Here is a 54,231-nt window from a genome sequence, read left to right as displayed (position 1 = left end):
ACGACCTCTGCATGGATGCAAAGGCGTTGGTTATCTGCTACCAGGAGAAGAGAGCGGGCGAAGCGGTAGGATATACGATATATGCCCGCTCCGGCACGAGAGCAGATTTGAATGCCTACATCACTACGAACCGGGAGGAAGAGGCAACCGCTCTTGCAAACGGTAAGAAGATAAAACGTCCGGCAGAGAGTAAGTTGCAGCCGTTAGACTGCAGTATGCTTCCGAGAGATTATGTGATCCAGGAAGATAGCAAGGTACAGGTTATCCCGATTAAGTCGGCAGAGGCTCAGTATTACAGAGAGTTATGGACTCACAATTTTGTCGGTTCATCGGCGACGTTCAACAGGGCATTGCTGATTGATGGCTATGTGGCTGGGGTATTCGGCATCTCGAAGATGGCGGCAGACAGCGTATTCGTTTGGTACGTGATGAAGGTGCCACACAAGACATACCGCCTCGGCAGGCTATGTTATATGCTGGCGCAGAACAGAGATTTTGTAGATACACTCCTGGACAATATCGAACAGGAGAAGGTCACAAAGATGCGCACCGCAATGCTTACCAGGTACCCGGAGAACAAAGAGGTACGAGGCATCATGAAACTGGTAAACAGGGTTGAGGACAAGAAGAACGGCTACAAGCTCACGTATGAGGCTGAACTAGTAGAGGGAAGAACCGAACAGCAGACGCTTCAAGAATGGCTAAGGAGGGAAAACGAATGGCAGAAGAACAGAGCAAAGGCATCCAGCAAATCGAAGGATGCGAAGTAATCTATGATATGGGTTCCGGCTTGGTGATCGCCAAGGTTCCGCTGGATAAGGTTAAGGAGCAGGACATCAACGCCAGGATAATGAAAAACGAGATGCAGGATCAGTTGACCGCTAATATCAAGAAGCGAGGACAGCTGGAAAGCCTGCCTCTTTTTGTTTTGGTGGATGGCAAGCTGGAAATCATCAGCGGCCACCACAGAGTAAAGAGCGCGCGTGCTGCAGAGATGAAGGAAATCATCGCTATTGTCGATGTGTCCGGTCTCTCACGAAGCAAGATTGCGGCAAAGCAGCTGGCACACAATGCAATTTCCGGTTTCGACGACGACAGTACGTTGAGAGAAATCGTGAAGATGATAGACGATGTGGACGATATGATTGAGTCATTCGTCGGCAAGGAGATCATGGAAGAACCGCTGGAACAGTACGACAAGATGCTGAGTCCTGCGGTTCAGTTTGATTTTAAGAATGTGACGTTTACATTCCTTCCGCACCAGGTAAAGGATATGGACGCACTGGTTAAAGACCTGGAATCAAAGGCTCCGGACATTGTGGGCGTGGCATCCTACGAGCAGTGCAAGGGATTTGTGGAGACACTTAGCAAGTATCAGAAGTTTACGGACATCCGAAACGTCGGCGCGGCTATCCACTCCATGATCGAGAACGCCGCTCAGAAGATGGACGACTGCGGTTTCACAGAGGAAGGAGAATGGACCTACCTCGCTAAACTGTTTGGCAGTAATGCGGTACCGGGTGATTCTGCCTCTGTTATTCAGCAGGCAATCAAGAAAGCTGAGAAGGAAGGGACAATCACGAGTAAGAACAGGTGGCAACTGATCGAGTACCTATGTGCTGACTACCTCAGTGGCAGGTAGTTAATGTATGGCAGCTAAGCCAAAATACAATGCCCCTTACCACGATAACTGGGCGTGGTCTTTGGCTGCAATGGGTGCCACCAATGAAGAGATCGCCATTGCCATGGGAGTCTCCGAACGAACCATTATGCGATGGGCCAAGGAACACGAATCATTCGGCAAGGCACTTGGAGAAGGTAAAGGCGTATCAGATGCGAAGGTAATAAGGAGCCTCTACGAGAGAGCTACCGGCTATGAGTACGAGGAAGAGAAGAGAATTGTTGAGTATGACAAGGACGGCAACGTGAAACCGGTCAAGATTGAAAAGACCAAGAAGCACGTACCGCCGGATGTCACAGCTCAGATATTTTGGTTGAAAAACCGTCAGAGAGACCGCTGGCAGGATAGACCACAGGACTATGTGGATCAGAGTGGCGACAATGACACAGAGGTTCAGATTTACCTTCCGGACAATGGGAGAGATGATCGATGAAAGAAAAAATCATATTAGCTCCTCAGAAAGGACCGCAGGAAATGTTCCTAGCAACACCTGCGGATATTTGCATTTACGGGGGCGCTGCAGGTGGAGGAAAAACCTTCGGTCTGCTGTTAGAGCCACTTAGGCACATGAATAACCCAGACTACAACGCAACTATCTTCCGACGTGACTACACGCAGGTAACATCCCCGGGAGGCTTATGGGACAGTTCACGAAAGATTTACCGCTACGTGAAAGGTTCCCTACCGTTAAAGACACCAAAACTACACTGGACTTTCAAAAGAGGCGCATCGGTCAATTTCGCCCACCTCGGACGTGATGAAGATTGCGACGACTGGCAGGGTTCGCAGCTCACGATGATAGGATTTGACGAGTTGACGCACTTTAGCGAGTACCAGTTCTTTTATATGCTGTCTCGAAACCGTACAGATTCCGGAGTGGACCCGTATATAAGAGCCACTTGCAACCCGGACGCAGACTCTTGGGTTGCCGAGTTCATTTCCTGGTGGATAGATCAAGAAACCGGCTACCCAATATCGGAGCGGTCGGGAGTGATCCGCTGGATGGTGCGACTGAACGAGGTTGTTACCTGGTTTAACAGCAGGGAAGAGGCAGTGCAGGGCGCTATCGAGAATGGCATCGAGCCGAAAGAGGCGGAGACAATGCCTAAGAGTGTGACATTCATTGCGAGTACGCTGCACGATAACAAAATTCTGATGAAGAACGACCCGGGATATTTAGCCAACCTGCAGGCAATGGCTCTCGTACAGAGAGAGCGACTACTGCATGGTAACTGGAAGATCAAAGCCGCCGCAGGCTTGATGTTCAAGCGAGTAAAGGTAAATATGCTGGAAGAGATACCGCCCGATGTTATCAAGTGGGCGAGAGGCTGGGATCTTGCGGCAACATCTGAGGATGAAAAGGGAGACCCGGCGTACACAGCAGGCGTGCTGATCGGAAAGAGAAGAAACGGACGGTACATTGTGGCCGACGTTATCAATCGCCGGTTGAGTTCGTCCGATGTGCGAGAAATTATAAAGCAGACCTGCATAGCTGATAGGGCGAAATACGGAAGGGTAGCAACAAGACTTCCACAGGACCCAGGCCAAGCAGGTAAAGACCAGGCACAGAGTTTTATGAAGCTCTTGGCTGGTTTTGCTGTTAAGTGCATTCAAGAGTCCGGAGACAAGGTGACGAGAGCAGAACCGTTCTCGGCACAGTGGTTAGGGCTTGAAGGCATGGATAAGGGCAATGTTGATGTGCTGATTGCACCGTGGAATGAAGAGTATTTCAACGAGTGCGAGAACTTCCCGCAGTCAAAATTCAAGGATATGGTGGATGCAAGCTCGTCGGCATTTACAGAGTTGGAGAGTGGTGCTACATACTCAGCACCGCCTAAGGATAGCCGGTTAGGCAAGAGCAGTTATTGGAATAAGTGAGGTGAGAACAGATGGCTAACAAAGAAATCGGTCGCATAGGTCAGCGACGCTACGGAGGAACAATCTACGAGGAGTTCCTTCACGAACTGAGAGGCACACGAGGAATAGAGGTCTACCGTGAAATGTCTGAGAATGACGATGTGGTAGGTGCGATCCTCTTCGCTATCGAGATGCTGGTAAGACAGTGCGACTGGAATGTAGAGCCGGGAGGCGATACCGCAAAGGACAAAGAGGCTGCAGAGTTCGTAGAAAGCTGTATGCACGATATGCAGGACACCTGGACGGACACAATTTCGGAAATCTTATCTTTCCTCACTTACGGTTGGAGCTTCCACGAGATCGTGTATAAGCGCCGCATGGGAAATACGAAGAACCCAACCACGAAGAGTAAGTACACGGATGGCTTGATTGGATGGAAGAAATTGCCTATCAGAGCGCAGGAAACGCTCTACCGATGGGAATACGACAACGAGGACAATCTGCTGGGAATGACTCAGATGCCGCCTCCGGACTTTGGTACCTACACGATACCAATGAGTAAGGCTTTGCTGTTCCGTACAAAGAGCAGGAAGAACAACCCGGAAGGACGAAGCATTTTGAGAAATGCTTACCGATCCTGGTACTTCAAGAGAAGAATCCAGGAGATTGAAGGAATCGGCATTGAAAGAGACCTTGCAGGACTCCCGGTAATGCACGGACCGGAAGGGTTAGACCTTTGGAACGATGATATTGAGGACAACAAGCAGACACGAATTGCGTTGGAAAATATGGTAAAGAGTATTCGCCGAGACGAGATGGAAGGTGTGGTACTTCCGGCAGGATATGAGTTGGAGCTGTTAAGTTCCGGCGGCACCCGACAGTTTGACACGAATGCGATCATCAACCGCTACGATACCCGAATTGCAATGACGGTGTTAGCGGACTTTATTTTCTTAGGACATTCAGAGACCGGTTCTTGGGCGTTGAGTTCCGATAAGACAGAGCTGTTCGCTATGGCGATTGGCGCATTCCTGGATATGATCTGCGAGACGTTCAACAGCCAGGGCATTCCGCCGCTGATTGACATTAACGGCGAGCATTTTGCAGGCATCACGGAGTACCCGAAGATGTCCCACGGCGATATTGCGGATGTGGATGTAACGAAGGTTGCAGCATTCATCAAGGATATGACCGGCATCGGAATCCTGGTGCCGGACGACGGACTGGAAGATTACATTCGCCAGGTCGGACACCTGCCGGAGAGAACAACGGACGACAGGACGATAGACCAGCGGCGTAAGCAACAGGCAGAGCAGAACCAGCCACCGGAACCTGAGACAGCCGCAGGAAGCGATGAAAACGGCGAGGGCGAAGAAATCCCCGATAATGTGGTGGAAGCTGCTAAACAGCGATTAGGAAGGAGCGGTGCAAATGGCAATAAGGTTCATACGGCCAAAGCGAATACGCAAGGCAAAGACACCGGGCAGTCAAGAAGTCCTACGCAGACTTGAGGAGTACCTGCAGAACGAATGTGACGAACCGGTTGAAATCCTATGCGGGTTTTGGCAGGATCAGCAGGATGCCATCACGTACCAGGAACTCCGAAAGGCAGTAGCGGACGGAAGCCTCAGCAAAGAGACATTAGAGGCTTGGCAACAGGATTACTCAGTGCTTGTTGCCGAGAGATTACAGTCAATGTGGACGCAGGCAATAGCAGCGGGACCAACCGGGCAGCCAATCCTGGACGATCTCGCTTTTGAGTTTAACACTCAGACACCTGGCGTTCTCGACTGGATCAGTGAAAGAGGAGCTGAGTTTGTTACCCGATGCACAGAAGAACAGAAGGACGCAATAGCGGCATTCCTGGAAAAGAAAATGAGAGAGAGCCATACAGTAGATGAACTGGCAAGGCTCATTCGTCCATGCATCGGTCTGACAGAGGGTGACGCAAGAGCAAACGCCAGGTATTATGACAATATCGTGGCTACGATGCGAAAAGAGCATCCGAGAATGAAGATTGAGAGCATCCGCCGGAAGGCATTGGACGCTTCTCAGAAATATGCAGAGAAACAGCACCGGGCCAGGGCATTCACAATCGCTCAGACCGAGAGTGCTTTTGCTTATAACCGTGGAGCCGATGAAGGCATACGCCAGGCACAGGGCGAAGGGTATCTTGGAACGATGGTAAAGAGATGGAGTACATCCGGAGACGATTCGGTGTGCGACATCTGCAATGCGCTGGAAGGTACTGAGGTAGATATGGACTCCGACTTTGATTTCAAAGGAAAGGTTCTGTTTGCAGGACAACATATGTTACCACCTGCACACCCGAGATGTGCCTGCGCTATCGAGTATATCGAAGTGGCTGCACCGAGAGGAAGGAAGTGAGAAAGTGAAGAAGTTCTCTGATTTCATCAAGAAGTCTGCAGAACCGCAGAAGAAAGAGCCTGCCAGCAATGTGATTAAAGGCAGGTTTAAGATTGCCAAGTCCGACGACGACAAGCACCTGGCATTTGGCTGGGCGAATGTGGCTATCCGTGCTGACGGAGAAGAGATTGAGGACTGGCAGGAGGACATCATCGAGCCGGAAGAACTGGAAAACGCAGCATACCAGTATGTGTTACTCTATCGTGAAGGCGGAGAAATGCACGAAAGAGGCGGAGCTGCAGTCCTGGTTGAATCCGTGGTATTCACGGAAGAGAAAATGCAGGCAATGGGAATCCCGGCAGGCACTCTTCCGATTGGTTGGTGGATCGGCTTCAAAGTAACCGACGAGGATGTATGGGAAAAGGTTAAGGACGGCACATATCCGATGTTCTCAATCGAAGGAGAAGCCGAGAGAGTCGAAGTAGAAGATGAAAACACCTTGTAAAAATGGGGCGTATTGAGTTTTTCAGCAGTCTTAACCTTATAATTCCACATACGAGAGTGTAATAAGGGCATAGGTAGTTCGCATTATGGAGACAAATCTAAGCAAAAAGAACAAATTGATAAAACAGATCAGCAAGGCATCCGATATGGTGCCTTTTTCTGATTTCCTGCTCGAATTTATGGACCGCTACGGTTTGAATAACCTGCGAGAGTCCACAGTAGAGCAGTTAGAAGAGTTTATCAGCAACAGAAACATCATTCCGTTATTAGGAGAGGCACCGCAAAGGTGTCTTTTTTAATATAAATCTTGCGGAAAGGAGGAAGCAAAGTGGCAACAAAGTTAAAAAATCTCAGAATCAGCAAGGTTGATTTTGTAGATGAAGGTGCAAATCCGGATGCTCACATTAAGCTAACAAAGAGTAAAGGCGAAAAGGGGCAGTCCACAGGAGAGAATGGCGATAAGAATGGTTTTGTCAGCCGATTGTTCGGTTTCATCGGCAAAAAGGCCGGCATGAACCAGGAAGAGATCGACAGTGCAGTAGAGGAAGTTCTGAAAGGCAACTCTGTTAGTTTCAACGAGCGTTTCAATGAAATCAAGAACAGAAAGATTGCTGATGAAATTTGGGATATATGCTACGCACTGCAGGCAAGCCTCTGTTCGATTCTGAATGATGAGGAGCTGGATAGCACCGGCGCAGCAACAGCGATGAATGAGAGCCTTGACGAGTTCACTGCAGTAGTGAAGGAAGCGATTAGCAACTGGTCCGGCGGAAAGGTAATCAACATCGTAAAGAGTGACGAGGTGACGGAGAGTGACCTGGCAATGATGAAGTCTGCGGCTGCAAGGCTGAATGACAACATCGAGAAGGCACAGACCGCCGCTGGAAAGCCTGCCGGAGAAGGAGACGATCCGGAGGTAGACACAGAGGACAAAAAGGACCAGGGCAAAAAGAAACAGTCGAAAGGAGACAACGAAGATATGAAGATCGACAAGAGCAAAATGACCCAGGCTGAGCTTCTCATTCTCGAAGATATTGAGAAGAGATACGGCGTGGCAGACGACCCGGCTCAGACAGAGCAGAATCCGGAGGGAAAACCTGCGGTAACAAAGTCTGTTGAGAAGCCTGAGCAGAACCAGGAAACACCTGCAGATGGCGAGGACATCTACAAGGGACTCAATCCTGCTGTTAAGGCAGAAATCGAAGCACTCAGAAAGTTCCGTGAGGATGCTGAGAACAGAGAACTTGAAGCCGTAGCAGGCAAGTATGAAATCATCGGTAAGAAGAAAGAGGAGCTTGTACCTATGCTCAAATCTCTTAGAGCTACCGGTGGAACTGCATACAACGATATGATCGCCGTTCTTGATGCCACCGTGGAAGCGGTCAACAAGTCCGGCGTTTTTTCTGAGGTTGGCAAGTCCGGTCACGGCTCTGCGCACGTAAGTGATGCAGAGGGCAAGATTGAGGGTATCGCCAAGAGTTATATGCAGAAAGAACCTTCCATGAGCTATACGGATGCGCTGGCTAAGGCTTGGGAAGATAACCCGGACCTTATGGACGCATACGACGCTGAGGAAGGATTTTAAGGAAGGAGGAAAAGACCATGGCAAAGAGAAACTTCAACGGCTCACAGATTAACCAGTCTGTGACAATCGCAGAGCAGGCCGGTGCTGCTATCGACGATGTGAGAAACCTCATTCTCAAATATGACGAGAATGGAGATGTAGTCGTAGCAACCGACGGCACAGCACCTATCGTAGGCATTGCAATTATTGAGGCAGGCTATAACGACATCTCCGGAGCAGAGTCCGGAAAGGTTGCAAAGGGCGACCAGGTAGATGTTCAGATTAAGGACATCGGCTACATTCTTGCTGGCGGAGCCATCAAGAAGGGCGAAGAGGTAACTGCAACCGCAGGAAAAGCAACAAAGGCAGCTGACGGAGATTATGTGATCGGCGTGGCGCTCAGCAATGCAGCTGAGAATGACTATGTTAGAGTTCAGATTTCCAAGTATCAGAAGAATGCCGCAAAATAAAGAAGGAGGAAATGGTAAATGAAAAGAACAACGAAAAGCATCCAGGCAGAAATCGCAAAGGGTGCATTTAGACCGCACACAGCGCTTTCAACAATGGCGCTGGCTTACTATCAGCAGGAAACAACATCTTTTGCAAAGAATATGTTTCCTGTTTGCCCGGTGCAGCTGTCCTCTGACAATTACTATGTATTTGACAAAGAGGATTTGTTACGTGATAACTGGAATAGAAAACCGGCATACGGTTCAGTTGACCCGGCAGTAATCTCAGAGCATACAGAGAACTATGCCTGCCACGTAGATCAGATGATGATGGGTATTGATAATATCCGTCAGACAGACCTTAACCGCAGACAGGGACCTCACACCAAAGACCCACGCCAGCAGAGAACTAAGGTGATTGCAACACAGGCAAACATCCACCAGGATGCAGAGTTTTCAAAATCTTTCATGCGCAAAGGAGTATGGAAAAACGAGGCAACAGGCACCGATTCCGTGTCTGTTACATCCGGACAGTTTATCAAGTTCAGCAACGGAAACAGTGACCCGATCGCTTTCTTCCAGAACAAAATGACTGAGATCAATGAGGAAACCGGCCGCACCCCTAACAGACTTGGATTGGGTGTAAACGTCTACAATGCGTTAAAAGAGCACCCGGCAATCCTCGAGAGGGTAAAATACGGCGGTTCTACTCCTAACCCGGCAAAAGTAAATCTTAACGTACTGGCACAGCTCTTTGAAATTGACAGAATTGTCCTCGACAGAACTGTTCAGAACAAAGCTGGATTAGGACAGAATGCAGATATGGGATATATCGGGGATCCGAACTCATTCCTGTTAGCATATGCGACAGACACACCTTCCGTCGAGGAGCCTTCTGCAGGTTACATCTTCACATGGGATATGCTGGAGAATGGAATTTTGCTTCCGATTCTGAATTATCCTGGCGCACCGGGAACACATTCAGAGCTCGTTGAGGGTCTTATGGCATACGACATGAAGAAAACCGCAGATGATCTCGCGTTCTTCGGTTGCGACGCTGTATAAGGAGGTTCGCCATGAAATTGATTGCAAAGAAACGCTGCAGTTATGGCGGCAGAAAATTCTTCGCAGGGGATGAAATCCCGGCAGACATTGTGTTAAATGTCGAGAGGGAAGAAAAACTCGGCGTAATCTCAATCGCAAATGACGAAGCAGGGGTACCGGAACAGTCCGGTGCCCTTTATTCGCAGGAGCAGGTAGACAAGATGATGGCCGATGCAGTCGCCAATGCAAGCAAAGGATTTACGCAGGAGCAGGTGGACGAGATGATCCAGTCCGCAGTCGCAGAGCTTAAACCGTTCGACTCCGACAATGCCGGTTTTACCGTGACAGTCAAGGGCGAGGGTGACAATGTGACGGCGGTTTCCTGCAGTGCAGAGGATATTCAGTCTGTGGTCGATGTACTGCAGATGAATGCGGACGATGGTGCAAAGGCAGTAGCCAACGTACAGTCCGACAGCGTTCTGATTTTGATTCACGCCTTAGACACACGCGCTACGGTCAAGAAAGCGGCTCAGAAACAGCACGACACTTTATTCTCCGCTGACGGCAATTCAAACGAATCCGTAGGCGGTAACGCAACCACAGACAGCATTACGGAGGGAGCTGATACCTAATGTCAAAAGGTGCATACACATATGAGCCGGGAAACATCACGGAGTTTGGCAAAGACCGTATGAGGTTTGAACTTGGAGACACGATGGTAGAGGGCCTGGCAGATACGACGGCATTGACCGACGAGGAGATACAAGCAGCAATCGACGCATACCCGAATAAGTGGAAGCGTGCGAAGCTGATGCTTCTTGAAAGTTTGTGCCGTCGTTTTGCGTATGAGGTCAACACAAAGACCGGTCCTCTCAGCCTGGATATGAATGGCAGGGCGAAACTTTGGAAAGAAGATTACGACAAGCTGAAAAAAGAGGTCCAGGCAGAATCAGTGTCAGTGCCACGGTTCGGAAATGGGGTAGATGGTCCGCCTTACTTCCATACCGGAATGCACGAAAACGAGAGGGTGTGGAACGGATGATAAATGCGAGATTTATGTATTTAAGGCCGGGAAACTTATTCAAGGATTTTGTTGTCGAGTCAAATACGCAGGTTGTAACAGCGAGCGGAAGGGTAGTAAACGACCCGAAAGGAGACGGCTCAAAGATCATCAGAGGATGTCTTGCCGAGTCCACGAAGGAACAGAAGGAATCTCATTCAACGAGAGACCGTGTTTGCACCCATACGATTGTGCAGGCGGGAAGTCCGGAAGCAAAGAAGTCCGATAAACTCATACTCGGAAATCGCACGTTTTACATCATCGACCTGGACGAGGTGGGTAGCTTGGGTATATCCACAATCTACTACGCCGAGGAAAGGAAGGATGTCAAATGAAACTGTGGAACGATGGAAAAGCAGGGAGCGCAGGAAGTGCCATAAGGGCAACAGTCAAAGGACAGGTAGCCAAAATCAACCGGCAAGTCGTAGCCAGGGGCGTTAGGGCAGTGAATGCTATGAGAAACGCAGAACTGGAAGTGCTAAAAGGTCAGAGAAGCGGGCGAACATATCGCAGGCCACACAGCAAAGCGACCTACACAGCTTCGGCGCCAGGAGAACCACCGGCAAGACGTACAGGAAATCTCCGTATGCACTGGAATGGCCAGGTAAAGAGCGAAGACAGTACCGCTGGTGGCGGAGTCCAAATCATTGCAGAGCTGGAAAGCCAAGAGAAGTATGCTGGCTACCTTGAAAACGGAACGAAGAAAATGGCAGCAAGACCATTCGTAGACAAGATCAAGGAGAAGGCAACCCCGGAAATTGAGAAAATTTACAAGGAGCCGTATGGCTAAGGAGGCATGATATATGGCACTGGTAGTAGAACAGCCGATAGCAACCTTCGATTTGAGCGAGATTGCCAGGGGCGATTTGGTCTATGGCAAGCATCGCACATGGCCGGAAGGTAAAGCCGGATTTGTAACATCAGCCACCGAGAAGGAGCTGATCGTCCAGTATCATCCGGGTATCGGAAATGTAACTAATCACTTTCGGATTCCCATTGATGAAGCGGTAGACGCTCAGTGGGAAATCCGATATTCACACGATATGTCGGAGGTCAAGACCTACGGCATCGAAAAACAGGACACTGAGGAAGGAGCGACAGAGTGAAGCTGGAAGAACTGATTCAGAAAAGGTTCGTCAGTACGGCAGCACTCGCAGAGAGGCTTACAACCTACAACGGTGCGCCTGCTGTTTTTAGTCCGGAAGCACCGGGCGACGAACAGGATGGGTGGGGCGGTGAAACGCAGTACCCTATGGTAACTTACAACTACGACCTGCAGGCAAACGAAGAACGAAACAGTGCCGGTAGTCTTTCGGTATCGATATTCTGTCAGAACACAACAGATGTATTCCCGGAGGACATAGCGCCTATCGTGAAGGAATGCCTGCGTGATGTGATCCTTCTTCCGGAAGGCGGTACGCCGTACTGCTTTACCTGGGCGAGAACGGATGCGTTCACTACGGGCGAGGATGCAGGAAAAGCCGGTGTTGTAATCGGCTGTGAAGTCAGATTTGACATCCTGGAATATCCGTCTATGGAAACATCCGATCCGGACCCGGTAATGGCGGTTGATAAGTACATCAAGGAGTTGTACCCGGAATGCCTAGTAATGGGATATGACCGGATGGAGGAAATAACCGAAGCCTCAGCGGATCAGCCGGTGGTTTACTGCAGACTGATTTCAGCAGAGAAACAGGAAGAAACGAATACAGTGGCTTGGATGGACGGTAGAATTGCCGTCCATGTTTTGTGCCCGGAAAGCACAGTGAGATTGAAGATGGCAGCAGATATTGCCAACCACTTGTCACTCGACGGAGAGGTAATTATGCTGGACCATTCGCCTATGTTCATCAAGAGACTGCAGGTGAATTACAAATCTGACTACTTGAAGGAAGGCCAGGTGTTCATCACAGGTCACTATGGATTGCTTAGGTACAAGGCTAAGCCTCATGTGCTTGTGGCAACTCATGGAAATTACAGTTAAGGAGGTAAAGCATGGCTAAGGAAACAGCAACTCCGGCACCTGCTGAAACAAAGGCAGAAAAGAAGCCGGAGAAAAAGGCCCCTGCAGAGTCCGTTTATACAGTAAGCGAGCTTGCAGGCAACGCAAGAAGCGTGTTCGGCACAATGCAGGAATGTGTTGTAGCTGCTCTGAAAACTGACGGCAAAGCCGAGTACACAGTATCAGAGGCAAAGGAAATTGTAAGCAAGTTCTTACAGAAGGAGGTTAAGTAGAAATGGCAGGAACATTCATTTTAGGCGAAACTAAGGTGCGTCCTGGTACCTATTTCAACATTCAGAAGAAAGGCGGAAATGCCACCGCTGGTGTTATGAATGGTGTTACAGCAGTAATCTTCCGTGCAGATTTTGGCCCTCTCAACGAGGCAATCGAATTATCTGCAGAGGATGGCTACGAAGGAACATTCGGTACCGCACTTACTACGGACGCAATGAAGGAAGCAATCGCCGGTGGCGCAAAGACGATCATCGCCTGCAGAGTCGGTAACGGCGGTACTCAGGGTAGTATCAAGTTGCAGGACAGCGAAAGCACAGATGCAGTAAGCATCACAGCTAAATATCCAGGAGCAAAGGATTTTGTAGTAACAGTCCGTGAAAAGCTCTCAGACAGCACTCTCAAAGAGTGCATTTTTTATGCCGGCACAACAGAGTTTGAGAAGGTGGAATTTACCGCCGGAACAGACGAAGCTAATGCCCTTGTGGATGCACTGGCATCTTCCAAGAATTTCAAGGCAGAGGTTATCAAGTCCGGCACCGTAACATTACAGAACGTGTCTCAGTCCCAGTTTACAAAGGGAACTGATCCACAGGTAACGAATGGGGACTACTCCAATGCGTTTAAGCAGGTAGAGGCGTATGAGTTTAACACAATCTGCGTCGATACCGAGGACACTTCGGTACATCTGCTTCTGCAGAGTTTCATCAATCGTATTTTTGATGCGGCATCTCTTACACAGGCGGTCGTTGCTGAGAAGCATACGGTAGACCTGGAAACAAGGGAAGCACACGCCGCTTCATTCAATGACGAGAAGATGCACTACGTTCTCAATGCCCATGTGAATGAGCAGGGTACGGAGATCGACGGTTATCAGACAGCAGCACGTCTTGCCGGTATGATCGGCGCAGTAGCAGCCAACTCTTCGCTCACTCATACAGTAATCAGCGGCTTCTCCGAGATTAAGGAAAAGCTGACAAATACTGAAATGATCGCTGCAGAGAAGAAAGGCTGCCTGGTACTCAGCTACAACAAGGCTAAGCAGGTGTGGATTGATAACGCAATCAATACCCTCATTACGCCGAAGGACAACCAGGACGATGGTTGGAAAAAGATTCGCCGTGTTAAGACTCGTTTCGAGCTTATCAGACGTATCAACACCACTTCTGACAACCTGGTAGGCAAGGTAGACAACGACACCAACGGTCGAGCAACTGTAATTTCTCAGTTGCAGGGCGTAGGCGATGCAATGAAAGAAGAGAGTAAGCTCACTGCTTGCAAGGTAACTGAAAGTACCGCTTACACTGCTGATGGAGACAGCGCATGGTTTGACATCGATGTAATCGACAAGGATTCTATGGAGCATATCTACCTCAGCTTCATCTTCCGTTTCAGCACAAACGAATAGAAGGAGGTAAGAAGTAATGAGAAATGAAAGAGCAGCAGCCGATTCAAGGCACGCACGCACTGGCAAGGATGGAGCATTTTATAGTGAGGACGGCGTTTTACTTGCTACGGTTGACACATTCACGTCCAACGTAAACTGGAATAATGCAAAGTATAGCGTACTTGGAGATGCACAGGAACACGAGACAGCCAATACATTTGCTGTCAGCCTCACAATGTCTCAGATCGTAGTGGAGGACGACGAGTTTATCCAGGCACTTATGGAATCATTAGAAACACAGAATATGCCACACTGGAACTTCCAGGGCTCACTTCTCGGCCGCAATGGTTCCGAGGAACGCGTGGTTTACAAGGAGTGTATTCCTTCCGGACAGGTGGACATTCAGAATGTCACTGTCGGCGATGTTATCAAGAGAAACTGGAACTTCTTTGTCAACAGACCGCCTAAGTTACAGTCGTTACTCGGCGTAGACAGATAAAGAGTACCACATACGAAACCAGTAGGGGAGCCGGAGCGGTTCCCCTTTTTAATCAAAAAGAATTGGAGGATATTCAAATGGCTAAAGAATTTGTAAAAGGCGTAACAGTAGGCGAGGCAACAGCTGAGGAGAATACTCAGCCTACAGTAAGTACAGTGGAGACAAACGAAGAGGAAACAAAGCAGGTGATCAGAGCAAATGAGGAAGATTTCATTGCAGGTCTGATTGCGGCTGCAGATTTCGCTTCCGACGAAAAGGAAACACAGAGAGTTGAGATTTTCAGAAACGGCAAGCTCGCTTTTGCATTCTATATCAGACCTCTTGGCTCAGAGGAGTACGACAAGTGCCGTAAGAAATTTACAAAGTATGTTCGTAATAAGCAGCTTGGTATCAAGATGCCGGAGGACACAGACCGTATCAAGTACCAGTCAGCAATCATCCACAAAGCAACTATCGCAGAGGATAGAGAGAAGTTATGGGACAACAAGAAGGTATGGCAGGCGCTTGAAAGCAAAGGATTTCAGATTATGTCCGGCCTGGATGTAATCGAGTACACACTTAAAGCGGGCGAGAAAGACCGTATTATTGATGCAATCGATACCCTCAGCGGCTACGAGAGCAACATTGAGGAAGTAGCAAAAAACTAATTGAAGCCGGGGGCAAGATGTACTTACTGCATCACATATTCCAAAAGACAGGAATAACCCCCGATGAATTTTACGAGAAACCGAAAGGCGTGCAGGCGTTCATGCTTGCGTCTATGCGGATAACCCTAGAATCACAGAAAGGAGGTAATGACAGTGGCGGAAACACTTAGAATTGAAATTCCTATTGAGACGGTCGATAATACCGATCCGGGAGTCTCCAATGCTACGAAGAAATTCGAGAAGATGGAACGAGCGGCCAATAGTGCGAATAGTTCAGCCAAGAAAGCGAGCGACACAGTTTCCAAGTTTGACAAACAAGCTCAGAAAACCGAAAAGAGCCTGGCAAGCTGGGCGAAAGAAAAGTACGAAGTCCTGCTTGAAGCGAAGGAACGGATCAGTCCGGTACTCTCTACGCTGGGTAACGGGTTAAGGAGTTTTGCAGGGAAAACGTGGAGCGTTACAATGCGAGCGATTGACCTCATAACCTCCCCGGTTCGAGGGATCATAAACCTGTTGAAAAATCCGATTTTCCAAGTCGGAGCGGTCCTTGGAGTCAGTATCGGTCTGAAAGACACGATAGAGACATACAAGGACTTCGAGGCCGCAATGTCACAGGTCCAGGCTATAAGCGGAGCCACCAGCACAGAGCTTGCCAAACTGACGAATAAGGCGAAGGAAATGGGAGCAACCACGAAATTCACAGCCGAAGAGTCGGCGCAGGCGTTTAACTACATGGCAATGGCTGGATGGAAAACCGACGATATGCTGAACGGTATCGAAGGCATTCTCAGCTTGGCCGCAGCTTCCGGAGAAGATTTGGCAACGACATCCGATATTGTTACGGATGCGCTTACGGCGTTCAATATGAAAGCCGGTGATGCCGGACACTTCTCAGATGTTTTGGCGGCGGCTGCATCAAATGCGAACACGACAGTCTCCGGAATGGGCGAGACTTTCAAATATGCAGGCTCTATGGCAGGATCGCTCAGTTACTCCATAGAAGATGTTGCCCTTATGACAGGTTTAATGGCAAATACTGGAATCAAGGGAACAATGGCCGGTACGGCACTCAACTCAATATTCACGAGATTATCGACGAACACAAATGGAGCGGCTGATGCTATGAAAGACTTAGGCATCAGCTTTTTTGATTCCAACGGACAGGCCAGGGATTTATCTGATGTGATGGGTGAATTAAGGACGGCTACGGCAGGCATGACGGCTGAGCAGAAGTCAAACCTGGCAAATACAATCGCAGGAACACAGGCGCAGAAAGGTTTGCTTGCTATCTTGAACGCCTCGGAAGAGGACTATAACAAGTTGGCAGATGCCATCAACAATGCAGATGGAGCGGCAGCAAATATGTCTGAAACGATGATGGATAACCTGCAAGGTTCTATCACGTTGCTGCAGAGCGCAGTAGACGGAGTGAAAATCTCATTTGGCGAGAGGCTATCTCCATACGTGAGAAGCCTGGCAGACTGGCTTACCGGTCAGATGCCAGCAGTTGAATCCGGTCTTGATGAAATGATGGACTGGGTAGATACAAAGGTGGACCGCATGAAGAAAAAATTCCATGACTTAACAGAGTCAGAAGAATGGAAAAACGCAGATTTCCTCGGCAAGGTAAAACTGAGCTGGGATGAATTTATTGCTGATCCGTTCAAAGAGTGGTGGGACACCAAAGGAAAAGCAAAATTTGCTGACTTCGCCGGAGACATCGGAAAAGGTATTGGTAGCGGAATTAAAATCGGCGTTATGACAATGCTCGGCATTGACATCTCGGAAACATTCGACGAGGGAACCAGTATAGGAGCGTCGTTCGCCAAAGGCTTCTCAGAAGGATTTGATTTCGATGCCGTATCTGCGAAGTTGATGGACGGACTCGGTAATTTAGTATCAAATGCGGGCAAACTACTTCCGGGCGGTAAGTCCGCAGATTTGTCGTCTGTATTCTCAGCGGTATTGCTCAGCAAGATTGCCAGTCCGTTTATCGGCCTTGGTAAGGGAGCAATCAACCTGGGGAAAGCAGGAAAGACAGTATTAGGTTCGGGAACAGGAGAGATGGGACTTGGAGCAGCAATGCTCGGTTCATCTGCAATGGGTACCGGACTTCTCGGAAAGTCGGCAATGCTGGCAATCAACCTCGGGGCAGGAAACCTGGCCGGGGGCGCATCACTAAGCGCAGGAGCTTTATCTGCAGTCGGAATGGGCGCAGGAGCAGGAGCGATTGCCGGTGGTGCAACACTCGTAAGTAGCGCAATGGATTTGTATAAATCTATCAAGTCTGACAATAAGGACGAGAAAGCCGCTTACGGTGGTTCAGCCGCTTGGAAAGCAGGCGGTGTAGCAGCTGGTGCGGCGGCGGGTGCAGCACTTGGTTCTGTAATTCCTGGTCTTGGTACAGCGGTCGGTGCTTTAATCGGTGCCGGTGTTGGAGGTATCGCAGGATGGATCAAGGGTAATAAGGTCAAAGAAGAGTACCAGGATAATGTCGAAGAAATGCAGAAGGAAGCCGAGAAGGCTCAGAAGATTTTCCAGGCAACCGGTTTGTCAATCGAAGATGTACGATTTCAGAATAAGGCTCTGCAGGATGCTATGAATGATAGCGAGGTTTCTGCGGAGCAGTTTTCAGCTATGTTCCAGGAAGAGTGCGAAAACGTGGCAAAGAATGCTTTCGGAAAGATTAAGTTATCCCTGGAAGAGGTCAAGAGTATTGCGAGTGATATTACATTCGGCGATATGACGGATGGACTGAACACCTTCACAACTGCAACCAGTGACACGCAGCAGGCACTTAGCAACCTGCAATCATCAGTATCGACTTTGAAAAAGGAGAACTGGAAAGTCAGCTTAGGAATGAAACTGGACGAACTGCAGAAGGACGATTACAAGAGCGCAATCGAAAACTTCATCAGCGATAGCCAGTCCTATATTGACAACAATCATTACGAGGCTACAGTCGCTTTGAAGCTGCTTACTGGAACCGACGCAGATACCAGCGGTCTCGACAGCTACTACGGCAGCATGAAGAAACAGCTGGACGATTTGGGAAAAGAACTCAGCGGAAAAGTGGATATTGCCTTAGAGGATAGCGTTATCAGTCTTGACGAGTCTGCGGAAATTCAGAGCTTGCAGGATCAGATTTCGACTATCACAGGAAAGATTTCGCAGGCCAGGACGGATGCGGAATTTGACACGTTGAAGATTAAATATTCCGGCGCAGAGCTGGATATGGATAGTTTCAATGCACTGCAGGAAGAACTACAGACGCAGGTAAACAATGCGTCGGATCAGTACGAGCAGGCACTTACGCTCACGCTCACAAATCTGAACCTGCAGCTGGCAGACGGAGCTATCACGCAGGAAGAGTACGATGCGGCCGTGAAAGAAGCAACCGATGGCTACTACGCCCAGCTGAATGAGATTAACGCAAAGGTATCTTCATTCAACCTGGAAACTATTGCCGAGGCGTGGGATTCTTCGCTTCAAGGCTATATGCCGGAGATTGAAGGAAGCACGAAGGAGAAGCTGGAAACAGCTTTGAACAATGCGTTGCTGGCGCACCCGGACGTACAGACTTGGACTGCAGCTGATGTGGCAAGCTGGATGGGATTAGACAAGCTCAATCTCGATACGGCGGTTCAGACAGACATTGCGACTCAGATTTTGCAGACGGCACTTGCGGTACCGGATGGTACCAAAGAGAAGATCATGCAGGATTTCAAAGATTCTGTACCGACTGCGGAAGAAATCAAGGAAGCAATCGACTGGGACTCAATGACTAATGAGGACTGGACGGAACTCATGGAGTCCATCACAGGTCCGACAGAAGGCGAGTCAATCGGCTTGAATGCAGAGGATCTGAAAAAGAAGATGTCAGACTACTACGGCGAGTATTTCGAGAGCGTCAAGACGTCCTATTCAGAAGCACTTCACAACGCCCTGGAGAACAGCGGCAGTGAAGAAACACTCAGCACATTTATGCAACAGTATATGCAGGATCAGATGGCCGATTTTGATTTTTCGACGGTCATGGAGAATTACGGTCCTATCTCGAATGAGTATTATGCTACGCTGCAGGCAGAGTGGCAGACAGCTGGAACGAACCTCGGAACGTCTCTCAACACGGGAGCGTCAACGAGTCTTACCAATGGCTCGGCAGGACTGAGGACCAGTCTGCAGACCTCTCTCAATACAGCAACGGCAAGTCCGTTCAGCATCAGTCCAACGGTAAACGTAACACCGAAGTACAACCTGCTGACGCTGCCGACAATTCCAACAACGACATCCACACCAGCGAAACACGCTGCGGGCGGTCGGGTTGGTGGCGGTCCTCAGCTGTCATGGTTGGCAGAGGAAGGTTGGGACGAGTTTGTTATCCCAACAAATCCAAGCCGAAGGACAAGAGCGCTTGAATTGTATGAGCAGGCAGGTGAGGCACTCGGCGTTTCCAAGCACGCAGAGGGCGGTCGTATAGAAGGCTCAAATTTGAGTGATATGGCATCAGACCATAATTTATTCACTGAGGCGACAAGAAACGCATCCTATGGCTATAACGAAACCACAGAAGGCAATTACGAGGACAACTCAGCAGAAACATTTGCTCCGGTAAGTTCAGAGGTTCCGACCTCAACGCCACAGACCGGTCCAATCAGTGTGAATGTTGCAGTTAGTCCGAATTTCCAAATCGAGGCGAAGGAAGGTCAGAGCGAGGAAGATATTGTTGCCGTAATCAGAAGGCACTTAGGCGAGATCGCAGACGAACTCGGCGGAAACATAGCCGACAAGTTAAGCGAGGCATTCGCCAATATGCCAGTATCAAGCACGAAAGGAGCGTAGGCGATGGATATTAAACTGATTCCGGTGGAAAAGGGTTCAAAGTTTACGTTCCCGGCTCTACCCGAAAAGGTGCAGGGCAAATATGCAGCCAAGTACCAAAGTTTCGACATCATTTCCCTGGGTACCGTAAAGGTACCTAAGGGGACGGATGTTTCAGAGTTTTCGTGGGATGGTGTATTTTTCGGAGCGTCAAAGAAGAATGAGGCAATCGTCAAGACGAACGCCTGGAAAAGTCCAAATGAGTGTGTGAAAATTCTGAATGACTATATGTTTAATGAGACAGTGCTTACATTGATCGTAACGGAAACGTGGATAAACGTGGATGTTACGATTTCTTCATTTCAGCCGATACCGGTTGGAGCGTATGGCAATGTCGAGTATTCCATTACGTTTGTGCAGAAGAAACCGCTGAAAATCTACAGTACAAATGAACTGAAAATTGCGGCGTTTGTAAGAAAAACGAAGCCGAGAGCTAGTTCATCATCGAACGGAGGCAATTACACGGTAGTCTCCGGAGATACGCTGTGGGGCATCGCCTCAAAGAAACTAGGAAGCGGTACCAAGTGGACGACAATTTACGATGCAAACAAGGATACGATAGAGTCCACAGCAAAGAAGCACGGAAAGAGCAGTTCGGATCACGGTCATTGGATATGGCCGGGAGAAGTTCTGACAATCCCGGGATAGGAGGCACGCTATGATTGATTTGGCGAAAATCCAATACCGGGTCGTGGTTATGGACGAAAGCAAAAACCAGTACAACATCAAGGAATACATTGAAAACCTCGGATGGGAAGAGAACGACGGCGAGTTATCCGTCAGAACCTCATTTGTGGCAAAGAATGATAAGACATCCAAAGGCTATCTGTCGAAGATAATCAAGCCGGGATGCCTGGTCGGAGTATTCGCAACAGATGGTGCTTCCAAGGACGAGGAAGTAGCACGAGGGTACGTGGAAACGTGGAATCCGGTTGAAAAGAGCGGAGGACATACGCTGAAATGCACCTGCTACGACGAGCTTTACAAACTGCAGAAGAGCCAGGATAACAGATATTTTCCTTCCGGAACCGGCACAAAGTCGGCGATAGAAGGGATTCTTGATGATTGGGAGATACCGCAGGAATCATATCAAGGTCCGAATGCTTCACACGGCAAAACGGTGGAGAACAATAAGTATCTGTCAGACATCATCATCAATTTGCTGGACGATGCAGCAAAGAAAGGCGAAGAGCAGTGTTTTGTGCAGGCCAGGAAAGGCAAGACATCCGTTATTCCGAGAGGAAGCAATAAGACGGTGTATGTATTCCGAACGGATAACACACAGATGTTCAGTCAGAGCATAAGCACAGCAGATATGATTACCAGGGTCAAGGTTGTAGGGAAGGCAGACGATGATGGAAGAACCAGTGTTGAAGCCACGGTAAACGGCGAGACAAAGTATGGTATCCGTCAGAGAATTTATACGAGAGGTAAGGATGAAAGCCTTGCGGATGCTAAATCTGCAGCACAGGAAATCTTAGACGACGAGGGAAAAATCAAGAAGGAGATTAAAGTACAGTCTCCGGACGTTCCGTTTGTCCGAAAAGGCGACCTGGTGTATGTAATGAGTGAGCTGGCCCAGTCGTATTATTACGTGAAAGGCATCCAGCACACGGCAGACACCTACAGCATGACAATGGATTTGGAACTTGCAGAGCCAAAGAAAGAAAAAGCAAGCTCCGAGAAAAAGAAAGATTACAATGTGGGTGACATAGTGAATTTCCACGGTGGAATCCATTATGTGAGCAGCTACCCAGGTTCAAAAGGTTACAAAGCCAGGGCAGGAAAAGCAAAGATTACGATTAAGAATGGTTCCGGAAAAGCGCACCCTTGGCATCTGATTCACACGGATAGCGGAAGCAATGTGTATGGGTGGGTTGACGACGGAACTTTTGATTAAAGGCAGGTGATATAGATGGACCAATTTGACGGACACCCAGGGACAGCGAAACTGGCACAGGTGTTAGATAAACGAACCTCGCAGAAAACAGAGTCTCCGTTGACTTTGGACTTTGGAGAAATACAGACCAACGGAAGTTTGAAAACGAACACATTCCCGGTGCCGATACCGAAGGGAGACTACACTATCTGCAGGCTGGCTGCAGGCTTGACGCTTTCAACCTCGGAACAGAGCTGGCTCAACAAAGCGCCGTCGGGCGTTCCTCTTCACAGCCACAGCGTAACGATACCGGCAGTGAAAGCAGGAGATCGAGTGCTGGTTGCCTGGATTCAGAGTGAAGCAGTCGTAATCGATGTGATCGAGAAATCGTAAAGGAGGCGAGGCAAATGTCACAGCCACTATTTCCGGTTGTTGAGGTACCGGATTTTATCTCGGAGGACAGCCAGTACGATACTCAGTACAAAAGGAGTATGAAGTGGGATCCGGAACTGGGAGACTTCGTGAGAGATGGGGCGCACCGAATCAAGGAATGCGATGGCAAAGAAGCCTTCGCCATTTGGTGTTTTAAGATTGCACAGACAGAGCGGTACCGCTGTTTGGCGTACCCCGATTCAATCGGTACCGAGATGGAACGTGCCATGGATAACGACGATGAAAAAACTGTTGAGTCTATGGCAGAAAGAACAATCACAGATGCAATTATGGTAAATCCCCGGGCAGAGAATGTCCGGGATTTTCAATTTACCTGGGATGGCGATCAGATGCACGTAACCTTCAAGGTAAAGGGCAGCAACTGGGATGAAGAAATAGAGATTAGCTTGTAAAGGAGGTGGAGAGTATGCAGCCGGAATTTAACAGACCGGAGTTCCTGGAAGGAAACTCAGCAGAGGAAATTCACGAGCGAATGATGAACAACCTGCCTGACGACATCGACGATATGCCGGGTGGTTTTCCGTATGATATGACGATGCCTGCAGCGTTGGAAAAAGACGAAATTATCAATTTCCATATCGTAAGGGCATTGATGATTGCGTTTCCGGAATACGCCTGGGATGAATGGTTAGACCTTCACGGCCGCCAGGTACATCTCACAAGACACGAAGCGGAACCGGCTTTTGGGTATGTGAAAATCACAGCTGCAGAAGGAACCGAGATTTTATCCGGAACGGTATTCTGTACGGCGGCAACCGAAACAGGCCCGTCGATTGAGTATGCCACCACAGAGGATGCGGTTGTTGGAGGCGAAGGAACAGTGCTTATACCGGTATCAGCGGTTGAAGCAGGCACAAGTTCTAACGTAGCGGCGAATACGGTTGTGTTGATGATGGTACCCGATAAGAATGTGACCGAGATTAACAATCCGGAGCCTATTCGTGGCGGTACTGAGAGAGAGACAGACGATGATTTTTACGACAGGATCGCCGCAGAGTACAACAACAGCATGACCTACCTGGGGAATGATACGGACTATAAGAGATGGGCGAAGCAGGCAGGAGCAGGAGATGCGATAGTTATTCCTACTTGGAATGGCCCTGGCACGGTGAAACTGGTGCTGGTAGACGGAAACGGAAAACCAGCTAATGCGAAGCTGGTGCAGGATGTGTATAACTACATCGTCTCTCCGAATGATAGGTCAGCAAGATTGCTTCCTACCGGAACGGCAGAACTGACTTGTGCGGCAGCCACAACGGTTGCTGTAAATTATGTAATTACAGGCCTCGGCTACGATGAAACAACCGGCATCGAACAGATCAAGGCAGACTTCACAGAAGCTGTGAGAGCGGTCTATGCGCAGGCGAAAACCGAAGGGGTTCTGAGATACAACGATGTAAGACCGCTGATTTCCGCAATCGCAGGAGTCAAGGACTTTGAAACATTCACAATGAATGGAAAAATGCAGAACATCACTCTGAAAAGCGAGGAGTACCCGGACACCGGTACCCTTAATTTTAGTTAGGGGGGTGGGAATGTGAAAAAGTTTGATTTAGAGAATTTCCCGGTCAGCGAGAGTGCGAAGAAAATGATCGCCTCAGTGTCCGATGGCTTTTACGATAATTCCTATGTTGGAAAGTGGCTGTACGAGGTCACGGGCCAGGAGTACGACACGGCAAGAGAAATAGCTGAGGATATTCTAAACCAGCTGTTTCCGGAAACTGCCACATGGGGACTGATGTACCACGAGATTAAGTGGGGACTGCCGGTACGAGAAAATCTTCCATACGAGGAGAGACGACAGCTGATTTACCGGAAGAGAGACTATCGGGCGCCAATGACACCGTATCGGATGGAAGGGTACTTAAAAACAGCCACCGGATTTGATGTACGAATTGCAGACATCAACGATCCGGGAGATTACGGTTTCGTGGCTCCACACCCAAATGCCTTTAAGGCATATTTTATGGGCGAAGGAATATTACCAGCAAAAAGAGCAAAGGCGTTGCTGAACGAGCTAAAACAGTCACATACAATATTCTCAATTAACTATCGATCAGAATATGCAGTAGACCACAGGGCACTCGAAAAATTTTTGCTAAAAAAAATTATTTTTTCCTACAATGTACCTTTTTGGAAATGTCGAACTTTTGACGGAAGTTGGGACCTGGATGGAAACCTGTTTCTTGATGCTTGCAGGGATTATAACCTCATACTTGGGTTTAGATACAATATGGGGAATATGGAAAATACTGAAGCTGCTAAGTTGGCATTCCGTTATGCGTCAACGATAAGGACAGAAGGGACAATAAGTAATTCACACATTTGTACATTCGGTGTGAATTTTTGGAAACTCAGAACCTTGGACGGAAGATGGAATTTAGACGGAAAGGAAAAGCTAAATGCGACTAGACTGTATAACGCAAAAATGAACATAAAAAACATTTTCGGAAAATTCTGTATAGACGAAAGGATTGTTGCAAAATTTTATACAGCCTGGTCGCAGAAAACAGAGGAGGAGATAACTCAAAAGATAACACATATTTATGATTGTGATTTTTGGCAATCTGTATACCTTAATGGGAAAAAACAACTCAATGGAGATATATTGCTACAGAATAGCCGCGGCAATATAAGAATGACAGTGCTAAATTCGTTCGAGACAAAACGAGCACCCGAAAGCATAAGCGGCGAGGTTATTATTAAAACTCGGAATTACTGGTTCCTGGACGGCAAGAGAGCACTTGACGGTTCAAGGAACTTTAATTCAATTTACAGAAAGGAGACAATCTAATGAGCGAAGCAAAAAACGTAGTCGTTACAAAAAAAGGCAGAGAAAAGCTGGTAAAGGCAAGAGCTGGAGCGATCACGCTTCCGAAATTAGTCGGAATGGCTTTCGGAACTGGTGGCGTTACAGCTGATGGTACCGTCATTCCTCCGACCGATATGCAGTCGAAATTAAACAAAGAAGTGTATCGCAAGGAAATTGATGGATATTCTTTTCCAGAACCTACAACTTGCCGGTACGAATGCACCTTAGGAGAAACTGAACTCGCAGGAGTGGAAATCAGCGAAATAGGACTGTACGACACAGAGGGCGACATAGTTTGCATCAAGACCTTCTCAAGAAAAGGAAAAGACGACGATGCCGAGCAGACCTTTGTGCTGAATGACGTATTTTAAGGAGGTAGCAGAGAATGAAACAATACACATCAAAAAGTCCTACGTTTTCCAACTCAATCATGGTAACGGAAGTGACCGATCCTGCTCACGCAGATAATATCAATGCCGCACCAAAGCAGCTATTGGCAAATACACTTTTCTTAAAAGAACAACTCGAAGAGTCGTTATCGGGAATAGAACTCGGAGTAAGCGACGACGGGTGCCTTATGGTGACCTTTGATGATGAAAAATAGGAGGTTTAAGAATGAAACAGACAATTAAAGTAGCAGATAAGCCTACATTGGATGCTGTAAAAGAGGCTGTCGAAAGCTTATCGCAGGAAATTACAGACAGCGGTTCCGGAGGAATTGCGCCGAGCAATACGGTTTCTTTTTCAGCAACTGCAGGCAATGGAGAAGTAAAGCTCTTTATCAAGGAACCGAGCGATACTGTGATCGACGGTCAGACGCTCTGCACGATTGCAGGCGTGAAGATTATGAGAAAGGACACCGATTATCCGAATACGGAAAAAGCCGGAGTTGAAGTCCTTGACATTAAGAGAGAGGATTTTGGAAAGTATGCGACAACCCCATATAAGGACACAGGCTTGACGAACGGAACCACGTATTACTACACAGCGTTCCCTTATTCAGATTACAACGTGTTCAACCGGAATCCGGCAAACAGAGCAAGTGCTACGCCGAAACAATATCAGCTGTACGGATTTGACATTGATCAGAACGATAGCAATCCCAAGACAAGGGTTTCATATCCGTCCGATGTTGACAATGCAGGATGGTCGCCTATGACGGTAAATCAGTCCACAGGAGCTTATGATCTTGGACAGTGGGCGAATGCGTTCTTCATCACTGGTACTAGACCGGTCATGCTGAAATATGATGGATCGGTAGATTATGAGCTGGATCACGATGATCAGACCAAGAAAAAGAGTGGCGGTACATCCGACGTCGCCAATGCGTCCTACAGTGGAAATGCAATGGTAGAGTTTCCAAAGATGTATTTCAAGCGCTGGGAGGGCGTAGATGGAATCCAGCATGTTCGTGTATCAGATCAGCAGATTGATAACGATTATAAATGCTATGCACACATGTATAACGGTAACGAGTTGGATTATATCTATCTGCCAATGTTCGAGGGTTCAAGCGTATCGAGCAAGGTTCGTTCAATCGCCGGTCAGACACCTATGAACTCGCAGACAGGCGCCACAGAAAAGACACAAATCGAAGCAAATGGTGTAGGTTGGCAGTTTGACGACTGGATGGATAAACAGATGGTAACACATCTTTTGTTCCTGCTTGGAAAATCTACAGACCTGCAGGCGACGTTTGGCAACGGTCATTATACCGGAGGATCGCAGGCATCCAATTTATTAGCAACCGGCACATTAAAGAGCAAGGGGATGTTCTATGGAACATCCGGAAATGTAGCAGTTAAGTTCTTTTGGCTGGAAAACTATTATGGCGACAGATGGGATCGTACATACGGCGTAGTCTATACAACTAGCGGAAAGATTTTGACGAAACCGTATCCGCCATACAATATCGACGGTACCGGTTATACGAACACCGGAATTACGATTGCAGGAACCAACGGAGGATATATTAAGAAAACCAAAATGACGGAGTACGGAGAGTTCCCGATTGATGTCAGCGGTTCAGAAACCACATATCAGCCGGATGGTTGCTGGTTCTCGACGGCGCAGCTCAACTTCCTCATTTGGGGCGCGTCTTGCGGCAACGGTCTCTACGTCGGGGCCGCCTTCCACGTCAACGATCCGTTTTCTTACTCGTATTGGGACATCGGCCCGGCTCTTGCTTATAAACAGCCCATAGCGGCGTAGCCGCCGGGGGGAGTGGGGGACCGCCCCCACATAACTGAATTTTTAGAAAGGATATAAAGCTGTACGCTTGTAAACAGGGGTTTTCACAGGCGCTTCCTGGGCCTTCCTCATTTGGGGCGCGAATTGCAACAACGGTCTCCACGTCGGGGCCGCCTTCAACGTCAACAATCCGTTTTCTAACTCGAATTGGAACATCGGCCCGGCTCGTGCTTATCTTTACATGGGGCATTAACCAAATGCCTGTGATTATCCTACCCCACAGGGCGTTGAAACACACCTACCCATAAGGGATCGAGGGGAAATTAAGCCGGCCGCACGAAAATGCGGTGTCAAGGGAAAGGGTTAGTAGAAAACGAAAGCTCTTTAGGCGATAAGCAGCAAGTTACACAAAATTGTGAGAACATATAACAACATATTTGGGCCAGCAATCGAGGTTCAGAATATCAAAGCCTGCATCCTGGAAGCATCCAAAAATGGCAAGATGAAGAAACGGTGTGTCCGGGAAGTCATTGAGAATATCGACGAGGAATCAGAGAAGGTGCACGATATAATGAAGAATCACTCAACCGTATTTAAGACATACGAATTGTGCGAAATACGAGAGGGAATAAAGCGGAAGCGTAGAGAAATTGCAAAACCGCACTTCAAATACGATCAGATGATACAACACGTTCTCATATCTCAGATAAGACCTATTGTGATGAAAAGCCTTTATGAATATGCACATGGCTCATTGAAAAATCGCGGGCCATTGCAAACGGCACAGGCTATTAGTAAATGGCTTCGGAAAGATCCGAAGGGGACGCGGTATTGCCTGCAGATGGACGTACATCATTGTTACCCATCGGTGGATCAAGATATTTTGATTGAGCGCTGGCATCAAAAAGTGAAGGATGCTGATTTCAATATTGAAAATGACAAGGTGATTCGTGCGAGTCCGTTTGGATTGGCTCCAGGATCGCCTACTAGCGTATGGCATATACACTTTCTTTTTACGCCGTTCGACCACTGGTTAAGTCAACAGGACGGCGTAGAATATAGCATTCGGCACATGGATGATATTATTGCCTTCGGTCCAAACAAGAAAAAGTTACATAAAGTGGAGCGAGATTCGATTGAGTACATGAAGCGTGAATACAACATGGAAATCAACCACAATCATCAAGTGTTTCCGATTGAATGGAAAGACCGAAAAGGGGAAATCCATGGCAGACCGCTCGACGTATGCGGCTACCTATTCTATCGAGACAAGACAATCATGCGAAAGAGTCACATGATAAGGACTACCCGAAAAGCAGCAAAAATGGATAAGAAGGAAAGAATTACTTTTTACGACGCAGAGCAGCTTCTATCACATTTAGGATGGTACGAACATGCAGATATGTATGATTCGTATTTGAAATATATCAAACCAAAAGCCAATGTAAAGCAGCTAAAACGTATGGTTTCAAAGCATAGCAGAAAGGAGAATGAGCGAAATGAAATGGAAAACCGTAACAGGCTACAGCGAGCCGCAGGAGGTGGAGGTCGGGAAAACGACGGTCTACCTCAGAAAGAACATCACAGAAGTTAAGGACGCGGAAGATAACGACGCCTTCCAGTATGACGAATGCCAAATGAGTCTCGCTGAATACGAGAAGTATTTAGAGATTTTGGCATCCGCCGAGATGTCAGTGATTCTTGAAAAGTTTGAACAGCAGGAACAGGCGACAGCCGATACACTTCTGAATCAGATGCAGATTATGGAGACACAGAGTTCACAGGACGAGACGCTTGCGGATATTCTTCTGAATCAGATGCAGGAGGCAGCCGACACAAACACAACAGAACAGGAGGTAAATTAACATGGCAGCAAAGAAAGTAACAAAATCAAGATTATTCAACACAGCAAAAAGGTACTACGACAAAGGCTACTACACGAAAGAGGATGTTTCAGTTTTTGTAAAAGCGGGCCAGCTCACAGCGAGTGAGTACGAAGAAATCACAGGTGAGAAATACGAAGCATGATCCGCTATGCAGAATTTTACGACTATGACCGCCTGGAAAGGGCGGCATCAGAGTTAGGCTTTCTCAATACCGAGGCAGACGAAGAAAGTCTGCTGAACCTGCATAATCAGTTGGTGTGGCATCTGTACCGGTTCGATAAGGACCCACGTGCGGATGCCATTCTTTATGCAGTAATAGAGGCCATTTTGGGTGAAAAGGCGGCAGATATTACGGACGTACCGCGGGAACTACGGTGCGTTTGGGAAGGAGGTAAAAGAGCCAATGTCTTTGAATGAAATTCTTGCAAGTGGTGGAGCGCTACTGCTGTTCTTGACACTGGTGCAGATTACGCCCATCAAGGTAAATCCGTGGTCTGCAGTTGGAAAGATTATCAGAAACGGTATGAGAGCCATCGGAAAGTCGATGAATAAGGACGTTATGGATAAGCTGGAATCAGTGCAGAAAGAGTTAAAAGACCTGGGAGAAAAGCACGACAAGCTCGAAAGGCGTATGGATAAAGATGATGCGGACGAATGCCGCACAAGAATCCTGCGATTTGCCGATGAGTTGAGAAGGGATGTCAAACATTCCGAGGAGTTCTTCAATCAGATTTTGGATGATGTTTCGGACTACGAGCGTTATTGCGCAGAGCATCCGGAATATAAGAACAGCAAAGCAGTAAATGCCATTGCCGAGATAGACAAAGTTTATCAGAAGTGCATGGAAAAAAATTCATTTTTATAACAGGAGGTAAAGAAACATGAAGAAAATTGATTGGGTTAGAAAACTTACAAGCAGAAAGTTATGGACTGCGGTAGCGTCATTCGTATCTATGATGATCCTGGCTACTGGCGGCACAGACAACACGGCAACACAGGTTACAGCACTCATTATGGCGGGAGCGTCCGTAGTGGCGTACATCATCGGTGAAGGCTTGACTGACTCAGCTAACATCGGTTCCAACAGCGAGGACGAGGAGTAATCTAAGAACATATTGTAAGCACAGGGCGGTCGAAAGACTGCCCTATTTTTGTTAGGAGGAAAAACTATGAGTTTAGTAGTCGGAAGCGCAAGAATTGACGAGAACGGTCATGTCTCCGGAGGAAAGCCGGGAGATCAGACTAGAAACGAGGTATCAACCCAGGCATACTACGTCCATTCAAAAGGCTGGTACTGTCTGAGACCAAAGAGAGTCACGGTAGCAAATGCCATTGCGGAAGCTATGCTGCAGGGATGCAGAAACGACAATATCGGATATTGCCAGGGGCATAGAAGTAATGTGATCGAACAGCTGAGAAAAGCCGGAAAGCTCTCTAAAATTTCCGTAAAGACAGAGGCAGACTGCAGTTCACTTGTGAGAGCGTGCTGCATCCAGGCTGGCTTTGATCCGGGAAATTTCAATACGGCATCTGAGGTTTCGGCATTGAAAGCAACCGGGCAGTTTATGGAAACAGTTGCAGTAACTTCAAAGACGGAATTGTTCAACGGTGATGTACTCGTCACAAAAACCAAAGGCCATACGGTAGTTGTTGTTTCCGGAAATCCGAGACATGGAAATACTTGTTATCCTAAGTATGAAGGAGAATCGGGGTCTATTATTACGGCGCTTGCTGCTGTTGGCGAGAAAGACACATCAAAGGCACACCGTGCCAAGATTGCGGCCGCAAACGGCATTACAAACTACGCATATACCGCAGCACAGAACACCAAGATGGTTAATCTTCTCAAAAAAGGAAAGTTAATCAAAGCGTAAGTTCTGAAAAGGTATCACATCGGGGTGGCCGAAAAGCTGCCCCTTATTATCGCATGAGACACCATCAGAGTAAAATAACAGGAGGAAACGGTGGCATTATGAAAAACTATATCGGCGTGAAAATTGTAAAAGCTGAGCCAAAGGAGAAGAACGGAGTACCTGGGTACGCTGTGAAATATCCGGACGGTTATGTATCATGGAGTCCGAAGGAAACCTTTGAGAAGGCATACCGGGAACTGGACTGCCAGGATTTCATCAACTCAGCAGAGTAAGTAAGGGAGCCTATGATCCGCAGGGTTGTAGGCTCTTTTTTATTGCAGAAAAGCGGAACAAGACTGCAGGTAAAATCAATATACAAAATAACCAAAATAAGACCGGGTATTTTGACGAAAAGTTCCCGAGACACGATAGGCGATTTTAGTACCTATCCTATGCCTAAAGACTAAAAGCCGGTATTGAACCGTGTACGAAGTCATAGAGCTATATGATTTCAGAGGTGTAATTATCCACATTATCCACACGCATTTGTGGATAAAATACGCTTTTGAGAGTACGCGAATGAGCATATATTATTCTATCTCTAATATCTATTATCTAATCTCTAATATCTAGTAAAGAATCCTTGTAGAAACACTAGAAGAAATCATGTAAGAAATCTTACAATGCACCAAGCAACCATACAGGTTTGCGGCCCTCGCAAATGAAAATGCGGAGTAATACACAAGTTGGTGTTGATGATCCGGAAATTGCAGAAGTTGTCGCAAGTGCGAAAACTATTTGACAAAAACTCGGAAAATAGAAGTATATCTATTGACAAATACGCAACTGCGAGTTACAATATAACCATAATCAAACAAAACAATTTGATTAAATCCGAAGGAAGGAGGAATTACCAGTTGGGTAAGAAAGGTAGGAAGAAAGACTTTTCTACAAAGGAAAAGGAACTACTTGAAATCGAAAACCTTAAATTACAGAAGAGAGAAAAGCAGGCCAGCATAATCTCCACCATAGTAATCATGATTGTGTCAGTGATTACGGCAATTCTGAAATGGTTAGGTTTGATTGATTAAGTAGTTCCCTTAACGGTCGGGAGGCAGCAACACCGCCTCTCAACTGTTAAGTCTATCATAAAGGAGGCTGATTTGGCAATGAAGAAATTAAGACAGTTCCTGCAGTCGGTGTTGTTCATCAACTTTATGGTCGGCATATACGACGGTATGAGAGCGAAGAATTTGGTAGCAATTTTGATAAATGGAGTAGTGGTACTGGCACTGATCGCCGGAGAAAAGGAAGAGAGGTAAACGATATGAAGTGGGACGTAAAACATGATAGAGCAAAGAAGGTATTAAATCATTTCCTGGATAATGCAGGATATTGGACCGAGACAGAGAGCTTGACAGAAGGACTTACCGAGGACGAAATCCAGGAAGTAAGCACAGAGGTAGCGACGATGATTCAGAGCATTACAAAGAGATACAAGCTGGATGTTGTGCTTCCTGCAGAGCCGGTAGTCAAGGAAGAACCGGCGGCCGAAGAGAAGGTTGAGGAGCAGGTGGCCGAGAAACCTACAGAAGAGGTCAAGGAAGAAAAGCCGGTCGAAAAGCCGAAGAGACGTGGCAGAAAGCCGAAGAAAGAGGAGGTTGCGTAGGATGGCATACGAGAGAAAGACAATCGACACCTGGGAGTTGCAGCTGAATTACGGGTACGGCTGGGAGTACACATTGACAGAGTTCACAAGAGAAGAGGCAAGGGCGAGACTGAAAGAGTACAGAGAGAATCAGCCTCAGTACCCAGCAAGACTTGTTAAGAAGAGAGTAAGAAAGGAGGAGGTTGCATGAGTTCAACGGCAAAGCTGACGGCAGAGCAGATTGAGAACCTGGCAAAGGAAATCAGAGAGTTTCTGCTGGAGCATGGGTTATGGCAGGATGTAGACATCTATTTCAACGGAAAGCGGTTCACACAGCATGATCCGGTAACCGGAAAGTATTACTACAACGACAGAGAGCATCTGATCGAGGAAGAGAACCAGGACCCAAGAACGTATTTCGAGTACGTGAATCCGGACCACATTCTCAGCATGAGCTTTGAAGGTCCGGTATGCGAGATGCTGTATTACGGCATCCTTCCTTCGGTGAGAAGAGAATTTGACAAGATATTCGAGAGATACGGCTTGTACTATGAGTTCGGACATCACTGGAATTTCAGCTGCTATTACATCTGAGAAAGGAGAAAGCACAATGAATATTGGCGTGGAAGTATTAAAGGAAAGCGTAATCAGAGTGCAGTCTCAGTTAAACGACTGGATGGATTGCGTGTTTGTTGTAAGCAAAGATGATGAAGAGAAGGCAAGAGAGGTGCTGGAGAAAGCCTGGGACAGTTTTTGGGAAGATGGAGACGGCTGGTGCTATGGCAATTACCTGGAAGATAAGTTGGTAAATGCCGGTATTGCATTCGATGCATACTACGCAGATGCGGAGGAATAAGGACATGGAAGAATACAAGGACATATCGAGAGGCTTGAAAATGCTTCTCGGCAAGGCAGAAGAAATGGGGTGGAACTGGGAAGTCTACATTGAGCCGGACAACAGAAGAACCTATGTTGAAATCGGGCAGTCGTCACCTGCAGGTGAAGATTTCTCCATGACGATTGATTTCGATGAAGAGAACCAGGCAGATAGTTTCAAGGACAGCCTGGAATCCTACTACGAAGATTTCGACATCGACGAGCATATTGAAATGTGGATAGAAGCCAAGAGAAGCGGAACGAGTGGAGTTCCTTCCACAAGGGAGCTTGTAAAGGATGCAGAAGCCATTGACGGTATGATATCGGAACTGTCGCAGGCCTTGCAGAAAGTAAACATCCCGGTGCTGGTTGGCAGTTACACGCCGCCGGATGAAAATGGAGAAGGCGAGAAGATCGTCCGTGAGTTCTACGGACAGGGACATATCTTCAAAGATGAAGATGCGTTTTACCATAGACCGGATGATCCGTGCTATATCCCGGAATTATCCGATACGGTGTACACGAGAAACAGCATCCTACAGGAGTGTAACCAGCAGGACGATTTGGCAGAGGAAGTTTTCGAGGCACTGGACTGGCAGCACGTAAGTAGCTTGCTGGAAGATTGGCAGAGAAATGGGGAGCTGGACACCTGCAAAGAATGCGGGAAGATGTTTAACTGCTACGGAGTAACGAAGTGTCCGTACTGCGGAGCAGATTATGAAGGAGGCGATGAATAATGGGCTACACCTGGTTAGGAATGCGAAAGCTGACCTGGGAAGAAGTTCTGCAGAGACACGAGAAGGGCGAACTGGCCGGATGTTTCAGACTGTACGATGACAACAGCGAGGCCATGATTGACAGAGGCTATGACTTCGCAGGCGACATCCTGGCACACCACAAGAAAGGTGGTGAGTTCGGAGAAGAGATTGACACAGTAGACCTGGAACTGGCAGACGGAAAGAAAATAACAGCGCCGGCGGTCGTGGACGTATCGGCACTCGGATGTATGGACGAGCTGGAATATGAGTTGTGGCACGTGATCGAGGACTACATGGTTCAGTTCGGTATCAGAACGCAGGACGACGAACCGGACTGGGCGACAGTTAAGGCGGTGCAGGAAAGCATTTTAACAGCGTTTACAGACGCAGGTGTGAATTTTAAGTTTGGATATGAAGAAAGAGTTGCGCAAGCAATAAAACAAGCGAGAAAGGACGGAGAGAAGGTATGAGAAGCGCAAAAGAAATTACGGAGTCATTGGAAATCGCAAAGGGATTATGCGAAGGAAAAACAAACGAGAGCTGGAATGCTAGAAAAGCCGGCAGAGTTATGGCAGAACTGATCGCACATTTTAAGAAAAAAGAGATAGAGGAGCAGTACGACAGGGTTCAGATTATTGCGACGGTTGTTATATCTAAAGAGGACATAGACGACATCATGGTGTCAGCACTGGAAGGTGGAATTACTTACTGGGTTGATAAAGTAGAACCAAGGTGTGGGATAGAGTTTGATTTTGCAAGCGATGTTATCTCAAAAGGCGGTTCAATCCTCATTCACGATAACGAGGAAGATGCGACGTATGAATTGACAAAGGCGAAACTCCTGCAGGGAATTAGAATGTATGCAGAACAGCCTAAGAGCAGTGATATTTACGAGGTGATCGATCATGAATTACATATTGACTGCGGTATGGTAGATGCGGAGGTTGCGGATGCAATCATTCAGTACGCTTTGTTTGGAGAAATAATTTACGGTTAGGAGGCGAGACTATGGCAGCATTAGTGGCATTTGTGTTATTGGTAATCGTTGGAGTTGGAAACAGAAAGTAGGTGTAAGCGGTGAGCAAAGGAATAGTGACAGACTATCCGGAAATCTGTTTCATCTGCGGCAGACCGTCGGAAGCTGAGCATCATTTGGTGTTCGGTACCGCCGGTAGAGAGCTGAGCGAGAAGGACGGATTGAAAGTGCCGGTATGTAACAACTGTCACAATATGGGTGAAATCCTAATGAGAATACACGGAAACCCGATGGCGGAGAGAATGTCAAAGATTATCGGACAGCTGGCCTGGGAAAAGGAATACGCCCTGCAGAAGGCAGACGAATTTGCGCGAATAATCGATGCGGACCGAAAGGAAGGCGAAGTAAAGCAGATTATTCACAAGGGCGGCAGAGAGACCTTCCGGAAGAGGTACGGCTGTTCGTATTTGTAGGAGGAAACGATGAAAACAGGAATGCCAAGATGTGATAGATGTGACAGTTGTATGCATAATAAGTCGCACAAACATAGTGGATATACATTTTACTGTACCATAAGTGGAAAAGATGTAGGCCAATCGCATTTTGGAATGAATAGTCCGAAAGATTGTCCGAAACGTGATAAAGTGGCACATAGAATTTAAGGGTTTGAGTTGGAGGAGGTGCTTTGATGTTAGGCGGAGGACCATACGAGGCAAGCACTTGCCCGGAATGTGGTAGTACGATGTGGAATGGTAGATGCGAAAATCCGGATTGCAAGTATCACTGGCATCCGGGAGAAGAGGAGGATGCAGAATGAATACAGAATTAGTAAGAGCAGTGTTCGACTGTGGAATAGATGATTTGAGACTGTTAGATGATGCGGAATGCGATATGTATGCAGTGATAGGTAGAATGCGAGAAGAAAGCATAGAACTGACAATGAACAACATCATCCGGCAGGTGTTTGAAGAAGGCAGATATATTCTTACCAAGGCGAGAGAGGAAAAGATAGCCAGCTTGCCAGCAGAGCCGATGACAGAGGCGGACTTTGAGCTAAGAAGAAACTTGGGAAGGCTGAACCCGGAACAGGATTTCAGTTTTTGGATAAATCTGCAGGACACCAATTTTAGGGGCAAGTCTGAATTGAAGGAGTTATATGAATCAATGTTCGCAGAAGAGTTGGAGCAGTGCGAAAATCTGACCGGATATCCGATTGAATGGTAGGTGATGATATGACATATAGAGAAAATGCGGCGGTGCTGGAAACGTACCTGCATAATATCCGGAACATTGAAGAGACGCCACCTGGTCCGGCAGAGTTGGATGCACTGGATGCAGCAGTGGAGGCTATGAAAGCTGCAGTTGAAAACGTGGAGTACGGAGCATTTGCCTGGGACAAGCAGAGAGGTATGTTTGTTCAGATAGGCAGACCGGTACCAGTAAAGCAGTTGTGTTTGAACCGGTACCAGGAAAGAGTAAGAAACGGAGAGATACCGAGCTGGATCGATCCGGAGAAGTTCAAGATTTTGGAGAGAACGGTCGTAGAGATTGCAAGCGACTGGAAGGAGGCAAGGGATGAATAAAACGGTAAATTTATTTGTATTAGCTGGATGCTGGGAATGCCCGGACGATATTGGAGTAACTGTGGTTGCGATTTCCAGTGACGAGAAACAGCTGATTGATAGACTGGATCAGATAGCAGACACCCAGGCAAAGGAGTATGTGAGCATTGAAGGTAGCATTCTGATGGAAGAGCATACAGACACTAGGTACGAAATCAGCGGAGGTATCAGCGGCAACGCAAGGTTCTACATCACGGAAGAGCCTGCAGTAATCAACGAGGCACTTATGGGCGAGATCAGCAGAGCAATGAGTGAAAGCGACAGAACTGAGGATGTAAAGAATTATCTGCAAGGACTGTATGAAAGCGAAAACCTGGGCGAAGAAAAGTACGAGGAACTGGTAGACAGCGAAGAGTTCCTGCAGAAGGCAGTCGAATTATTCGATAAGATGGAGGACTGCAACACGCCGTTCAATACAACGATGGAGTTGGCGGTAGACGAAGCAAGGAAGGAGATGGCAATATGAAGAATACATTAGGAGACTTGAATAACCACCTGTTCGCTCAGCTGGAAAAGCTGGGAGACGATGATCTGACAGGAGAAGAGCTGGAAAGCGAGTTAAAGAGAACCGACGCTATATGCGACATCAGCGAGCAGATCATCAAAAATGGAGAGTTGCAGTACAAAGCAATGAAGCACATGGACGAGTATGGGTACGAAAGACAGAAAGCAGTTCCGGAAATGCTCGAAGTTCATGCGGGGGGGCGAACCATAAATGAGAGGCTGGCCCGAAGAAGTGATCGCCTGGCTGCGTGAGAATGTTCCGGGCAGAACCACGAAACAGGTTACAGAGCTGATAAATCAACAGGGGTTCGATAAGAAGTACGAAATGGTATTTTCCGATGCGGCGATAAAAGGCGCGAAGAACCGGTATGGCATAAAGAGCGGCACTACCGGCGGGGTTCCAAAAGGGTACTCACTAAAATATCCGGAAGGAATGGAAAGTTACATTCGGAGCATTGCGACAGGGAGAAAGACGAAGGAGATTGCAGAACTGGTGTCAGCACATTTTGGAATAGAGTTCAGCGAGAAGCAGTGCAAGGCATACAAGAAGAACCACGACATCATCAGTGGCGTTGACTGCAGGTTTGAAAAAGGACACGTTCCAGCCAACAAGGGAAAACCAATGAGCCAAGAGCAATATGAGAAGTGCAAGGCGACGATGTTTAAGAAAGGCGATGTCCCGGCAAACCACATGGAAGTAGGCGAGTATACACATACGACAGACGGCTATCTTATCCGGAAGGTTAAAGAAACCGGTCCACAATGGGAGAGGTTTGAGTTTGTTCATAGGACAGTATGGGAAGAACACAACGGACCAGTTCCCGAAGGCAAGATGGTATCGTTCCTGGACGGCAACAAGGACAACTGTAACATAGAGAACCTGGTACTGATAGACAATGAAGAAAACCTGGAAATGAACAGAAGTCGGTTAAGGTTCGCTGATCCGGAAAGAACAAAGACCGGCGTGCTGGTTGCAAAGGCAAGAGTAACAGTCAGACAGAAGAAAAGGAGAAAATAGATGGAGATTAAAGCGGCGAATGCAGAGGAGACGATCCGCTGCATCCTGGACGAAGAGAAAATGACCCAGCAGGATTTAGCGGACAGAATGGGGATTACGAGACAGAACATCAGCCAGTCTCTCAACCGAAACGCTAAGAGCATGAGATACGATAGCTTCTCAAAGATGGTAACAGCTCTAGGTTACGAGATTGTTGTAAAAAAACTTTAATAAAATACGCAAATTAGAAGTAAACCTATTGACAAATACGCAGTTGCGAAGTATAATATATACATAATCAAACAACAAATAAAACACACGGAGGTAGTGGTTATGTATAACAGAGAAGATTATAGAGAAGCACTGGAAGAAAGAGAGAAATGCGACCTGTATTCAGATGAATGGAGATTTTGCCAGACAAAAGTTCAGAGCATTGCAACAGCTATGGTAGCTGCAGGAAATAACTGGATGGTGGGTGAAATCATCGACGAGCTTTACAGTCTGAGTGACTGCGGTTGCGAACTCACCGACGAGGCAGTTCGATTTGACCTTTGGATTCTTGAAAGCAACGGCCTCGAAGAGAAGGCTGAGGAAATGAAAAAAATGTTCTAGGTAATTTTTTTTACCTGCACAACTCGCAAATGAGTGTTTCACGTGAAACACAGTTCGCAAATTTGAAAGGAGCGTATTTGTATGAAGGAAGTATTGAAGAAGTTAAGAGCTTTAGAGGCTGAAATGGAAGAAGCCGAGAACCAGTCAGAGTATTGGATGGAAGAAGAACACCTGGATATGGAAAAATCAGACAGCTACGAAGTTGAGGCAGACAGACTGTATGAGGAAGTGTATAAGCTGAGCAACCAGGTGGCAGATTTCATCGTAAGCCTCACTTCCGGTCAGATTGACAAGGTAATGGCAATGACGATGATGCGTCAGAGAAGAGAAGATGTCGAGAGAATCTTAGAAGCAGCATAGGAGGTGAGCAGATATGATGAAGGCAGAATTTGAGGAAATGATCGGTAAATCAGTTGTAGATGAAGAATACAAGGTTATCGAGTCGGTTTACACCTGGCATCCGGCAATCAATGACACGACCGGTAAGGATCAGATGAAAACTCTTTATACGCAGTTTGGATTTGGCGTAATTAGAGGGATGCTCCCGGTAGCAGAGAAAATGGAAAAGCTGGACGGAGAGAGAAGAGAGCTGCTGGCTCAGTTGGACACAATAAAAATAAGAGAAGGACTTCTTGCTGTTGGTGATATGGAACTTGAGGAGACGATAGAAAAAGTCAACGAGCTATATATGAAAGCCGACACGGAGGAGAAGTTCGAGCAGATGATGAAAAGCCTTGACGTAAGAAATGAGATAAAAAGCATAGCAAGAAAAGTGATCGGGTGTTAGGAGGTGAGCAGGTGTACGACTACGACAGCGATATGGGTTATTTTCAGAGACAGCTCGAAAGAGCAGGGATCGGCCAGGAAGAGGTTGATATGAATAACTACGCAGGACTGACAGCAAGAGAGTTGCAGAGCGTTGTTGACGGTGTAATTAAGACAAAGCGGATCAGAGAAGCAAAGAAGGAGGCGTAAGGCTATGGCATTATTAGAGGTTAAGACAGAATGGGCGGTGTATAAGGATTGCTTCCTGCAAGTGGCAAGATACCAGGCAGACAACAGCAGGGCAATCGAGACTTGGAACAACGAGGATGGACCTATTGCAAGAATCACGGTATGTATCGCAGGAAGCGGACTTGCAGAGGATGAGACAGTGATCGACACGAATAATTGCCCTTGGGCGATGGAGTTTATCAAGCAGCACGGTTTCGGGCAGGCCACCGGCAGAATGGTAAAAAGCGGTTACTGCACATATCCGGTAGTAAAGCTGGATATTGAGAAAATCGGTGAGTATTTGGAGGTGGCGTAATGGAAAGAGTGTATTTCAGTATCAATGAGGCCGGAGCAAAGACGGCAAACGATATGATGTCATTCAGCGAGTATAAGACCGGGAGCAAGACTGCTGGTTACAAGGCACAGGTCGATAAGGCATACGAGCTGGCAGAGAAGGTAATCGAGGCAAGACCAACCGAAGAGGAAAGAGTGTCGAAGCTCTGCGAGAGATATTCGAGACGACTGGCTCAGAACATCAACAAGGATATTCAGATCGGCATGATGTGTCCGTCGGTAATGATTTCCGGAGCAGGAAACTTCCCGGTCAAAAAGAAGGAAAAGCAGGTAGCGGCATGGGATAAGAACCATGAGGACTATAAAGAGGTTGAGGCAATCCTTGGAAAGATTGAGGCAATTTTTTATGGCAAGGACGTTATCAAGTCTGATGATGAGAACGCAATCGAGAAGCTGCAGGATAAGGTTGACGGATTGAGAGAGGACCAGGAGAGAATGAAGCAGGCCAACAAAGCAATCCGTATGAAGGACAAAGAAAAAGGCGATGCAACGCTGCATGACATGGGATATACAGACGAACAGATCGCCCAGCTGAGAGAACCGGACTTCTGCGGAAGAATCGGTTTTCCGGACTATATGCTGGCGAACAATAACGCCAATATCCGAAGATTGGAAGGAAGAATCAAGAGCCTGCAGAAAACGAAGTCCCAGGGAACACAGGAGAGCGAGAATAAGTTTTTCAAGGTCAAGGAGAATGTGGAGGCTATGAGAATCCAGCTGTTCTTTGAAGGAAAGCCGGAACCGGAGGTAAGAGATATTCTGAAAAGCAATGGGTTCAGATGGGCACCGTCGGTAGGTGCATGGCAGAGACAGCTCAACAATAATGGAAAATATGCGGTAGAGAGAGTTATCAGAGAGCTGGAAGAAATGGAGGCGGCAGAGTGAACATGAAGTTAGAACCGAGAAAGACTACAGACCGAGGCGGCTGGTTGTGTATGCCACTGGTAATGAACAGACCGGAGGGAAAGCCTGGTTGGAAAAAGGTACATTGCCCGGAATGCGGGACGCTCTGCTGGCAGAGACCGGAGGATGCAGGGGTTGTTAAGGCATCACACCTTGACGGTGCGGTATGTACCAAGTGTGCATTAAGAAAGGCAGGTGATGTAGTGTGACATTACGAGAGGCAAGCAAAGGAGTAGTTAAATCCGGAGGAGGAACCTACAACATTGGTTTTAACGGCGGAGACGAGACACAGTTTGACGCTCAGAACTTCAAGGAATTGAAGGAGTGCTGGTCGGAGTTCTGTAAGGATGAAAAAATCAGTCCCGGATGCGTTGATTACGTGGAAAGGGTGAGTTAGTGGAAGTTCTGACAAGAGCCATAGCAAATGAATACAGAGACAGGGCGTTACTCCTGCCGTCAAACGGACTGCAGGACATTGGAGAAAGAAGAAAGTTGCGGGAGGAACTGCAGGCCAGGTGTAATCTGACAGAGCTGCAGGCAGTGAACATCATCAATGGTTTTCACATTCCGGACTATGTGAAGATAGCAGCAATTAAAGCGGAAAAGGAGGCACAGGAAAATGAGAATTGAGAAAGAAGGATTTGTACTGAACCTGGAAGGTACCTGGTGCGAGATTTCCAATAAATACGGAGTCCAGGAACACGGAGACGTGGCAGTAAATGAAGAGGATATTCCGGAAGGGTATGCAGAGAAGAAGCTGGATCAGTTCATTGGCACTCACAAGGTCAGAGGTTTTATGAAGGCCGAGAACTGCGAGAAGAAAGTGGCGTTCGACCCGGAGACTAAGGAATACATTCAGCTGCAGGCGGTAAAGCCGGTAGGCGACGATGTATATGTGGTGCAGAAATTTGATAATGAGCTGGTATTTATGGGCGAGATATGGAGCGGATGTAAGTACAAGGACGAAGTCCTGGATTGGATGCGTTCCAACTACGAGGTTGAAAGTTGTTTGACGGCAGAAGTGTATAGAAACCCGCTAGGTGATTGCACCAATGACGGAATATCTTCATGCCAAAGAGAGTTATACGTCCTGGCGGCACAGAAAGGACCTTTTGAGCCGGAGGACATTAGACAGTGCGTGTACATAGAGAGGCGAGAAGTTATGGGTAAAGAGTACATTGACTGCAAGCCTGCATACTGCAGAAAACGTTGGTACATGATGGGCGGCAATTTTCTCTATACATCAGACAGCAGATTTAAGGAGATTACAGGGATCAGCTACCCGATAGCAATTCACGACAGATACGAAGGGAGGTAGACAATATGGTGATCGTTGGGTATTACGCTCACGGCAACAAGCATTACGTGGCATTCAATGAGAATGAGGAACGCCCGGACAGATTTATGATTACGGACGGATTTCACGACAGACCGGTAAATGAGCGAAACGTAGGCAAGTACAAGGGGTATGTCAAGATTGAGAAGTCTGAGTGTGACTTGAAGAAAATCATTGGACGCATCCGTGGTACAAGACCATGGCATCCGCTGCTGAAATTGCTTCAAAAAGAAGCAGGGTAATTTTTTTACCCAAGCAACTCGCAAATACGAAAATTAGGGATTGAAGAATACGCATTTAGGAGGATAAGACATGGAAGCTAAAGACATTGTGAATATTGGATTGGAGCATATACATCCGCATCCGGACAATCCGAGAAAAGACCTGGGAGATTTGACTGAGCTGGCAGAGTCCATTAAGAAGAACGGAATCCTGCAGAATTTGACGGTCATTCCAAAGGAAGGAGAGCCGGGAGAGTATATTGCAATTATCGGCCACAGAAGAAGTGCGGCGGCAAAGCTGGCAGGAGTTACAGAAGCACCTTGCAGAATTGTGGAGGGAATGACTCATAAAGAGCAGGTATCGACAATGCTGGAAGAAAATATGCAGCGTGGCGATTTGACAATTTGGGAGCAGGCACAGGGATTTCAGATGATGCTTGACCTGGGAGAGACAGAGGACACGATTGCAGAAAAGACCGGTTTCAGCAAGAAAACCATTAGACACCGCTTAAACATTGCGAAGCTGGACTCCAAGACATTGATGGAGAAGGAACGACAGGATGGCTACCAGCTGACACTTACGGATATGTACGAGCTGGAAAAGATTAAGGACATCAAGGCAAGAAATAAGATTTTGAAGGAGTCCACAGACTCCCGAGACCTTGCGAGACGTGCAATCAATGCTCAGAAGGAGCAGAAACGCCAGGAGAATATGAAACTCTATGTGGCGATGATGAAGAAGTTAGGGTTAAAGAAAGCGCCGGCGGAAGCTGACAGTGAATTTTATACAGACAAGTGGGAACGCATGGAAAGTTACAGCCTGGACAAGGAGCCACCTAAGACGATGAAGTTCAAGGACAACGGCGAGCCGATGTTTTACCTGGAGCAATACGGAACTTTATATGTGATTCGCAAAGCAAAGAAGGCTAAGAAAGTGCTTACTCCGGAAGAGGAAGCCAAAAAGCAGAATATGCGAAATAAGAAGCAGATAAAGGCAATTCTGAAAGAAGCGGCCAATACGAGGAAGGCGTTCATTGAAGGTATTTTATCCGGAAGAATAAAAAAAGTCACAGACGAAAAGCAGGTTGAAGCGGATCTTTTCGAGCAGATGATGGATTGGGAGACATTCACAGGCCATAACAAGCTGATTGAGTTCTTTGTTGGGTGCGAGGTTTACAATGCGCCGGAAGAAGAAAAAGAAGCAGCACGTAAGAAAATGCAGGGACTCAGCGTACTGCAGAAACTTCTCTGCCTGGTATCCGCAATGGTCGCTGACGCAGATTTGGTTGAGTGGAATTACACATACAACACGGTCAGAGGTGAGAAGGTGAAGGCGTTCTACGGAATACTGGAACAGTACGGCTTCCAGTTTCCTAACGACGAAGAGAAGGGCGTGGTCGAAGGAACCAGCGATTTATATGTAAAGAAAGAAGGTGCAAAGTAGCATGAAGAGAGGACAGATTTACTACGTCAGAAGCAATTACAGAGAAGAGGGAAGTGAGCAGCGGGGGGGCGCCCAGCAGTTATAGTATCAAACGATAAGAACAATGCGAACAGCAACACGGTCGAAGTGGTATATATGACGACCAAACCAAAGACTGACCTTCCGACTCATGTATATATTGAGTCAGCGCTTAGACCATCAACACTCTTGTGCGAGCAGATTTCCACGGTTTCGGAGGAAAGAATTGGAGAGTGGATTGGAGAGCTGACAGAAAGTGAAGTGCAGGATTTGGACATTGCCCTGGCGGTTTCGTTAGGAATGAAGTGTGGGCCAGGGCAGTTAGATACGGACACATTAGAACATTTGAATAATCTGCAGGCGGAACTCGACAGAACCAAAGCCGAGCTGAGGGAAGCAAAGAGTGGTCCGGACTATAAGCTGTTATACGACCAGCTGATCGAGAAAATGCTCAGCAGATAGAAAGGAGACACGAGATGTACCTACTGGAAGAAGATTTGAAATTTCCAAAGGACAGTTTCAAAAGCATGAAGTACCAGCCGTATGAGATGAAGCCGTCATTCTCTATGGTAAGAGTATATCAGTGGTGGAATTATTGGTACGGAGAGGTTTACATATCATTCAGCGGCGGACTGGATAGTACAGTCTTGGCGTACATAGTGTGCCAGGCGTACAGAAAGTATAAATTGACCGGTAAAATTCCCTTGGTGTTTGCAGACACCGGGACGGAATTTCCGGAAATCAGAGAATTTGTTAAGACATATACGGAATGGCTCAAAGAGCAGTTTCCGGAACTCGATATTGAGTTGGTAGTGATCCGGCCGAAGCATAGTTTTAAGTGGGTGTGTGAAAACAAAGGATTTCCGATTACAAGCAAAGATACAGCAGGAAAGATTAGAAAACTGAGACATGGAAAGCTCAGCGAGAAATACAGAAACTACTTGCTCAACGGAGATAAGAGAGGAAAATTCGGAATGCTGGCGAAGAAGTGGCAGTATTTGACGGACACGGAACAGATGCCTGCAGATATTTCGGAGTATTGCTGCGAGGCACTAAAAAAAGAACCGTTCAAGAGGTATGTCAAGGAGACAGGCAGACAACCATTTATCGGTATAACGCAGGACGAGAGTTTCAGAAGAGAGAACCAGTACAACCACACGGGATGCAATGTGTACGACGGTCACACAATAAAGAGCCAACCTATGGGATTTTGGCCGAAGAATGAGGTTATCCAGTATGCGGTGGAGCAGCGCATTCCGATCTGCAGCGTGTATGGAACGCCATACCAGGACAAGAAAGGCAACTGGTACTTTACAGGAGAACAGAGAACCGGATGTTGCGTGTGTGGCTTCGGGTGTCACCTAGAGCCTGTGCCGAATAGATTGCAGCGGTTGAGAACATCTGATAACGATAAGCACAGGAGAATGTGCGAGGGCTGCCTGCAGATAAAAAATCACGGCATGACATATGAGCAGGCGTTGAATTACGCAGGAATACCAACAGAGGAGATGCAGGAAGATGAATAGCAGACCGGAAATCACGGCGATGTTGTCGCTCTCAATCCAGCGGCACATCTGCCCGAACAATGATCCGAGAATTTACTGGGCCAGGGAAGTGACTTTCGACTACGCCACCATGAATGCAGTGCGGGTGGATTTTATGAAATTCAAGCCGGTAAACAATACAGTGTCCGGCATAGAGAAGGGAGACTTCTACTGCTATGAGGTTAAGTCCTCAGTAGAGGATTTTCACTCGAAGAACGGTCACAACTTCCTGGGAGACTACAATTACTATGTGATGCCGGAGGAAGTGTACGAGCAGATCAAGAAAGAAATTCCATACCAGGTAGGCGTGTATGTTCCGGATGGAATGAACTACCGGGGCGAGTGGTACGACCTCAAAGCAATCAAGAAGGCAAAGAGGAAAGATAGAAGCAGGCCAGTATCAGAAATGCTGTTGATGATGTTCCGGTCTGCAGCACGAGATAGAAAGAAGGCGTTGAGCGATGGACATTAAAAACAAAAACGAATTAAAGAGAAGGATAGACCTGTTCTTGCATGACTTCACGCCGGAAGAATATAAAATCAACGAAGAGTTTTGCAAGGAAACCATGAGAATGATGGCTGATTTTATCGGCCACGTAGATAACAGACTGGATTCGGCGAATGCCAAAATTATTGCCGGAAGGAAGAGAGAAAACGAATTGGCAGAATACATCCTCAAAGAGTGCCATTTCTGCCCAATCCCGGTTGAAGTTAAATGCCAGTATGGTTTCAGAGAGAGCGGATGCAAGAAGTGCTTATTGAAACATACGGAATTGCTAGATAAACCAAGGGAGGACTGACGCATGGTGGTGAATGCAAAATGCAATCCCTGCAAAGAACCTACGAAATACGTGGCAGGGTTCTTCGATGGACCAAGGGGCAGACATGGATGCCTGTTTGATTGCAAAAATGAGCGGTGCGAGGTTTATCAAGTGAAGAGATTTACAGAGTCAGAGGCAGTCAAGGAAAGAATTAAGATTCAGAACTTGAACAGTCAGAAGGGAATGTATGCAGGCTATATTGCGGCACTGAGAAAAGATGCCAAAATAACAATGATGAAAATGTCACAAATTGCTGGATGCAGTCCGGCAGAGTACAGTTCCTACGAGCATGAACGGAAAGAGTTCGATCCGGAAATATACCGGAAATGCGAAAAATATCTGAAAGAGAAAGAGGGTGGAGGGCGATGCTGACACTGCCAATAAAAAAGAAGTGGTTCGATATGATCGTCTCCGGGGAAAAGAAAGAGGAGTATAGAGAAATCAAGCCATATTACGACAGCCGGTTTATGAATGCGTTCGGATTTCTCAATGTAGGAGGACAGATGGTATATGGAGAGGCAGCACCGGAAGAAATCCGGAAGTCATGGCCGGTACCGATAGTATTTAGAAATGGCTATTCCAAAGAGTCTCCGGAAATCATCTGCAAATGCACATTGCATTTCGGAGAAGGCAAGCCGGAATGGGGAGCTGAGCCAGGAAAATTATACTATGTGTTAAAAATACAGGAAATCGAGAAAGGAGCAGGGCAATGAATAAAGTAATTTTGATGGGTCGTCTTACACGTGATCCGGAGGTTAGATATTCCCAGGGAGAACAGGCTACGGCAGTAGCTCGCTACACCCTGGCGGTAGATAGAAGAGGAAGAAGCCAGGAGAACTCAGCGGATTTCATTCCGTGCGTTGCGTTTGGCAAGGCGGCTGAATTTGCTGAGAGATATTTGCATAAGGGAACGAAGATTGTACTGACCGGAAGAATACAGACCGGAACCTACACCAATAAGGACGGTCAGCGAGTATATACGACCGACATTGTTGCGGAGGACCAGGAGTTCGCTGAGAGCAAAAACGCAGAGAACAGCAGCGCAGGAGGTTATAGCACACAGCCTGCACCGGCGCCACGGTCGGGGAATGATGGATTTATGTCTGCAGGAGACGACAGCGAGTTACCGTTTGTATAGGAGGGCGAAGGATGAAACAGTACACATTGAACAGAAAAACATACAAGGATGTTAAGAGAATGGATCATCAGCAGATGGATGCATTCTGCAAGAATTTATACAAGGCAGGCCATGCGGACGGTATGAAAGATGCGGAAGGCTTGACCGAGGATGAAGTGAGAGAAGTTATCCTGGGCGTGAAGGGCATCGGGCCAAAGAAGGCAGAGGATATTGTGAACGCTCTGACTGCAGCACAGAGAGAAAGGAATTAGTTGACAAATGGATAAGAGTAAAGTATATTTAGAAGTGCCGGAGTTCACTGGTGAAAATGTACCGGTGGCAGTAGCGGCAAGAGTAATGAAAAAGGATCAGCAGTTTATACGCCAGGGCATTATCCTTGGATTTCTGAAATTCGGAGTTGCTTTCAAGAAGGAAGGGAGCAGCCAGTACGATTACTACATTTCCCCGATGAAGTTTTGGGAAGAGACAGGTTTTGTGTATGCCGGAGAGGAATGCTAAATAAGCCGTGAGAAGTGCTGAATAGGTATAAAAATTGATGAATAGGAAACATACAGGTAACAAAAACGCCAGCGGATGCGATAAATACGTGCATTACTGTTTCCGTACAGGAAACTGGTCAATGACCGTCTCTGGAACCTGGATGATCCGGAAGTAACCGCTTTTATAAAGAACCTGATTTCTTATGCGTTGATCCGGGACGAGTACCGGGTATTTGTTAAGAAAAATACGCCTTCAAAATAACCATAAGCTCTGTTTCATTGATATGTCAGGCTGCAATTTTGCAGCACTTATCAATCATTGGAGGTAGAGGCTATGAGCAGCTACGAAGAACATGCAGAGGCAATGTGGGAAGAAATTGAAGGAAAATCAAAGAGAAAAATGACGGACCGGGAACGGTTCGACCGTGAGGTATCACGGTGGAAAAGCGGGCTTGTTAGCACGCAATTTGGCACCCTGGATTTGGACAGGGATGCCATGAAAGATATCAGACGGGGAGAACACCTTACCTGGGAAGAATATCTGGATGCCCTGTTCAATTCCAGAAACAATCAAAGACGCGCTTTCGCATACTGCTATTATGGTCACTATTTCTGTGAGTACTACGGTCAAATTGAACGAATCGATGCGAAAAAGGGAAAAATCCTTTTTAGACGGATCATGATTTCGGGAGAGTATCCGGGAGGCGATTGTTTCAGCGACAAGGAAGACCACGTATGGATGGAACTGGAACCATTTAACGGATATAAGGTGGGCGAATGCGTGAGGTTCTGTGCGGACATTTACAGATACTTAAAGACCAGAAACGGGGTGCAGATTTCTTTTGGCCTATGCAATCCTGAAATAATTGCAAGGGTAGATGATTACCATGTACCAACAGATGAGGAACTCAGGATGCAGGCAATCGACCAGATAATCTGTGAGGTGTGCATGTATAATGAGCATTGCAGCCCGGCTGTCTGCCTTGCGGATGAAGATTGGTTACGGGAAATGCGTGCAACACTTTTTGCCGCAAGTCTTGCAGAACCGGAAGAATATGATGAAAATGATGACGAGATTTAAGAGGGAATAGTCAAGGAGGGGACATGGAGAGAGGAAAAGTTTATTGGTTTGACATTCCATATTTACCGGGAACGTAGAATATCGCCGTGTCTCCTTATATTAGGAAAGATGGCAGGCTGTGTTTCATGGTCCCTGGAAATTTTGGCCCGCCATGGAGTGGAGTCTGGTGTCTTACCGGGGAAGTTATTCAGAATCAGAAAGAGGAATTTGAGTTCCGCTGTGACGACTCCGTGATGGGAAACCGTGGAGGTACATACCATTTTAAGCTGCTGACCATGGAAAAATACCGGGAGCACAGACGCGGTTGGTATGAGGACCATGAGGAGGTTTTGAAGTGTTACCAGGGGACGGGAGCACTTCAGAAATGGTTTTTAAAACACTGGCCAAATCCGGCGGAAACGGAGGAAATGTAGGCACCAATGAATGATGTTATAAAATGGGGGATCGCTCTGATAGCGGTTTTCCTGCTAATCCTTTTTCGAAAACAGAGAACGAGAAGATTTGTAAGTGCGGGATCATTTACGATGGAGAGAGTAATTTTTAGGATTTCTAATTGCAGCGAAGCGCGGAAAGAGGGAAAATCATATGGAGCATATACTCTGATAACGTTGAGGATTGGATATGAACATAATAAGTAAATTTGCAGGCGGAACTTTTCAGTTCCGTCTTTCCTTTTTGCAGGATGTTTTTGTGATGCTGTTACGTTAAAATCGCTTGCTTGCTATTCCTGAAGGGAGCAGATATACTTAAATTATCAAACAGAATTGAACGGAGGAGCGAACAAGATGGAGAGATCTGTACTTAGATTTGCACAGAATATCAGGGTTTATCGGAGCAGCAAAGAAATGACACAGGAACAGTTGGCAATGCTTGTACCGGTATCCAGGCAGACGGTATCACTCTGGGAAAAAGGTGTCAGCAGTCCGGACGCATATACAATCGTAAAGCTGGCAAATATCTTTGGAATCACGACAGATAAACTTCTTCTTAACCGGGAATTGGAGGTAAGAGCGGATTTCATGGAGGAAAACTATATTGCATCCGGCTATATTAAGTCTATTCGTAAAGCCGGCTACTATGATATTCTTCAGGAAGACTTGGAAGAGTTCTGTGCGATTTTCGTTATGCCATTTGAGCGGATCATGGCAATTGATGTCTGTATGAAGCCGGATACCAGATCGTCAGTACGTATGCCAATGGGTTTGGTCTTTACCTGAGGTCTGATCAAGAAGCTGAAAAATTTGTTGCTGATATGGATGAAATAATCGATAGAATTAGTCATGGTGAGGAATTGGTAACTGGCTATGAACAGGAGATTGCAGAAAAAGTCGGGGCAATCGAATCAGAAGTTATAGAGAAAATTGAAAGAAATATATACGGGAAAGACGTCACAACTATGTATTATTGGTTGGATGAGTTTGAACGTATCCGTGGTTATGGGGAAACGGAAGATGAATGCCGGAGAGAAGCAGAAGAACAGAACTGTCAGGAATACACGATTCAGAAATAGTATTGTGTAATGTTGGAAAAGACTGTTCTTTCAGAGTGAACAGAGGGAGACAGGAGAGTCGGAAATATGCCATTATTTACAGAGGCTTGTTTTTCAAGGCTCTTTTTTTATGCTCACGCAAAAAGCGAAGCTTATTTTTTGAAAGAAATAAAAGAAATCAAAGACATGGCAGAATGAATTTCCGAAACCTTGATGCCACAAAGGCTCCGGGGAACGGCTATGCAGGAAATCTTCTCGGAAACGGATAAAAAAATCATGCAACGCATAAATAAATATTGGATTGCAGATAATAAAATGAAAACGTGGAAAAAAGAAATAAAATGCAGATTTTTTTCCAAGTTATCCACAGGCGTGCGATGCACGATAGGGAGATAAATGGACAAAAAACAGCCAGCGCATCACTGAAAAATGGTAGGAGTAGGTACGATGTTTGAGAAAAATGTTATTTGAAGGGATTAAGCATGAAAAGAAAACACGAGAAAAGCCCGCGGTAAGAAGCGCGGGTGATACGAAGGGATTATGCAGTTGCGGTTTTCATCTGACACAGCTCCATGGCGATTGTCCGGATCAGACCGCCAAGGGATTTCGCCTTATCAACAACAAAATGAACCGCATCAGACAGTTTATAATTTTGGTAGTACAAACGGAGCGCATCGATTACAGTATCAATACCGAAATCCTGGGCGATGGTCAGACAATCATTTTTTACATCGCTCGTAAGATCTAAAAGAGGGAGCATCGTGGTCTGGTGCATTGGGTCGAGACAATCCCACAGATTGATATGATGCTGCCATAAATGACTGGCATTCCAGGAATGGATCATGTTATCTTGATAAATATCCGTATTGATATCACGAATGATGTCATTGATTTCATCGATCTCATCAAAGATTGCCCGTTTTGCCTTAATACGAACCTGCTGTTTGATCTGTTTTGCGTCATAATTCTGCTGTAACTTAATACAAATGGATTTTTTGAGATCCGGATTTACACGCTCGAATAAAGACCCGAAGCTTCCGTCCGCATCACAGGCTGCCTTGATGTCACATAATCTGCTGGATACGGGAAAGCTCATAGCGATCTCATGAAGACCAATGCGCACACGATCAACAATTTTGGACGCGCTAAAAGTCTGCTTGGTTGCAAAAACGATCATCGCGGTCAGTGAAGCACGTAAAACAGCGATGGCTTTAGCCCCCAATAAAACCTGCAGCAAGTCCCGATTGCAAACGAAATAGCCCTTGCCGCCTTCACCGCGACGCTTATACATATCACCAATGTTTAAGATCTGCACGGAAACATATCCAGATTCCGGACGTCCGGTTACCTGAATAAAATTGCCCTGTTCCAGGATATCAAGGGAGCGATATACTGTTTTCGTTGTGCAGGATAACTGCTCTGCCAGATCTTTGACAGATAACAAATCTGTCAGGCCAGAATTGGAATTCGCATGAAACTGCAGAATCAAATAGAGATTTATCTGAGCGACCAAATATCGTTCATGTGCATCTTCAGCTTTTCGAATCACGCACTCTCTGCCAACAAGCTCAAGGCCGAGCATTTTTGCTACTGCTGCATTCGATATATTGGCGAACATTTTCATGCGAATTCCTCCTTCAGCTTAAGGGTAGTGTAAACCCCCATTTCAAATGGGGATATAGATCTTTTTTTCATTATAGTACAGTATGTCACATCTTTTTAAATGCCAAATTTTTTGCGGATAACACTTTTTGGTCAAAAAAGCAAAAAAACGCCATTTCCTGGCTCAGAGCCGTACCGCCGATTTTTTGATGTTTCCCCGATTGGTGTTGGCACAATCCCATAAAACTTCAAGATTCCGGCGCAGGCTTCCTCATAGTTTAAAGAATTCTGAATCCGGAATAGTTCTACTTTGTTTGCTGACAGTCCTCATCTCCAGCATTTCCAATATTCCCCATCTCTGGAAGTCATGCCGGAAGCATTTTTACCGGAACCAGATCCACAGTTGGGACAGATATAGCTTTTCTGTTTCTCGCCAACGGTAAAAATCTGGGTTCCAGATACCGGATCGCTGTCATATCATATTTTGTCATCACACATTTTCTCCTTTCGCAATTTCTTATCGTTTTGCCTACAGTATGGATTCTGGTACCACGAATTTCAGACCAAAAAATTCAGGACTAAAAACCCAGTCAAGTTGCTTCGGAAGTTTATATTACGTATTAGAGTGTCGCAAATATTTTATACGTAGCCAAGAACCTCAGTAAAATAATGATTTACAGCCAGTATACAAAAAATGGAAGTTTATATTACGTATTAGAGTGTCGCAAGTGCTTTGTGGGATTTTTAAATACAGTGAAAAAAGAAGGGTAAAATCGGAAAATAAGGGGTTTTTTATCTCCGATTTTCGTAAGTGGCGACTGAGATTTCCTGTTTGTGAAAGAAGCGATCTGAATGACAGAAACATAAAAAAATGAAAAAAAATAGAGAAGTCAAAGACGCGAAGATAAATCCATTCTCTTTTATCGCGTTCTTAGGTAGCGTCAGATGCTTTCGTTTGGACGTGAGCCTGTAAAACAGTGTCTGCATAAGAAACCGTCCTACGTACCCTGTTTCTATTTCTATCGTAAAATCCTGGCAATCCCATAAAATCCCGATAAAAATCACGAAAATTAAATGATCGTACCGCCCGACGTTCAGTTGAAACCCCTTATGCCATAAGGATCCGGAGGAAAATGCAGAAAAAATCCCGAAAAAAATACAGGAACACATTCTATCCATCAAAGTGATAGAGAAAAGACGTTCAGACGTACCTTTGAAGCCCCACCGACGCAAATTCCCGTCCTTCGGCTCTGGGAAGATAGCCGATTCTGGTGTCAGGGAGAGTAGTGCGGTTATACGTCCTCCTGTAGTTTCCTCTTTTTCGCTGCTGTTTAACGATATCCGCGTATCGAAGTCATGGAAAAGAGTACGTATTTCAGACTTTTCCAGCGGAAAACACCACAAATTCCCCGGATCTGCGGAAAAAGAAGAAAAAAGACACAGAAAAAAGAAAAGAAAACCCGGCCTTATATTCTTGCGGATAAGCATGAGTGGCACCCTTAAGGGTGACGCAAAAAGACGTCCTCCGGTACCCCTTGCGGATAAGATAAAGTGGCACCCTTAAGGGTG

Annotated in this window: 83 protein-coding genes (1 of these 83 only partly in view); 80 read left to right on the top strand and 3 right to left on the bottom strand. The window is 46.8% G+C overall.

Annotated features, from left to right (window positions below):
* The 80 genes from GPK90_RS10675 to GPK90_RS10280 all read left to right on the top strand — a co-directional run.
* A protein-coding gene (locus GPK90_RS10675) for a putative antirestriction adenine methyltransferase (protein ID WP_215702933.1) crosses the window boundary here: on the top strand, positions 1-770 show its 3' portion. The gene continues 649 nt to the left of window position 1, outside the view; 770 of the gene's 1,419 nt are visible here — the last part of the coding sequence; its start codon lies off the left edge, out of view; its stop codon occupies positions 768-770.
* Complete coding sequence (locus tag GPK90_RS10670; protein ID WP_215702932.1) at positions 719-1,642, top strand: ParB N-terminal domain-containing protein; 924 nt, start codon at positions 719-721, stop codon at positions 1,640-1,642. The genes GPK90_RS10675 and GPK90_RS10670 overlap by 52 nt, the downstream gene beginning before the upstream one ends.
* 7 nt (positions 1,643-1,649) lie before the next feature.
* Positions 1,650-2,114 (top strand): helix-turn-helix domain-containing protein, encoded by a 465-nt coding sequence (locus GPK90_RS10665; RefSeq protein ID WP_215702931.1) that lies wholly within the window; start codon positions 1,650-1,652, stop codon positions 2,112-2,114.
* On the top strand, positions 2,111-3,559 hold the full coding sequence (gene terL / locus GPK90_RS10660) for a phage terminase large subunit (RefSeq protein WP_215702930.1): 1,449 nt from the start codon (positions 2,111-2,113) through the stop codon (positions 3,557-3,559). The genes GPK90_RS10665 and terL overlap by 4 nt, the downstream gene beginning before the upstream one ends.
* A gap of 11 nt (positions 3,560-3,570) precedes the next feature.
* On the top strand, positions 3,571-5,049 hold the full coding sequence (locus tag GPK90_RS10655) for a phage portal protein family protein (RefSeq protein WP_215702929.1): 1,479 nt from the start codon (positions 3,571-3,573) through the stop codon (positions 5,047-5,049).
* Entirely contained in the window at positions 4,970-5,926 is a 957-nt protein-coding gene (locus GPK90_RS10650) for a phage minor head protein (protein ID WP_215702928.1), read from the top strand. The genes GPK90_RS10655 and GPK90_RS10650 overlap by 80 nt, the downstream gene beginning before the upstream one ends.
* A 4-nt stretch (positions 5,927-5,930) precedes the next feature.
* Positions 5,931-6,410 (top strand): XkdF-like putative serine protease domain-containing protein, encoded by a 480-nt coding sequence (locus GPK90_RS10645; protein WP_012742948.1) that lies wholly within the window; start codon positions 5,931-5,933, stop codon positions 6,408-6,410.
* Positions 6,411-6,495: 85 nt separating this feature from the next.
* On the top strand, positions 6,496-6,708 hold the full coding sequence (locus GPK90_RS10640) for a hypothetical protein (protein WP_117483403.1): 213 nt from the start codon (positions 6,496-6,498) through the stop codon (positions 6,706-6,708).
* Between the two features lie 29 nt (positions 6,709-6,737).
* Entirely contained in the window at positions 6,738-7,994 is a 1,257-nt protein-coding gene (locus GPK90_RS10635; protein WP_215702927.1) for a hypothetical protein, read from the top strand.
* Positions 7,995-8,011: 17 nt separating this feature from the next.
* Positions 8,012-8,443 (top strand): structural cement protein Gp24, encoded by a 432-nt coding sequence (locus GPK90_RS10630; RefSeq protein WP_117483401.1) that lies wholly within the window; start codon positions 8,012-8,014, stop codon positions 8,441-8,443.
* Positions 8,444-8,461: 18 nt separating this feature from the next.
* Complete coding sequence (locus tag GPK90_RS10625) at positions 8,462-9,487, top strand: hypothetical protein (RefSeq protein ID WP_012742944.1); 1,026 nt, start codon at positions 8,462-8,464, stop codon at positions 9,485-9,487.
* An 11-nt stretch (positions 9,488-9,498) separates the two neighbouring features.
* A complete protein-coding gene (locus GPK90_RS10620; protein WP_215702926.1) occupies positions 9,499-10,098 on the top strand; it encodes a hypothetical protein in 600 nt (199 codons plus the stop codon).
* Positions 10,098-10,508 carry a hypothetical protein gene (locus GPK90_RS10615; RefSeq protein ID WP_012742942.1) on the top strand — a complete coding sequence of 137 codons (411 nt, stop codon included), beginning with the start codon at positions 10,098-10,100 and terminating at the stop codon, positions 10,506-10,508. The genes GPK90_RS10620 and GPK90_RS10615 overlap by 1 nt, the downstream gene beginning before the upstream one ends.
* Complete coding sequence (locus GPK90_RS10610) at positions 10,505-10,861, top strand: hypothetical protein (protein WP_012742941.1); 357 nt, start codon at positions 10,505-10,507, stop codon at positions 10,859-10,861. Before GPK90_RS10615 ends, GPK90_RS10610 begins: the two co-directional genes overlap by 4 nt.
* Positions 10,858-11,316: an HK97-gp10 family putative phage morphogenesis protein gene (locus GPK90_RS10605; protein WP_215702925.1), complete on the top strand. Its 459-nt coding sequence runs from the start codon at positions 10,858-10,860 to the stop codon at positions 11,314-11,316. Before GPK90_RS10610 ends, GPK90_RS10605 begins: the two co-directional genes overlap by 4 nt.
* A 13-nt stretch (positions 11,317-11,329) precedes the next feature.
* Entirely contained in the window at positions 11,330-11,632 is a 303-nt protein-coding gene (locus tag GPK90_RS10600) for a DUF5026 domain-containing protein (RefSeq protein WP_012742939.1), read from the top strand.
* Complete coding sequence (locus GPK90_RS10595) at positions 11,629-12,510, top strand: hypothetical protein (RefSeq protein WP_215702924.1); 882 nt, start codon at positions 11,629-11,631, stop codon at positions 12,508-12,510. The genes GPK90_RS10600 and GPK90_RS10595 overlap by 4 nt, the downstream gene beginning before the upstream one ends.
* An 11-nt stretch (positions 12,511-12,521) precedes the next feature.
* The gene (locus GPK90_RS10590) at positions 12,522-12,761 is read left to right on the top strand and encodes a YqzN/YkzM domain-containing protein (protein ID WP_012742937.1); all 240 of its coding nucleotides are present in this window, start codon (positions 12,522-12,524) and stop codon (positions 12,759-12,761) included.
* A gap of 2 nt (positions 12,762-12,763) precedes the next feature.
* Complete coding sequence (locus GPK90_RS10585) at positions 12,764-14,167, top strand: phage tail sheath subtilisin-like domain-containing protein (protein ID WP_173850652.1); 1,404 nt, start codon at positions 12,764-12,766, stop codon at positions 14,165-14,167.
* Positions 14,168-14,183: 16 nt separating this feature from the next.
* Positions 14,184-14,645 (top strand): phage tail tube protein, encoded by a 462-nt coding sequence (locus GPK90_RS10580; protein WP_173850650.1) that lies wholly within the window; start codon positions 14,184-14,186, stop codon positions 14,643-14,645.
* A 77-nt stretch (positions 14,646-14,722) separates the two neighbouring features.
* A complete protein-coding gene (locus GPK90_RS10575) occupies positions 14,723-15,292 on the top strand; it encodes a phage tail assembly chaperone (protein WP_215702923.1) in 570 nt (189 codons plus the stop codon).
* A 153-nt stretch (positions 15,293-15,445) separates the two neighbouring features.
* Complete coding sequence (locus GPK90_RS10570; protein WP_215702922.1) at positions 15,446-20,134, top strand: phage tail tape measure protein; 4,689 nt, start codon at positions 15,446-15,448, stop codon at positions 20,132-20,134.
* A 3-nt stretch (positions 20,135-20,137) separates the two neighbouring features.
* Entirely contained in the window at positions 20,138-20,821 is a 684-nt protein-coding gene (locus GPK90_RS10565) for a LysM peptidoglycan-binding domain-containing protein (protein ID WP_215702921.1), read from the top strand.
* A gap of 10 nt (positions 20,822-20,831) precedes the next feature.
* Complete coding sequence (locus tag GPK90_RS10560) at positions 20,832-22,073, top strand: XkdQ/YqbQ family protein (protein ID WP_215702920.1); 1,242 nt, start codon at positions 20,832-20,834, stop codon at positions 22,071-22,073.
* 15 nt (positions 22,074-22,088) lie between these two features.
* Positions 22,089-22,445 (top strand): hypothetical protein, encoded by a 357-nt coding sequence (locus GPK90_RS10555; protein WP_215702919.1) that lies wholly within the window; start codon positions 22,089-22,091, stop codon positions 22,443-22,445.
* Between the two features lie 14 nt (positions 22,446-22,459).
* Positions 22,460-22,897, top strand: a complete 438-nt coding sequence (locus GPK90_RS10550; protein ID WP_215702918.1) for a DUF2634 domain-containing protein — start codon at positions 22,460-22,462, stop codon at positions 22,895-22,897.
* Between the two features lie 14 nt (positions 22,898-22,911).
* Entirely contained in the window at positions 22,912-24,030 is a 1,119-nt protein-coding gene (locus GPK90_RS10545) for a baseplate J/gp47 family protein (protein WP_215702917.1), read from the top strand.
* Positions 24,031-24,042: 12 nt separating this feature from the next.
* A complete protein-coding gene (locus GPK90_RS10540; RefSeq protein WP_215702916.1) occupies positions 24,043-25,299 on the top strand; it encodes a putative phage tail protein in 1,257 nt (418 codons plus the stop codon).
* Complete coding sequence (locus GPK90_RS10535) at positions 25,299-25,688, top strand: phage tail-collar fiber domain-containing protein (RefSeq protein WP_215702915.1); 390 nt, start codon at positions 25,299-25,301, stop codon at positions 25,686-25,688. Before GPK90_RS10540 ends, GPK90_RS10535 begins: the two co-directional genes overlap by 1 nt.
* Positions 25,689-25,702: 14 nt before the next feature.
* Positions 25,703-25,921 (top strand): hypothetical protein, encoded by a 219-nt coding sequence (locus tag GPK90_RS10530; RefSeq protein ID WP_215702914.1) that lies wholly within the window; start codon positions 25,703-25,705, stop codon positions 25,919-25,921.
* A gap of 11 nt (positions 25,922-25,932) precedes the next feature.
* Positions 25,933-27,528: a hypothetical protein gene (locus GPK90_RS10525; RefSeq protein ID WP_215702913.1), complete on the top strand. Its 1,596-nt coding sequence runs from the start codon at positions 25,933-25,935 to the stop codon at positions 27,526-27,528.
* 394 nt (positions 27,529-27,922) lie between these two features.
* On the top strand, positions 27,923-29,101 hold the full coding sequence (locus tag GPK90_RS10520) for a reverse transcriptase domain-containing protein (protein ID WP_215702912.1): 1,179 nt from the start codon (positions 27,923-27,925) through the stop codon (positions 29,099-29,101).
* Positions 29,007-29,372: a hypothetical protein gene (locus GPK90_RS10515; protein WP_215702911.1), complete on the top strand. Its 366-nt coding sequence runs from the start codon at positions 29,007-29,009 to the stop codon at positions 29,370-29,372. Before GPK90_RS10520 ends, GPK90_RS10515 begins: the two co-directional genes overlap by 95 nt.
* 1 nt (position 29,373) lies before the next feature.
* Positions 29,374-29,535: an XkdX family protein gene (locus GPK90_RS10510; RefSeq protein ID WP_215702910.1), complete on the top strand. Its 162-nt coding sequence runs from the start codon at positions 29,374-29,376 to the stop codon at positions 29,533-29,535.
* Complete coding sequence (locus GPK90_RS10505; protein WP_215702909.1) at positions 29,532-29,810, top strand: hypothetical protein; 279 nt, start codon at positions 29,532-29,534, stop codon at positions 29,808-29,810. The genes GPK90_RS10510 and GPK90_RS10505 overlap by 4 nt, the downstream gene beginning before the upstream one ends.
* Positions 29,797-30,258 carry an OTU domain-containing protein gene (locus GPK90_RS10500; RefSeq protein ID WP_215702908.1) on the top strand — a complete coding sequence of 154 codons (462 nt, stop codon included), beginning with the start codon at positions 29,797-29,799 and terminating at the stop codon, positions 30,256-30,258. The genes GPK90_RS10505 and GPK90_RS10500 overlap by 14 nt, the downstream gene beginning before the upstream one ends.
* A 16-nt stretch (positions 30,259-30,274) precedes the next feature.
* Positions 30,275-30,496, top strand: coding sequence for a hypothetical protein (locus GPK90_RS10495; RefSeq protein WP_012742918.1), 222 nt, complete (start codon positions 30,275-30,277; stop codon positions 30,494-30,496).
* Positions 30,497-30,562: 66 nt separating this feature from the next.
* Complete coding sequence (locus GPK90_RS10490) at positions 30,563-31,267, top strand: endolysin-like domain-containing protein (RefSeq protein ID WP_215702907.1); 705 nt, start codon at positions 30,563-30,565, stop codon at positions 31,265-31,267.
* A 98-nt stretch (positions 31,268-31,365) separates the two neighbouring features.
* Positions 31,366-31,539, top strand: coding sequence for a hypothetical protein (locus GPK90_RS10485; RefSeq protein WP_012742915.1), 174 nt, complete (start codon positions 31,366-31,368; stop codon positions 31,537-31,539).
* Between the two features lie 624 nt (positions 31,540-32,163).
* Positions 32,164-32,337, top strand: a complete 174-nt coding sequence (locus GPK90_RS10480) for a hypothetical protein (protein ID WP_012742914.1) — start codon at positions 32,164-32,166, stop codon at positions 32,335-32,337.
* Positions 32,338-32,415: 78 nt separating this feature from the next.
* Positions 32,416-32,568, top strand: coding sequence for a hypothetical protein (locus tag GPK90_RS10475; RefSeq protein WP_161117577.1), 153 nt, complete (start codon positions 32,416-32,418; stop codon positions 32,566-32,568).
* A gap of 5 nt (positions 32,569-32,573) precedes the next feature.
* A complete protein-coding gene (locus tag GPK90_RS10470) occupies positions 32,574-32,915 on the top strand; it encodes a hypothetical protein (protein WP_117502472.1) in 342 nt (113 codons plus the stop codon).
* A gap of 1 nt (position 32,916) precedes the next feature.
* Positions 32,917-33,105: a hypothetical protein gene (locus tag GPK90_RS10465; RefSeq protein WP_012742911.1), complete on the top strand. Its 189-nt coding sequence runs from the start codon at positions 32,917-32,919 to the stop codon at positions 33,103-33,105.
* Positions 33,102-33,488: a hypothetical protein gene (locus GPK90_RS10460; protein WP_012742910.1), complete on the top strand. Its 387-nt coding sequence runs from the start codon at positions 33,102-33,104 to the stop codon at positions 33,486-33,488. Before GPK90_RS10465 ends, GPK90_RS10460 begins: the two co-directional genes overlap by 4 nt.
* Before the next feature lie 16 nt (positions 33,489-33,504).
* On the top strand, positions 33,505-33,750 hold the full coding sequence (locus GPK90_RS10455; protein ID WP_012742909.1) for a hypothetical protein: 246 nt from the start codon (positions 33,505-33,507) through the stop codon (positions 33,748-33,750).
* Between the two features lie 4 nt (positions 33,751-33,754).
* A complete protein-coding gene (locus GPK90_RS10450) occupies positions 33,755-34,507 on the top strand; it encodes a hypothetical protein (RefSeq protein ID WP_215702906.1) in 753 nt (250 codons plus the stop codon).
* Complete coding sequence (locus GPK90_RS10445) at positions 34,507-34,998, top strand: hypothetical protein (protein ID WP_215702905.1); 492 nt, start codon at positions 34,507-34,509, stop codon at positions 34,996-34,998. The genes GPK90_RS10450 and GPK90_RS10445 overlap by 1 nt, the downstream gene beginning before the upstream one ends.
* Positions 34,995-35,525: a hypothetical protein gene (locus tag GPK90_RS10440; protein ID WP_215702904.1), complete on the top strand. Its 531-nt coding sequence runs from the start codon at positions 34,995-34,997 to the stop codon at positions 35,523-35,525. Before GPK90_RS10445 ends, GPK90_RS10440 begins: the two co-directional genes overlap by 4 nt.
* Before the next feature lie 80 nt (positions 35,526-35,605).
* The gene (locus GPK90_RS10435) at positions 35,606-35,977 is read left to right on the top strand and encodes a hypothetical protein (RefSeq protein ID WP_215702903.1); all 372 of its coding nucleotides are present in this window, start codon (positions 35,606-35,608) and stop codon (positions 35,975-35,977) included.
* Between the two features lie 340 nt (positions 35,978-36,317).
* The gene (locus GPK90_RS10430) at positions 36,318-36,728 is read left to right on the top strand and encodes a hypothetical protein (protein ID WP_012742904.1); all 411 of its coding nucleotides are present in this window, start codon (positions 36,318-36,320) and stop codon (positions 36,726-36,728) included.
* A gap of 8 nt (positions 36,729-36,736) precedes the next feature.
* The gene (locus GPK90_RS10425; protein ID WP_215702902.1) at positions 36,737-37,087 is read left to right on the top strand and encodes a hypothetical protein; all 351 of its coding nucleotides are present in this window, start codon (positions 36,737-36,739) and stop codon (positions 37,085-37,087) included.
* Positions 37,080-37,592, top strand: coding sequence for a hypothetical protein (locus GPK90_RS10420; RefSeq protein WP_215702901.1), 513 nt, complete (start codon positions 37,080-37,082; stop codon positions 37,590-37,592). Before GPK90_RS10425 ends, GPK90_RS10420 begins: the two co-directional genes overlap by 8 nt.
* Positions 37,589-37,882, top strand: coding sequence for a hypothetical protein (locus GPK90_RS10415; protein WP_215702900.1), 294 nt, complete (start codon positions 37,589-37,591; stop codon positions 37,880-37,882). The genes GPK90_RS10420 and GPK90_RS10415 overlap by 4 nt, the downstream gene beginning before the upstream one ends.
* The gene (locus GPK90_RS10410; RefSeq protein ID WP_173850599.1) at positions 37,842-38,648 is read left to right on the top strand and encodes an HNH endonuclease signature motif containing protein; all 807 of its coding nucleotides are present in this window, start codon (positions 37,842-37,844) and stop codon (positions 38,646-38,648) included. The genes GPK90_RS10415 and GPK90_RS10410 overlap by 41 nt, the downstream gene beginning before the upstream one ends.
* Positions 38,649-38,858, top strand: coding sequence for a helix-turn-helix domain-containing protein (locus GPK90_RS10405; protein ID WP_012742899.1), 210 nt, complete (start codon positions 38,649-38,651; stop codon positions 38,856-38,858).
* A 102-nt stretch (positions 38,859-38,960) separates the two neighbouring features.
* The gene (locus GPK90_RS10400) at positions 38,961-39,239 is read left to right on the top strand and encodes a hypothetical protein (protein ID WP_215702899.1); all 279 of its coding nucleotides are present in this window, start codon (positions 38,961-38,963) and stop codon (positions 39,237-39,239) included.
* An 81-nt stretch (positions 39,240-39,320) separates the two neighbouring features.
* On the top strand, positions 39,321-39,599 hold the full coding sequence (locus GPK90_RS10395; protein ID WP_215702898.1) for a hypothetical protein: 279 nt from the start codon (positions 39,321-39,323) through the stop codon (positions 39,597-39,599).
* Positions 39,600-39,612: 13 nt separating this feature from the next.
* A complete protein-coding gene (locus GPK90_RS10390) occupies positions 39,613-40,026 on the top strand; it encodes a hypothetical protein (protein ID WP_215702897.1) in 414 nt (137 codons plus the stop codon).
* An 11-nt stretch (positions 40,027-40,037) separates the two neighbouring features.
* Positions 40,038-40,214, top strand: a complete 177-nt coding sequence (locus GPK90_RS10385) for a hypothetical protein (protein WP_215702896.1) — start codon at positions 40,038-40,040, stop codon at positions 40,212-40,214.
* A gap of 4 nt (positions 40,215-40,218) precedes the next feature.
* Entirely contained in the window at positions 40,219-40,548 is a 330-nt protein-coding gene (locus GPK90_RS10380) for a DUF4313 domain-containing protein (protein WP_215702895.1), read from the top strand.
* Complete coding sequence (locus tag GPK90_RS10375) at positions 40,548-41,471, top strand: hypothetical protein (RefSeq protein WP_012742894.1); 924 nt, start codon at positions 40,548-40,550, stop codon at positions 41,469-41,471. The genes GPK90_RS10380 and GPK90_RS10375 overlap by 1 nt, the downstream gene beginning before the upstream one ends.
* On the top strand, positions 41,468-41,698 hold the full coding sequence (locus GPK90_RS10370) for a hypothetical protein (RefSeq protein ID WP_486463667.1): 231 nt from the start codon (positions 41,468-41,470) through the stop codon (positions 41,696-41,698). Before GPK90_RS10375 ends, GPK90_RS10370 begins: the two co-directional genes overlap by 4 nt.
* Positions 41,695-41,886 carry a hypothetical protein gene (locus tag GPK90_RS10365; RefSeq protein ID WP_215702894.1) on the top strand — a complete coding sequence of 64 codons (192 nt, stop codon included), beginning with the start codon at positions 41,695-41,697 and terminating at the stop codon, positions 41,884-41,886. Before GPK90_RS10370 ends, GPK90_RS10365 begins: the two co-directional genes overlap by 4 nt.
* A complete protein-coding gene (locus tag GPK90_RS10360; RefSeq protein WP_215702893.1) occupies positions 41,886-42,119 on the top strand; it encodes a hypothetical protein in 234 nt (77 codons plus the stop codon). The genes GPK90_RS10365 and GPK90_RS10360 overlap by 1 nt, the downstream gene beginning before the upstream one ends.
* Positions 42,109-42,807, top strand: a complete 699-nt coding sequence (locus GPK90_RS10355) for a hypothetical protein (RefSeq protein WP_215702892.1) — start codon at positions 42,109-42,111, stop codon at positions 42,805-42,807. The genes GPK90_RS10360 and GPK90_RS10355 overlap by 11 nt, the downstream gene beginning before the upstream one ends.
* A gap of 5 nt (positions 42,808-42,812) precedes the next feature.
* Positions 42,813-43,067 (top strand): hypothetical protein, encoded by a 255-nt coding sequence (locus GPK90_RS10350; RefSeq protein WP_215702891.1) that lies wholly within the window; start codon positions 42,813-42,815, stop codon positions 43,065-43,067.
* Positions 43,068-43,137: 70 nt separating this feature from the next.
* The gene (locus tag GPK90_RS10345; protein WP_215702890.1) at positions 43,138-44,490 is read left to right on the top strand and encodes a ParB/RepB/Spo0J family partition protein; all 1,353 of its coding nucleotides are present in this window, start codon (positions 43,138-43,140) and stop codon (positions 44,488-44,490) included.
* Between the two features lie 81 nt (positions 44,491-44,571).
* The gene (locus tag GPK90_RS10340) at positions 44,572-44,970 is read left to right on the top strand and encodes a type II toxin-antitoxin system PemK/MazF family toxin (protein ID WP_334297313.1); all 399 of its coding nucleotides are present in this window, start codon (positions 44,572-44,574) and stop codon (positions 44,968-44,970) included.
* Between the two features lie 14 nt (positions 44,971-44,984).
* Positions 44,985-46,034 (top strand): phosphoadenosine phosphosulfate reductase family protein, encoded by a 1,050-nt coding sequence (locus tag GPK90_RS10335; RefSeq protein ID WP_215702889.1) that lies wholly within the window; start codon positions 44,985-44,987, stop codon positions 46,032-46,034.
* On the top strand, positions 46,027-46,524 hold the full coding sequence (locus tag GPK90_RS10330) for a hypothetical protein (RefSeq protein ID WP_215702888.1): 498 nt from the start codon (positions 46,027-46,029) through the stop codon (positions 46,522-46,524). Before GPK90_RS10335 ends, GPK90_RS10330 begins: the two co-directional genes overlap by 8 nt.
* Positions 46,514-46,852, top strand: a complete 339-nt coding sequence (locus tag GPK90_RS10325) for a hypothetical protein (RefSeq protein WP_215702887.1) — start codon at positions 46,514-46,516, stop codon at positions 46,850-46,852. Before GPK90_RS10330 ends, GPK90_RS10325 begins: the two co-directional genes overlap by 11 nt.
* Before the next feature lie 3 nt (positions 46,853-46,855).
* Positions 46,856-47,245, top strand: a complete 390-nt coding sequence (locus GPK90_RS10320; RefSeq protein ID WP_178838289.1) for a helix-turn-helix domain-containing protein — start codon at positions 46,856-46,858, stop codon at positions 47,243-47,245.
* On the top strand, positions 47,239-47,586 hold the full coding sequence (locus tag GPK90_RS10315) for an ASCH domain-containing protein (RefSeq protein ID WP_178838291.1): 348 nt from the start codon (positions 47,239-47,241) through the stop codon (positions 47,584-47,586). The genes GPK90_RS10320 and GPK90_RS10315 overlap by 7 nt, the downstream gene beginning before the upstream one ends.
* Positions 47,583-48,011 carry a single-stranded DNA-binding protein gene (locus tag GPK90_RS10310; RefSeq protein WP_178838293.1) on the top strand — a complete coding sequence of 143 codons (429 nt, stop codon included), beginning with the start codon at positions 47,583-47,585 and terminating at the stop codon, positions 48,009-48,011. Before GPK90_RS10315 ends, GPK90_RS10310 begins: the two co-directional genes overlap by 4 nt.
* An 11-nt stretch (positions 48,012-48,022) precedes the next feature.
* Complete coding sequence (locus GPK90_RS10305; protein WP_215702886.1) at positions 48,023-48,262, top strand: hypothetical protein; 240 nt, start codon at positions 48,023-48,025, stop codon at positions 48,260-48,262.
* A 7-nt stretch (positions 48,263-48,269) separates the two neighbouring features.
* On the top strand, positions 48,270-48,509 hold the full coding sequence (locus tag GPK90_RS10300; RefSeq protein WP_012742880.1) for a hypothetical protein: 240 nt from the start codon (positions 48,270-48,272) through the stop codon (positions 48,507-48,509).
* Between the two features lie 315 nt (positions 48,510-48,824).
* Entirely contained in the window at positions 48,825-49,571 is a 747-nt protein-coding gene (locus tag GPK90_RS10295; protein WP_215702885.1) for a hypothetical protein, read from the top strand.
* Positions 49,572-49,696: 125 nt separating this feature from the next.
* Positions 49,697-49,984 carry a hypothetical protein gene (locus tag GPK90_RS10290; RefSeq protein WP_215702884.1) on the top strand — a complete coding sequence of 96 codons (288 nt, stop codon included), beginning with the start codon at positions 49,697-49,699 and terminating at the stop codon, positions 49,982-49,984.
* Between the two features lie 372 nt (positions 49,985-50,356).
* Positions 50,357-50,788 (top strand): helix-turn-helix domain-containing protein, encoded by a 432-nt coding sequence (locus tag GPK90_RS10285; protein WP_215702883.1) that lies wholly within the window; start codon positions 50,357-50,359, stop codon positions 50,786-50,788.
* Between the two features lie 35 nt (positions 50,789-50,823).
* Positions 50,824-51,081: a hypothetical protein gene (locus GPK90_RS10280; RefSeq protein ID WP_215702882.1), complete on the top strand. Its 258-nt coding sequence runs from the start codon at positions 50,824-50,826 to the stop codon at positions 51,079-51,081.
* A 517-nt stretch (positions 51,082-51,598) separates the two neighbouring features.
* Here the strand turns inward: GPK90_RS10280 and GPK90_RS10275 are convergent.
* From GPK90_RS10275 to GPK90_RS10270, 3 genes are all read right to left on the bottom strand, one after another.
* Complete coding sequence (locus GPK90_RS10275; RefSeq protein WP_215702881.1) at positions 51,599-52,684, bottom strand: HTH domain-containing protein; 1,086 nt, start codon at positions 52,682-52,684, stop codon at positions 51,599-51,601.
* 343 nt (positions 52,685-53,027) lie between these two features.
* Positions 53,028-53,153 (bottom strand): hypothetical protein, encoded by a 126-nt coding sequence (locus tag GPK90_RS19405; protein ID WP_275950582.1) that lies wholly within the window; start codon positions 53,151-53,153, stop codon positions 53,028-53,030.
* A gap of 884 nt (positions 53,154-54,037) precedes the next feature.
* Positions 54,038-54,231: hypothetical protein (locus GPK90_RS10270; protein ID WP_215702880.1), on the bottom strand; the 194-nt coding region annotated here is incomplete at its 5' end.

The organism is Clostridium sp. MCC344 (genome assembly GCF_018785365.1).
Taxonomy (GTDB): domain Bacteria; phylum Bacillota; class Clostridia; order Lachnospirales; family Lachnospiraceae; genus Pilosibacter.
Note: the sequence above shows the minus strand (reverse complement) of the source record. Positions and strands in the feature narration are given on the sequence as shown.

Coding starts and splice junctions, on each gene's coding strand:
- GPK90_RS10670 (WP_215702932.1), top strand. CDS start 719: ATGGCAGAAGAACAGAGCAAAGGCATCCAGCAAATCGAAGGATGCGAA.
- GPK90_RS10665 (WP_215702931.1), top strand. CDS start 1,650: ATGGCAGCTAAGCCAAAATACAATGCCCCTTACCACGATAACTGGGCG.
- terL (WP_215702930.1), top strand. CDS start 2,111: ATGAAAGAAAAAATCATATTAGCTCCTCAGAAAGGACCGCAGGAAATG.
- GPK90_RS10655 (WP_215702929.1), top strand. CDS start 3,571: ATGGCTAACAAAGAAATCGGTCGCATAGGTCAGCGACGCTACGGAGGA.
- GPK90_RS10650 (WP_215702928.1), top strand. CDS start 4,970: ATGGCAATAAGGTTCATACGGCCAAAGCGAATACGCAAGGCAAAGACA.
- GPK90_RS10640 (WP_117483403.1), top strand. CDS start 6,496: ATGGAGACAAATCTAAGCAAAAAGAACAAATTGATAAAACAGATCAGC.
- GPK90_RS10630 (WP_117483401.1), top strand. CDS start 8,012: ATGGCAAAGAGAAACTTCAACGGCTCACAGATTAACCAGTCTGTGACA.
- GPK90_RS10625 (WP_012742944.1), top strand. CDS start 8,462: ATGAAAAGAACAACGAAAAGCATCCAGGCAGAAATCGCAAAGGGTGCA.
- GPK90_RS10620 (WP_215702926.1), top strand. CDS start 9,499: ATGAAATTGATTGCAAAGAAACGCTGCAGTTATGGCGGCAGAAAATTC.
- GPK90_RS10615 (WP_012742942.1), top strand. CDS start 10,098: ATGTCAAAAGGTGCATACACATATGAGCCGGGAAACATCACGGAGTTT.
- GPK90_RS10610 (WP_012742941.1), top strand. CDS start 10,505: ATGATAAATGCGAGATTTATGTATTTAAGGCCGGGAAACTTATTCAAG.
- GPK90_RS10605 (WP_215702925.1), top strand. CDS start 10,858: ATGAAACTGTGGAACGATGGAAAAGCAGGGAGCGCAGGAAGTGCCATA.
- GPK90_RS10600 (WP_012742939.1), top strand. CDS start 11,330: ATGGCACTGGTAGTAGAACAGCCGATAGCAACCTTCGATTTGAGCGAG.
- GPK90_RS10590 (WP_012742937.1), top strand. CDS start 12,522: ATGGCTAAGGAAACAGCAACTCCGGCACCTGCTGAAACAAAGGCAGAA.
- GPK90_RS10585 (WP_173850652.1), top strand. CDS start 12,764: ATGGCAGGAACATTCATTTTAGGCGAAACTAAGGTGCGTCCTGGTACC.
- GPK90_RS10580 (WP_173850650.1), top strand. CDS start 14,184: ATGAGAAATGAAAGAGCAGCAGCCGATTCAAGGCACGCACGCACTGGC.
- GPK90_RS10575 (WP_215702923.1), top strand. CDS start 14,723: ATGGCTAAAGAATTTGTAAAAGGCGTAACAGTAGGCGAGGCAACAGCT.
- GPK90_RS10565 (WP_215702921.1), top strand. CDS start 20,138: ATGGATATTAAACTGATTCCGGTGGAAAAGGGTTCAAAGTTTACGTTC.
- GPK90_RS10560 (WP_215702920.1), top strand. CDS start 20,832: ATGATTGATTTGGCGAAAATCCAATACCGGGTCGTGGTTATGGACGAA.
- GPK90_RS10555 (WP_215702919.1), top strand. CDS start 22,089: ATGGACCAATTTGACGGACACCCAGGGACAGCGAAACTGGCACAGGTG.
- GPK90_RS10550 (WP_215702918.1), top strand. CDS start 22,460: ATGTCACAGCCACTATTTCCGGTTGTTGAGGTACCGGATTTTATCTCG.
- GPK90_RS10545 (WP_215702917.1), top strand. CDS start 22,912: ATGCAGCCGGAATTTAACAGACCGGAGTTCCTGGAAGGAAACTCAGCA.
- GPK90_RS10535 (WP_215702915.1), top strand. CDS start 25,299: ATGAGCGAAGCAAAAAACGTAGTCGTTACAAAAAAAGGCAGAGAAAAG.
- GPK90_RS10530 (WP_215702914.1), top strand. CDS start 25,703: ATGAAACAATACACATCAAAAAGTCCTACGTTTTCCAACTCAATCATG.
- GPK90_RS10525 (WP_215702913.1), top strand. CDS start 25,933: ATGAAACAGACAATTAAAGTAGCAGATAAGCCTACATTGGATGCTGTA.
- GPK90_RS10515 (WP_215702911.1), top strand. CDS start 29,007: ATGAAATGGAAAACCGTAACAGGCTACAGCGAGCCGCAGGAGGTGGAG.
- GPK90_RS10510 (WP_215702910.1), top strand. CDS start 29,374: ATGGCAGCAAAGAAAGTAACAAAATCAAGATTATTCAACACAGCAAAA.
- GPK90_RS10505 (WP_215702909.1), top strand. CDS start 29,532: ATGATCCGCTATGCAGAATTTTACGACTATGACCGCCTGGAAAGGGCG.
- GPK90_RS10500 (WP_215702908.1), top strand. CDS start 29,797: ATGTCTTTGAATGAAATTCTTGCAAGTGGTGGAGCGCTACTGCTGTTC.
- GPK90_RS10495 (WP_012742918.1), top strand. CDS start 30,275: ATGAAGAAAATTGATTGGGTTAGAAAACTTACAAGCAGAAAGTTATGG.
- GPK90_RS10490 (WP_215702907.1), top strand. CDS start 30,563: ATGAGTTTAGTAGTCGGAAGCGCAAGAATTGACGAGAACGGTCATGTC.
- GPK90_RS10485 (WP_012742915.1), top strand. CDS start 31,366: ATGAAAAACTATATCGGCGTGAAAATTGTAAAAGCTGAGCCAAAGGAG.
- GPK90_RS10475 (WP_161117577.1), top strand. CDS start 32,416: ATGAAGAAATTAAGACAGTTCCTGCAGTCGGTGTTGTTCATCAACTTT.
- GPK90_RS10470 (WP_117502472.1), top strand. CDS start 32,574: ATGAAGTGGGACGTAAAACATGATAGAGCAAAGAAGGTATTAAATCAT.
- GPK90_RS10465 (WP_012742911.1), top strand. CDS start 32,917: ATGGCATACGAGAGAAAGACAATCGACACCTGGGAGTTGCAGCTGAAT.
- GPK90_RS10460 (WP_012742910.1), top strand. CDS start 33,102: ATGAGTTCAACGGCAAAGCTGACGGCAGAGCAGATTGAGAACCTGGCA.
- GPK90_RS10455 (WP_012742909.1), top strand. CDS start 33,505: ATGAATATTGGCGTGGAAGTATTAAAGGAAAGCGTAATCAGAGTGCAG.
- GPK90_RS10450 (WP_215702906.1), top strand. CDS start 33,755: ATGGAAGAATACAAGGACATATCGAGAGGCTTGAAAATGCTTCTCGGC.
- GPK90_RS10445 (WP_215702905.1), top strand. CDS start 34,507: ATGGGCTACACCTGGTTAGGAATGCGAAAGCTGACCTGGGAAGAAGTT.
- GPK90_RS10440 (WP_215702904.1), top strand. CDS start 34,995: ATGAGAAGCGCAAAAGAAATTACGGAGTCATTGGAAATCGCAAAGGGA.
- GPK90_RS10430 (WP_012742904.1), top strand. CDS start 36,318: ATGAATACAGAATTAGTAAGAGCAGTGTTCGACTGTGGAATAGATGAT.
- GPK90_RS10425 (WP_215702902.1), top strand. CDS start 36,737: ATGACATATAGAGAAAATGCGGCGGTGCTGGAAACGTACCTGCATAAT.
- GPK90_RS10420 (WP_215702901.1), top strand. CDS start 37,080: ATGAATAAAACGGTAAATTTATTTGTATTAGCTGGATGCTGGGAATGC.
- GPK90_RS10415 (WP_215702900.1), top strand. CDS start 37,589: ATGAAGAATACATTAGGAGACTTGAATAACCACCTGTTCGCTCAGCTG.
- GPK90_RS10410 (WP_173850599.1), top strand. CDS start 37,842: ATGAGAGGCTGGCCCGAAGAAGTGATCGCCTGGCTGCGTGAGAATGTT.
- GPK90_RS10405 (WP_012742899.1), top strand. CDS start 38,649: ATGGAGATTAAAGCGGCGAATGCAGAGGAGACGATCCGCTGCATCCTG.
- GPK90_RS10400 (WP_215702899.1), top strand. CDS start 38,961: ATGTATAACAGAGAAGATTATAGAGAAGCACTGGAAGAAAGAGAGAAA.
- GPK90_RS10395 (WP_215702898.1), top strand. CDS start 39,321: ATGAAGGAAGTATTGAAGAAGTTAAGAGCTTTAGAGGCTGAAATGGAA.
- GPK90_RS10390 (WP_215702897.1), top strand. CDS start 39,613: ATGATGAAGGCAGAATTTGAGGAAATGATCGGTAAATCAGTTGTAGAT.
- GPK90_RS10380 (WP_215702895.1), top strand. CDS start 40,219: ATGGCATTATTAGAGGTTAAGACAGAATGGGCGGTGTATAAGGATTGC.
- GPK90_RS10375 (WP_012742894.1), top strand. CDS start 40,548: ATGGAAAGAGTGTATTTCAGTATCAATGAGGCCGGAGCAAAGACGGCA.
- GPK90_RS10355 (WP_215702892.1), top strand. CDS start 42,109: ATGAGAATTGAGAAAGAAGGATTTGTACTGAACCTGGAAGGTACCTGG.
- GPK90_RS10350 (WP_215702891.1), top strand. CDS start 42,813: ATGGTGATCGTTGGGTATTACGCTCACGGCAACAAGCATTACGTGGCA.
- GPK90_RS10345 (WP_215702890.1), top strand. CDS start 43,138: ATGGAAGCTAAAGACATTGTGAATATTGGATTGGAGCATATACATCCG.
- GPK90_RS10335 (WP_215702889.1), top strand. CDS start 44,985: ATGTACCTACTGGAAGAAGATTTGAAATTTCCAAAGGACAGTTTCAAA.
- GPK90_RS10330 (WP_215702888.1), top strand. CDS start 46,027: ATGAATAGCAGACCGGAAATCACGGCGATGTTGTCGCTCTCAATCCAG.
- GPK90_RS10325 (WP_215702887.1), top strand. CDS start 46,514: ATGGACATTAAAAACAAAAACGAATTAAAGAGAAGGATAGACCTGTTC.
- GPK90_RS10320 (WP_178838289.1), top strand. CDS start 46,856: ATGGTGGTGAATGCAAAATGCAATCCCTGCAAAGAACCTACGAAATAC.
- GPK90_RS10315 (WP_178838291.1), top strand. CDS start 47,239: ATGCTGACACTGCCAATAAAAAAGAAGTGGTTCGATATGATCGTCTCC.
- GPK90_RS10310 (WP_178838293.1), top strand. CDS start 47,583: ATGAATAAAGTAATTTTGATGGGTCGTCTTACACGTGATCCGGAGGTT.
- GPK90_RS10305 (WP_215702886.1), top strand. CDS start 48,023: ATGAAACAGTACACATTGAACAGAAAAACATACAAGGATGTTAAGAGA.
- GPK90_RS10300 (WP_012742880.1), top strand. CDS start 48,270: ATGGATAAGAGTAAAGTATATTTAGAAGTGCCGGAGTTCACTGGTGAA.
- GPK90_RS10295 (WP_215702885.1), top strand. CDS start 48,825: ATGAGCAGCTACGAAGAACATGCAGAGGCAATGTGGGAAGAAATTGAA.
- GPK90_RS10290 (WP_215702884.1), top strand. CDS start 49,697: ATGGTCCCTGGAAATTTTGGCCCGCCATGGAGTGGAGTCTGGTGTCTT.
- GPK90_RS10285 (WP_215702883.1), top strand. CDS start 50,357: ATGGAGAGATCTGTACTTAGATTTGCACAGAATATCAGGGTTTATCGG.
- GPK90_RS10280 (WP_215702882.1), top strand. CDS start 50,824: ATGGATGAAATAATCGATAGAATTAGTCATGGTGAGGAATTGGTAACT.
- GPK90_RS10275 (WP_215702881.1), bottom strand. CDS start 52,684: ATGAAAATGTTCGCCAATATATCGAATGCAGCAGTAGCAAAAATGCTC.
- GPK90_RS19405 (WP_275950582.1), bottom strand. CDS start 53,153: ATGACAAAATATGATATGACAGCGATCCGGTATCTGGAACCCAGATTT.